The following is a 55,552-nucleotide window of genomic DNA, read 5'->3' as shown; positions in this document are numbered from 1 at the left end:
AGAACTCGCCGCGGGCGACGAGCGTGCCGCCGGCCCGCCAGCGCCCGCGCGACCCGATACCGGCCCGCCGGGCGGCGTACCAGCCGGTGGCGATCTTGGTGAAGACGGTGACGACGGCCAGCAGCGCGGCCGGGAGCAGCACCGGCGGGATGTCCGAGGGAATGGTGGAGAGCCCGAAGAACACGAAGAAGACGGCGGCGAAGAGATCCCGCAACGGGGTCAGCAGCTTGCGCGCTCCCTCCGCGACCTCGCCGGAGAGCGCGATGCCGACGAGGAACGCCCCGACGGCCGCCGAGACCTGCAACTGCTGGGCCACCCCGGCGACCAGCACGGTCAGCCCGAGCACGACGAGCAGCAGCATCTCGGGATTGTCGGAGGACACGGCCCGGCTTATCAGCCGTCCGTGCCGCAGCGCGAGATAGAGCACGAATCCGACGGTGCCGAGCGCGACGAGCAGCGCGATGCTCCCCCCGGCGAAGCCCACGCCCGCGAGCATCGCGGTGAGCAGCGGCAGATAGACGGCCATCGACAGGTCCTCGATGACCAGCACCCCGAGGATGACGGGCGTCTCCCGGTTGCCGAGCCGTCCCAGATCAGCCATGACTTTGGCGATCACCCCGGACGACGAGATCCAGGTGACCCCGGCCAGCGCCACGGCCCCCACGGGCCCCCACCCGAGCAGCAGCGCGGCGACGGCCCCCGGCGTCGCGTTGAGCACGAAGTCCACGGCACCGGACGGGTACTGCGTCTTCAGACTGGTGACGAGCTCACTGGCGCTGTACTCCAGACCCAGCAGGAGCAGCAGCAGGATGACACCGATCTCGGCGCCGACGGCGGTGAACTCCTCGCTGGCCCTGAGCGGCACCAGCCCGCCCTTTCCGAACGCGAGTCCGGCGATCAGGTAGAGGGGGATCGGCGAGAGCCCTATTCGCCCCGCGAACCGCCCGATGATGCCCAGCCCCAGAATGACGGAGCCGAGCTCCACCAGTAGTGCGGTCGTGTCGTGCACGATCAGCCCTCCGCAATGATTTCGGAGAGCGTGTCCACGCCCTCGCGCGTACCGACGGCGACGAGCGTGTCCCCGATGGCCAGCCGGAAGTCCGGCCCAGGTGACGGATGCGCACTGTGCGTACGCAACACGGCCACGACCGAGGCCCCGGTCCGGGTCCGCGCCCGGGTGTCCCCGAGCAGCCGGCCGCCGTAAGGGGAACGCGTCCCGAGCGGTATGTGCTCGGTGACCAGATCAATGCCATCGGTCCGTACGGCGTCGATCGGCGCAGCGTCGATGAGGTGCGCGAGCCCGGTCGCCTCCTGTGGAGTAAGGGGTACGGAGAGCCGGCACGAATCAGGATCGTCCTGGTCGTAGAACCCGATGAACCGGCGCCCGTCGTGGTGCACGACGACGGAGATGTGCTGGCCCGATTCGGTGGTGTAGTCGTACTGCACTCCGACTCCGGGCAGCGTGGTGCGGTGGGTTCCCATGACTTCCTCCCGAGGAGTGCGACGCTTACAGAGCGCACTTGGTGATCTCTTTAGTCCCCCGTTACTTTAACGGGACTCTCTGTGGTGCCTCGGGTGCGGGTTTTCGCGTCCGGGGCGGTCGGGGCGGCCGGGTGGTCCGGGTGAGTGGGGAGGCGGACGGTGGTTCCCGGGCTTTGGCCGGGGAGGGTGCGGGGCGGGCGGTGCGTCCGGCGCTGAGGGACTTGCTCATCGGTGCCTGACTTCGCGATGCTGCTCCGGAATGGCAGGCTGCCTCCGCAGAACCCGATGTCAGGCAGTCTGCTCCCCGCGCGTACGGGGGTGACCCGTGGCGATGCTCCAGCAGCAGCGGCAGGCCTGCTCCCCGCGGATGCGGGGATGAACCCTCGCCGGGGCGACGACTACCGCCTCAACACCCTGCTCCCCGCGGATGCGGGGATGAACCCAAGGACCAGGTGGAGCGTATGGTCCAAGCCGCCTGCGCCCACCCCACCCCCGGCACCCCTCCACCCTCGAAGCCAGCCCGGCCCGGCGCAGCGCCCCGCCCCCGCCCCCGGACGCGCGCCCCCCGCCCCCGGACGCGCGCGTGCCCGGACGGTATGGAACCGGCCGGGCACGTGCGTGTTGCTGGGGGCGGGGTCAGTCCGTGACCTCGATCTTGCCGTTCTGTGCGGTGGAGGCCGCGGCCGTTTCCGGCTGGGGCGGGATCTCCGACTTCGGGGTGGCGCCCCTGAGGTTCTTGAGCAGGGCGGTGAGGTCGACGCCCGTGGTGGAGCTGAGGAGCTCCATGCCCTGGGCGACGTTGTCCGTGACGGTGCGCGACAGCTGGCTCGCGCCGTCCGTCGAGATCACGGTCAGCTTGTCGATGGCGCTCAGCGGCTCGGACGCCTTGGCGACGACCTGCGGGAGTACCTCGACGAGCATCTGGAGCACGGCCGCGTCGCCGTACTGGGCGAAGGCGTCCGCCTTCTTCTGCATGGCCTCGGCCTCGGCCGAACCCCTCGCGGCGATGGCGGCGCCCTCGGCCTCGCCCTCGATGCGTACGGCGTCGGCGAGTGCGGAGCGGTGGAGCTTCTCGCCCTGGCCGGTCAGGCGGGAGCGTTCGGCCTCGGCCTCGGCCTCCTTGACCTGGGCGATGCGGCGGGCCTCCGCCTCCTGCTCGGCCTGGTAGCGGGCGGCGTCGGCGGGCTTGCGGACCTTGGTGTCGAGTTCGCGGTCCGTCAGTGCGGCCTGGCGCTCGGCGACCTTCTCCTGCTCCTGGAGGACTTCCTGCTGGCGGGCTGCCTCGGCGAGGGGACCGGCGGCGTTGGCCTTGGCTGCCGCCGCTTCCGTCTCGGCCTTGATCTCGGCCTGCTTCAGGTAGTACGTCCGCTCGGCGATGGCGATCTCTTCGGCGGCCTTCAGCCGGGCCTGCTCCGAGGCGCGGCGGGCGATCGCCTCGGCGATGTCCGCCTCCTGCTTGGCGCGGGCGGCCTCGGGGCGGCCGAGGTCCTCCAGGTAGGAGCCCTCGGTGGTGATGTCCTGGATCTGGAAGGCGTCCAGGATCAGGCCCTGGCCGGACAGGCTGGCCTCGGCCTCCTCCGCCACCTGGCCGGCGAACGCGGCCCGGTCACGGATGATGTCCTCGACCGACATCCGGCCGACGATGGCGCGCAGTGCGCCGGAGAGCACTTCCTGGGTGAAGCCGACGATGCCGTCCTGCTGCTGCAGGAAGCGCTGGGCGGCGGCCCGGATCGCGTCCTCGCTGCCGCCGACCTTGACGATCGCGACGCCTTCCAGGTTGGACTTCACGCCACGCAGCGTGACGGCCCCGCGCACGGCGATCGGGATGTGCCGGCTGGACAGGTCCAGGGTGAACTTCTGCTGGACGAACGGGACGACGAAGACGCCGCCACCGACGACGACCTTCTGGCCGCTGTTGTCGATGCTGGCCCGCCCGGTCACCGGGTCGACGGACTTCTTGCCGCGGCGGCCGGTGATGATGAACGCCTCGCTGGGCCCGGCCACCTTGTAGCGGGAGATGACCACGAGGGCCAGCAGGACGAGGAGTACGACGACTCCGACAATGGCGATCAGTACTGGACTCATAAGGGTGTCCCCCTCTGCCTCCCGACGGGGACGGCAGTTCTGTTGCGAGCGGTAGTGGGGTGGCCGGTTCGCCGGCTCAGCGTTCGACGGGGCGGACCGAGACCGAGGTGGTCGAGAGCGCCGCCTCGACCCAGATCTCGGTGCCGCGTGCGACCGGCACCGGGCTCTTGGCCGACAACTTCACGACCTGACCCCCCAGCCGCAGCAGTACCTCTCCGTAGCCGTCGGCCGGAATGGCCGTGACCACGGAGCCGGCCGAGCCGACGAGATCCGCTTCCCGCGGCGCGGCGTTGGTCTGGTCCCGCATGAGGGCCTGGCTGAACTTCCAGGTCAGCCAGGCGGCGACCAGTCCGGCGACGATACCCGCCGCGACGGCTGCGAATGTACCGACGCCGGTCGTGCCGAGCACGATGGCGCCGCCGAAACCGAGCATCGAGACGAAACCGGCGATCACCGGAAGGGAGAGCAGCCCGTCGAAGAGGCCGTCCAGCACGCCCCCGAAGAGGCCTTCGAGTATTCCGTCGAAGATCAGGGACAGTGCGAGCAGCACGACTCCCGCAATGCCGAGACCGAGAAACAAGGTCACGTGATCACCCCTCCCGGTCTGCGGAATCCCCCGAACATTTTCCGTCGAACTGGCTGGATGGTCCCATACATACCGGTCCGGCGACACTGCCGGGTCCCGGCAGTCTTCTAAGTGTTCTGAATGCCGGAGAGGTGGCCCGCCAGTGTGTCCAGTGACTGGAACGTGGCCCCGAGGAGCGCCACGTGCTTCCAGCGCAGCACCCCTTCGGCGTCGATCAGGAACACCGCCCGGCGCACTCCGATGCCCGGCGCCGCCACCCCGTACGCCCGCGCGATGTCACGGCCGGTGTCCGCCAGCAGCGGCATCCGCAGGCGGTGGGCGCGGGCGAAGGACTCGTGGCTGTCCACGTCCTGCGGGCTGATCCCCCAGACCTCGGCGTCGAGTCCCTCGAAGGTCTCCATGCCGGAGGAGTACGAGCAGAGCTGCTTGGTGCACACGGCCGTGTTGTCGCCGGGGTAGAAGGCGAGGACCACGGCCCGGCCGCGGGCGGCGGAGAGCGTGTAGTCGCGGCGTTCGAACGTGTCACCGTCGAGCGCTCCGCCGGCGAGTGTGAAGTCCTGGACGGTGCTGCCGAGCTGTGGTGAAGATCCCATGGCGTGTCCTTTGGTTTCCGGCGCCGCGGCGGGTGGTGCCGCCCCTGCTCCGTACAGCATGCTCGGTACGGCCGCACCCATCCGCACCGGAGGTACGCATGACGCCACGACGACCGCCCGGGGCTGCGGTACTCCTGCTGCACGGCGGACGGGAGACCGGGCTCGGGGCGCCGCCGCCCGGACCGCTCAACCTGCCCGCGGTGCGGATGCGGCCGTTCGCGCACGCGCTGGGGCGGGCTCTGCCGGGGGACGTCCTGGTGCACGCCGTCCGGTACGGGCACCAGGGCTGGAACGGGTCCCGGGCGGACCCGCTGCGCGATGCCGTGCGCGCCCTGGACGAGCTGCGGCGGGCGGCGGGGGAGATCCCGGTGGTGCTGGTGGGGCACTCGATGGGGGGTCGCGCGGCACTGCACGCCGCCGGGCACCCGCTGGTACGGGGTGTGGTCGGCCTCGCTCCGTGGTGCCCGGACGGGGATCCGGTCGAGCAGCTCGCCGGGCGGGACGTCGTCCTCGTGCACAGCACCCGCGACCGGGTCACCAGCCCGGTGGCCTCCGGCACGCTCACCGCACAGGCCCGCCGGGCCGGGGCCCGTACCTGTCTGGTCACCGTGCACGGCAGCGGCCACGCGATGCTCCGCCGGGCTCCCGCCTGGCACCGGCTGACCGCGGCCCTGGCCGGCGGGCTGCTGGGGCGGGCGCCGTTCCCCGGCCCCGTCGCCGAGGCCCTGCTGCTGCCGCCGGAGGCCCCGGCCGAGGACGGGACGGTCGATCTGGACCGGCTGCGCGCCGACGGCGCGGAATCCGGGGCGAGCCGGGCGGGATGGGTGGCGCCTCCGGTCCGCCCGCGCTGATCAGCGGCGGGCGGTCTGGGGATGCGGGGGCGGTGCGGGCAGTCGACGATGAACGGGCCGGGCAGTCGGGCGGCCCGCGCCCTGCCCCAGGAGGTTGCCTTGCAGGCCGATGAGCACGCCGACAGTCCGACGCCGCTCGACTCCGTGGCGCTCGCGGCCGTGATCGCCGGTACCACGGCAGCGGTGGGCGTCCTCGACACCGAGCTGCGCTACCTCTACGTGAACCCGGCCCTCGAACGGATCAACGGCATCCCGGCCGCCGCGCACCTGGGCCGTACGGTCGCCGAGCTACTGCCCGAGATCGACGCCCGCGAGGACCTGATGCTGGCGGTGCTCGCCGACGGCCGGACGCGCGAGATCGCATCGAGCGGCCAGACGCCCGCCGCTTCCGGCACCCTCCGGCGCTACTGGCACGGCGCGTACCACCGGCTGGAGGTGGCCGGCCGGGTGGTGGGCGTCGCCGCCGTCCTGATGGAAGTCATGGCCTCCGACGCGGAGCAGCGACAGCTGGCCCAGGCCCGCCGCCATCTGAGCCTCCTGGATGCCGCGAACACCCGCGTCGGCACCACGCTCGACTTGGACACCACCTGCGCCGAGCTGGTCGACCTCGTGGTTCCGGGGCTCGCCGACCTCGCCACGATCGAGGTCTTCCCGCCGGACGTCGCCCCGCCGGTGCGCCCCGCACCGCCCGGGGTGACCCGGCTGAGGCGGGCGGCGCTCACGGCGGTGGCGGGGCTGCGCGAGCGGCTCGCGCGGTTCGGGGTGGCCGGCGACTACGTCGACTACCAGGAGGACGCGGCCGTGACGCGCTGCCTGGCCACCAACCAGCCGGTCGTCGAGAACCTCACGGGCGACCAGCAGCTGGGCCGCCTGGCGCCCTCCCCCGAGCGGGTCGCCGCCTACCGGGCCCTCGGGATGCACTCGGCGGTCATCGTGCCGGTCTCCGTGCGCGGCGGGCCGATCGGTGTGCTCGGCCTGGTCAGGGCCGGGGACTCGCCGACCTTCACCGAGCAGGACGTGGTGGTCGCCAGGGAGCTCGCCGGACGGGCCGCCGTCGACCTCGACCACGCGCGCCGTTTCACCCACGAGCACACCATCGCCCTGGAACTCCAGCGCTCCCTGCTCTCCGAGCCGCGCCAGCCGCACCCGCACATCGAGGTCGCCACCCGCTATCTGCCGGCCGACCGGAGCGTGCTGGTGGGCGGCGACTGGTTCGACATCATCCCGCTGCCCGACGGACGCCATCTGAAGGCGATCGGCGATGTGATGGGGCACGGGGTGGAGGCGGCCGTCGCGATGAGCCACTACCGCTCGCTGCTGCGGCTGCTCGCCGACGAGAAGCTGCCGCCGCACCGCATCCTGGAACAGCTCGACCGGATGGTGGAGCGGTCCGGTCTCGACCGGGCGGCGACCTGTCTGCTCGCGGTGGTCGACCGGTCCGGCGGGACGTGCCAGGTGTCGAGCGCGGGCCATCTGCCGCCGGTCTTCATCGACCCCGGGGCGGCGGGTACCCGGCTGGGCGACGTACCGGCGGGGCCGCCGCTCGGCACCGGGTTCGGCGGCTACCGGACGACGGAGGTGCGGTGCGCGCCGGGAACGGTGCTGTTCATGTACACCGACGGCCTGGTGGAGCGGCGCGGGGAGGACATCGACGTGTCCGTCGGCCGGCTCCGGGAGCTGAAGCTGCCGGCGAGCCGGAATCTGGAGGACCTGGTCGACGAGGTGCTCGACCGCTTCGGTCCGGGCGCCGAGGACGACATCGCGGTGATGGCCTCGCGTACCCGTCGCACCCACGGCGGCGGGCCCGGAAGGTGGTGAGCCCGGGTGCGCTGTCAGTGGCGGCTGCGAGGATCGTGTCATGAAGCCCTTCCTCCTCGCCGACATCGAAGCAGCGGTCCGCAGCAGCTGGGGCGCCGACACCACTACGCCCGAGTACCGGCCGCGCTGGACCCCCGCCAACCCCGCCCGGGACCAGTGCGGGGTCACCGCCCTGGTCCTGCACGACCTGCTGGGCGGTGACCTCGTACGCGGTGAGGTCCGGGTCGGCGGGGTGCGCACGGACTACCACTGGTGGAACCGGCTGGGCCCGGGTACGGAGATCGACCTCACCCGCGAGCAGTTCGCCCCCGACGAGATCGTCACCGAGGGCACGGCGGTTCCCCGGCCCCCGGAGCTCGTCCGCCTGCGCGAGGAGTACGAGCTGCTCCGGGACCGGGTCCTGGGGCTGCTCCAGGGGAGCGCCGCACCGGGTGAGGACCGGGCCGGCGGTCAGCCCAGTTCCAGGCTGGTGATGCCGAACAGCCCGGTGTGATCGATGTCCGGCGCCGGCCCGGTGTACATGCGGGCCGTCTCGAACGACGGGGTGAGCCCGAGCTGTCCGGCGAGCCGCACCGCGGCCGGGTTGACGTCGGGTACGTCCACGGCGACCGGGGTGGACGGATCGGTCGCCGCGAGCGCGCTCACCAGGGCGGCGGCCGTCTCCGGCGTGGCCGCGTACAGCGGGCCGATGCGCGAGGACGTACGGCAGGCGCGCAGCACGGCGAGTCCCTGCACCTCCCCCTCGCGCAGCGCGACCAGCGCGGTGCGGCCGGGGGTGGTGGTCCAGGCCGCCAGGAAGCCGTCGCGCTCCGCCGGGAAGAACCGGCGGTCGTACGCGGTGACCTGGCCGAAGGGCAGGGTGCGGGCGTCGGCCAGGGTGACACCGGACGGCGGCGCGATGTCCACCGGCACCAGCCCCTCGTACCGCATGTTCGTCCAGACCGGGCGGAAGCCGGACCTGCGGTAGTTGGCCTGCTGCTCCACCACCCCGTCGAGGCCGGTGTTCCGCCCGTCCAGCCGGGCCGTCCCGGTGGCCCAGACCCGGCTGCCGTAGCCCCGGCCGCGCAGCTCCGGGCGGGTGAGGTAGAAGCCCAGGAAGCCGTGGTCCGCGCCGTAGCGGATCACGGAGACGCAGGAGACGGGCGTGCCGTCGAGCCTGCCGATCAGGAAGCCGCAGGGATCGGCGGCGAAGAAGGCCTGGCCGTCGGTCAGGCCCGGGTTCCAGCCCTCGGCATGGGCCCAGTCCGCCATCATCCTGATGTCGTCCGCGCTTGCTGTGGTGATCTCGAATGTCGGCACGGGACAAGCCATACCCGGGTGCCGGCCGTTCCACGACAGTCCGCCGCGCTTACGACCCGGTGCGCGACAGGGAGCGCACCAGGTCGTTACCACCCGGTCCAGAGCAGGTGGTTGACGAGCAGGGCGACGGCGGCCTGGGCGGCCAGCCGGCCGCGGCGGCCGGGCGTGGGCAGCAGCGCGGTGGCGGGCAGCAGCCAGAGCATGAAGGGCTGCCAGATCCGTTCGGTCTCCGCCTTGCTCATCCCGGACAGGTCGGCGGCCAGCAGCGCGAGGAACGCGGCGAGCACGAGCAGGACCAGCCGCTGCGGTGCGGCGGCGGTCCCCGTCCGCAGCGCGCCCACGGCCCCGGGTACGGCCGCTGCGCTCCGGCGCAGGCCCGCGACCGTCGCCGGTCCGACGGCGATCACGGTGCACGCGAGGTTGGCCCAGACCCAGTACCAGTACGGGCGGATTCCGCCCGCCGCCTGGTAGTAGCGCTCGACCAGCAGGTGGTACGCCTCCCACCAGTTGAACCCGGCCAGGGTGAAGGCGACCGGCACGACCAGGGCCCCGAGCACGAAGAACGGGACCGGCCGGGCGGTCCGGGCGAGCAGGAGAACGGCCAGGAGCAGCAGTGCGACGAGCGCCAGACCGTAACTGAGGTAGCAGGTCAGGCCGAACAGCAGCCCCGAGCCGAGGGCGGCCGCCGCGGGGCTGCGGACCTTGCCGGTCGCGGCCAGGGCCAGCAGCGCGACGGACCAGGCGGCGACGGCGGCGAAGTAGCCGTCCGCCGAGGTGCCGGCCCAGACCGCGACCGGTGCGAGGACCAGGAAGGGCGCGGCGCGGCGGGCGGTGCGCTCGTCGGCCAGCACGCGGACGGCGACCAGCGCGGCGACCGCGGCGGTGGTGCCGGTCACGATGCACCAGACCCCGGCCCAGGCGCCGCCGCCGAGCCCGACGCGGTCCAGCAGGACGAAGGTGAGGGTGGCGCCCGGCGGGTGTCCGGCGACATGGGTGGGCCAGTTGCCCGGCGGGCCGATCAGGATGTGGTCGTTGAAGCCGCGCAGGGCGGCGCCGATGTCGTCGAAGCGGCCGATGGCCCTGAGGTACTCGTGCTTGGTGGTGAGGCGTTCCGCGATGCCGCGGCCCCAGCCGTCGATCAGCGCCAGTGAGAAGACCCAGGTGAGCGAGGCGCCCCAGCAGCTCAGCAGCAGGGTCCGCCAGCGCAGCCGGTCCGCCAGGACGGGGCCGTACGCGATCACGGCCAGGGCCACCGCGGGCGCGGCGGCGGTCCCGGGCCCGATGTGCGGGTACCAGGTCGCGAGCAGCGGTGGCCAGTGGACGTACAGGACGCGGTCGAAGTCCTCGACGGCCCGGCCGACGAGCACGGCGGCGACGACGAGCAGTACGCCCGCGCCGGCCGCGGCCAGGTCGGGGCGGTGGCCGGTGCGGTGGTCGCTCTCCGGTTCGGTGCGCCGCTCCGTGCGGTCCTCGGTCTTCACCCACGCACGGTATGCACGCCGGGGCGGCGTGGGCGGGCGCTGACGGGGCGCGTCACCGAACCGTCAGATTCCGCACCCGGCCGGGGCCGTCGCGGACCGCAGTCGGATGACGTCAGCGTTTCGTCAGGAGTCGTACGAGCCCTGCCCCGGCACCCCGGGCATAGCGTCGGGCCATGGGCGACAGACGTCGGTTCCGACGCTTCAGACTTCCCGCTTCCCTGCCCGGCCCCTCCTCCGGCCGCGCCGCCGGGCTCCTGGAGCGGACCCCCTCCGCGCCCGGCTTCTGGCGCAGCCCGGTGCGCGGGGTCCGGTTCACCGCGGTGCTCGGGCTCGTCCTGCTCGGTGGGATCACGCTGCTGTTCGTGACCGGTCTGCTGTCGTACGCCGCGTACAACCCGGACCTGAATCCGGTCAACGACAAGACGCCGGACAAGGGGCTGCTGGGCTTCTACCTCTTCGCCTGGCCGACCGGTCCGCACTGGCTGTACCGGCTGACGCAGGGGCTCCACGTCACCGTCGGCATCGTGCTCGTCCCGGTCCTGCTGGCGAAGCTCTGGTCGGTGGTGCCGAAGCTCTTCGTACTGCCGCCGGCCCGGTCGGTGGGCCATGCGCTGGAGCGGCTCTCGCTGCTGCTCCTGGTGGGCGGGGCGCTGTTCGAGTTCGTCACCGGACTCCTCAACATCCAGCTGGAGTACCTGTTCCCGGGCTCCTTCTACCCGCTGCACTTCTACGGGGCGTGGGTGTTCTTCGCCGCGTTCCTCGCCCATGCCGGGCTGCGGGCGCCGCAGGCCGTACGAGTGCTGAGGTCGGGCGCGCTGAGCGGGCACGTGCCGGGGGACCCGCTGGCCTCTCCGGCCCCGGCCGCGCCGACGCTCTCCCGGCGCGGCGCGCTGGCCATGGTGGGCGCCGGTTCGCTGGTCCTGCTGATCACCTCGGCGGGCCGGAGCTTCGACGGGCCGCTGCGGCAGATCGCGCTGCTCACCCCGCGCGGCGCCGCCGAACCCGGTTCGGGCCCCAACGGTTTCCAGATCAACAAGACCGTCGCCGCTGTCGGTGTCACCGCCGCCGAGACGGGGGAGGGCTGGTGGCTGACCGTCAGCGGGCCCGCCGGGGACCTCCGGTTCACCCGGGAGCAGCTGCTCGCCATGGACCAGTACAGCGCGGCCCTCCCGATCGCCTGCGTGGAGGGCTGGTCCACCTCGGACCAGTGGTGGCGCGGCGTACGCCTGAAGGACCTGGCGGAGCTCGCCGGGTACCCGCGCAACCCGCCCGGGGTGCTGGTGGAGTCAGTGCAGCGCAGCGGTCCGTTCCGCCGGGCGGCGCTCCGCGACAACCAGGTCCGCGACCCCCGTTCGCTGCTGGCGTTGCAGGTCAACGGTGAGGACCTGTCCCCCGACCACGGATATCCGGCACGGATCATCGTCCCGGCCGCGCCCGGCGTGCTCAACACCAAATGGGTGTCCCGGCTGACCTTCGGAGAGCTGTGAGGAGAGCGGTGAGGAGAGCGGTGAACAGGTTGAACCCCAGCGGCCTGGTGCGGCGTTGGTACGGGGAGGGCCCGCTGCACCTCCTCCTGACGGCCGCGTCCTTCGCCCTGGCGGGATACGCGGGGGTGCGGCTGCTGGCGGGGGACGCGTTCGGCGTCGTCGTCTGGTTCGTCGGCGCGGCCCTCGTGCACGACCTGGTCCTGGTTCCGCTGTACGCGGGCGCGGACCTGCTGCTGCGGCGCTCGCTCGGCCCGCGTCCCGGCCTGGTCAACTTCGTCCGGGTGCCGGCCTTCCTGTCCGGCCTGCTGCTGCTGATGTGGTGGCCGCTGATCACCCGGCACACGAGGCGCTACGAGCCGGCGAGCGGGCTCTCCCCCGATGTGTTCCTGGGCAACTGGCTGCTGATCACGGCCGCGCTGTTCGTGCTGTCGGCGCTCTGGCTGGTCGTCAGGACGCTGCGGCTGCGGCGCAGGGAGACGAAGGTGCGGCCGTCCGCCTCCCACTGATCGACGGCGGTCCAGCCGAGGAGTCCGGCGCAGCGCAGCAGTGCCGGTGTGCCGAGCCGGGCCCAGGGGAAGGGCGCGGCGGGCGCGGCCCGGTCGGCGCGTCCGTCGTCCAGCCGGACCCGGACCCGCTCGTCGATGTCCTGCGGCGCGGTCTCCGCGATGAGCAGCCCGCCGGGGGCGAGCAGGGCCGCCGTCCGGTGCAGGAGCCCGCGCGGGTCGCCGCCGATGCCGATGTTGCCGTCGACGAGCAGGACGGTGCCCCAACGGCCCTCACCCGGAAGGGGTTCGAAGACCGAGCGGTGCAGCGCGGAGCCGCCGAGCCGCAGGGTGCGGGCCACCGCCGCCTCGCTCACGTCGATGCCGAGCGCACGGTGGCCGCGGGCCGCCAGCGCCGCGACCAGCCGGCCGGGCCCGCACCCGATGTCCAGGACGGGCCCCTCGCAGCGGTGCAGCGCGGACAGGTCGGCGGAGTCCGCGCCCGCGCACCAGCGTTCCACGTCCAGCGGCAGCAGCCAGCCGTCCGTACGGCGCAGGAACAGCGGGCCGTGGCCGTTGCGCAGGGCGTCGGCGTACGGGTCGGTGCTCCAGGAGGAGGTGTCCGGGTGCGGCGGGCGGACCGTTCCGTGCCGGGGAACCGTCCGGCTCATCGGGCCACCGCCCCGGTCATACCGGCGAGTGCGGAGGCGAACCGGCCGTGCGGCGCCAGGGCGGCGACGTCCACGGCGTCGGCGGCCGTGTCCACGTCCCGCAGCCTGGGCAGATCACGCACCGTCAGTCCGGCGCCGACCAGCCGCCGGCGCTGCACCGCGCCGGTTTCCGGCACGGACATCGGCACCCCGCGCAGCAGCTCCGGGTCCGGCTCGGCCAGGCCCAGCGCCCAGAAGCCGCCGTCCTCGGCCGGGCCGAACCAGGCGTCGCAGCCGTCCCGGGACCCGGGGCAGAGCGCGGGCGCCAGATCGGCGGCGGTGATCTGCGGGGTGTCCATGCCGATGAGGAGCGTCGGCCCCGTGCTGCCGCCGAACGCGGCGGCCAGCCGTTCGTCGAGGCCGCCCGTGCACTGGCCCACCACCTCGATGCCCGGCGGCAGCCAGGGTCCGGGCGCCCCGTCGAGGACGAGCACCCGCCGCGCGGCGGGCAGCGCGAGGACGGTGCGCAGGGTGTCGGCGAGCGAGGCCTCGGCGAGCCGTGCGGCCTCCTGCGGGGTGAAGGGAGGCGTCAGCCGGGTCTTGACCCGGCCGGGCAGCGGTTCCTTGGCGATGACCAGCAGGGTCACCGGCCCGACGGGCGGGGTCCCGCCGACGGCCCCGGTTCCGGTGGCGGGTCCGGCCTCGGCGCGGTTCGTCGTCCCGGTCGTTCCGGTTCCGGCACGGTTCGCCCCGCCGGCCGCGCCGGTACAGGCGGCCGGGTTCACCGGGACGCCCCCACCGCGACCGGCGCCTCGCCCAGCACCGCGCGCATGTCGCGCACCGCGTGCCAGGTGCCCCGCCAGGTGCCGGTGACCTTCGACTTCCCGGTGCGCGAGAGGTAGGGGACGTCCGTCTCGGCCACCCGTAGCCCCGCGTCCGCCGCCCGCACCACCATCTGCAACGGGTATCCGCTGCGCCGGTCGGTGAGGCCGAGCGCCAGCAGGTCAGCCCGGCGCCCGGCGCGCATCGGCCCCAGGTCGTGCAGCCGCAGCCCGGTACGCCGGCGCAGCAGCCGGGACAGCGCCAGATTGCCCGCACGGGCGTGCAGGGGCCAGGCGCCGAGCCGGTCGGGGCGACGGCGGCCGAGCAGCAGATCGCTCTCGCCGTCCGCGATCCGGCGGACGAAGCCGGGGAGCAGCCCGGGGTCCAGGGACCCGTCGCAGTCGCAGAAGCAGACGAACTCCGCCTCGGCGGCGAGCAGCCCGGCGTGGCAGGCGGAGCCGAAGCCGCGCCGCGGCTCGTGCACCACCGTCGCGCCGAGCGACCGGGCCAGTTCGGCCGAGCCGTCGGTGGAGCCGTTGTCGACGACGATGGCGCGCCAGCCGCGCGGGACGGCGCCGAGCACCCCGGGCAGGGCGGCGGCCTCGTCCAGGCAGGGCAGCACGATGTCGGCGCGGGGGCCGGAGATATCGGGGGAGTCGGTCACCCGGCTCACCCTACGGAGCGTAATCCGACAAATCGGGCCACGGATTCTTACGAAACGTGGACATCGACCGTGTGGCGGTGCCCACGCGCCCGGCGCGCGGGGAGCGGGTGCCAGGGTGGGGTCATGCAGCCCGCCGTTCCAGCCCGCCCGGCGCCGGGAGGCCGGGGAGCCGGGGGCGAGGCCTCCGGCCCCGGCCCCGCTCCCGGCCCCGCTCCCGGCCATGACCGGGTCCCCGCCCCCGGCCACGTTCTCGTCGTGGACGACGACCCGACCGTCTCCGAGGTCGTCGCCGGATACCTGACCGGGGCCGGCTACGACGTGGCCCGCGCGGCGGACGGCCCGGCCGCGCTGGAGTGCTTCGCCCGCCGCCGCCCCGACCTGGTGGTGCTGGACCTGATGCTGCCCGGCATGGACGGCTTCGAGGTCTGCCGCCGGATGCGGGCGCACGGGCGGGTACCCGTCATCATGCTCACCGCGCGCGGCGACGAGGACGACCGCGTCCTCGGCCTGGAGACGGGGGCGGACGACTACGTCACCAAGCCGTTCAGCCCGCGCGAACTCGTCCTGCGCGTCGATTCCGTGCTGCGCCGCGCCGGTGCGGCCGCAGTGCCCGCCGGACGCCCGGCGCTGCTCGAAGGCGCGGGCCTCGTCCTCGACCCGGCGGCCAGGCGTGCCACCCGGGACGGCCGGGTGCTGGCCCTCACCCTGCGCGAGTTCGACCTGCTCGCCTTCCTGCTGCGCCACCCGGGCCGGGTCTTCACCCGGGAGGAGCTGATGAGCGAGGTGTGGGGCTGGGACTTCGGTGACCTGTCGACGGTGACGGTCCATGTGCGCCGGCTGCGCGGCAAGGTCGAGGCGGACCCGGCCCGGCCGGAGCTGATCCGTACGGTCTGGGGTGTGGGCTACCGCCTGGACCTGCCGTCCGGCCCGCCGGCAACCCCCGCCCCGGCCCCCTCCGGAGCGCCGTCATGACCGACATACTCCTCATCGCGCTGTTCGCGTTCCTCGGCGCGGCCGCGGCCGGGCTGCTCGGCGCACTCGTCCTGCGGCTCTTCCGGCACCGCTCGCTCGTCGTCTCGCTGACCGTGGTCGCCGCGGTCGCCGTGACCGCGATGCTCGCCGGGACGCTGGCCGTCGCCTGGGCGATGTTCCTTTCGCCGCACGACCTGTCCGTGGTCACGACCGTCGTCGCGATGGCCGCCGTCGTCTCGCTCGTCACCGCGATGCTGCTCGGCCGCTGGGTGGCGGCGCGGAGCCGCGAGCTGACCCTTGCCGCCCGCTCCTTCGGCGACGGCGGCACCTTCGCGGCGCCCGCGGCCCCGGCCACCGCCGAACTCGCCGCCCTCACCCGGGAGCTGGCCGCCACCAGTGCCAAGCTCGACAGTTCACGTGAGCGCGAGCGCGCCCTGGAGACCTCGCGGCGGGAGCTCGTCGCCTGGATCTCGCACGACCTGCGCACCCCGCTCGCCGGGCTGCGGGCCATGTCGGAGGCGCTGGAGGACGGCGTGGCCGTCGACGCGCCGCGCTATCTGCGGCAGATACGCACCGAGGTGGAGCGGATGAACGACATGGTCGGCGACCTCTTCGAGCTCTCCCGCATCCACGCCGGTTCGCTCACCCTCAGCCCCACCCGGATCTCCGTGTACGACCTGGTGGGCGACGCGCTCGCCGGCGCCGACCCGCTGGCCCGCGAGCACGGCGTACGGCTGGTCGGCGACCGGATCGAGGCGGTGCCGGTCGAGGTCGACGGCAAGGAGATGAGCCGGGTCCTGGGCAACCTCCTGATCAACGCGATCCGCCGCACCCCCGCCGACGGCACCGTGGCGGTGGCCGCGCAACGCACCGGCGGCGGTGTGGTCCTGTCGGTGACCGACGGCTGCGGCGGCATCCCCGAAGAAGACCTGGCCAGGGTCTTCGACACCGGATGGCGCGGCACCCACGCCCGTACGCCCCCGGCCGGCGCGGGCCTCGGGCTCGCCATCGTGCGCGGGATCGTCGAGGCGCACGCCGGCCGGGCCGAGGTCCGCAACGTCACCGGCGGCTGCTGCTTCGAGGTCACCCTGCCGGTGGCGTGAGCGTGAGCGTGAGCGGGGGCGGCGGACGCCGGATCAGCGGGCCGGGCTCCCGGCCATGTCCCGCTGCGGGGCCGCCGCGAACTCCGCCATCCCCTCCGCGAAGCCCACCGCGGGCCTCCAGCCCAGCTCGTCGCGGAGCCGCCGGGAGTCGGCCGTGACATGGCGTACGTCCCCGAGCCGGTACTCACCGGTGACCGCCGGGGCCGGGCCGCCGTGGGCCGAGGCCAGGGCCGCCGCCATCTCACCGATGGTGTGCGGCTCCCCGCTCCCGGTGTTGTACGCGGCGAAGCCGCCCGGCCGGAGCCCGGAGACGGCCTCCAGCGACACCGCGTTCGCGGACGCCACGTCCCGCACATGAACGAAGTCCCGCCGCTGCGCCCCGTCCTCGAAGACCCGCGGCGACTCGCCCCGGGCCAGCGACGAGCGGAAGAACGAGGCGACCCCGGCATACGGGGTGTCGCGCGGCATCCCCGGCCCGTACACGTTGTGGTAGCGCAGCGACAGCGCCCGCCCGCCGGTCGCGCGCGCCCAGGCGGACGCGAGGTGTTCCTGGGCGAGCTTGGTGCTCGCGTACACATTGCGCGGGTCGACCGGCGCGTCCTCACCGACGAGCCCCGGGGTCAGCTCCGTACCGCAGGAGGGGCAGAGCGGCTCGAACCGGCCCGCGGCCAGATCGGTCTCGGCCCTCGGCCCCGGCCGGACCGGGCCGTGGAGCCGGCACTCGTAGCGGCCCTCGCCGTAGACCACCATCGATCCGGCGAGCACCAGGCTCCGCACCCCGGCCCCGGCCGCGGCGGCGAGCAGCACGGCCGTCCCGAGGTCGTTGCACCCGACGTACTGCGGGGCGTCCGCGAAGTCCTTGCCCAGGCCGACCATCGCCGCCTGGTGGCACACGGCGTCGATGCCGCGCAGCGCGCGGTCCACGGCCTCGCGGTCGCGGACGTCGGCCACGATCAGCCGGCTGTCGGCGCGCCGGTCCGCCCCCTCGCCGTGCGCCGAGGGGAGCAGGGCGTCGAGCACCACCGCCTCGTGCCCGGCCGAGGTGAGGGTCCGGACGATCTCCGACCCGATGAACCCGGCTCCGCCGGTGACCAGTACGCGCATGACGGCCACGCTAGGGCGCCGCGGCCGGTGGGCGGGGTTGCCGGGTCGGCACGTCACGGGACCGTAAGAACCGGACCCGTTCGGCGGCCCCGCCGGACAGCTCAGCCGAACAGGAACGCGCCTGCCGTGGCCGCGCCCAGCGCGGTCCCGGCGGTCACCTGGCCGACCGTGTGGTAGCCGAGCGTCACCCGTGACCAGCACACGGCAGCCGTCATCAGGTACCCGAACAGCCACCACGGCGAGTGGACCACGGCGAGCAGGGCGACGACGGCGGAGGCGACCGAGGCGTCCACCGAGATCTTCCAGACCGTGTTCACGGCCAGCAGGACGACCGTCATCGCCCAGAGCGCGAGCATCGCGGTCAGGATGCCGGTGGGGGCGCCGCCCAGCACCATCACCGCCGAACCGGTGCCGATGGAGCCGAGGATGACGAGGAAGATCGGGGCCCGCTTGGTGCGGTCGACGACATGGCGGTCGCCCCAGGTGCCGCGTCCGCGCTCCCACTCGATGTAGCCGGCCGGGACGATCCCGGCGCACAGGGCGCCGAGCAGTCCCCACAGCAGTCCCGTCCACTCGCCGGCCGCCGCGTATCCGGTCGCGAGCATCCCGGCGAGCAGGAGATTACGTGGCTGGAAGACATCGGTCACCGTACGGGCGGTGGAGGTGGTGCGGGAGGTCTCCGCGACGTCGGTGGTGCTCATGCCGTCTGCTCCTTCGCCGCTGCCGTGGAGGACTCCAGGACCTGCCGGGCCCGTTGTGCCGTGATCGTCCGGTACGCGGCGGCGACCCGGACCAGCCAGGCGACCTCGCCGTCCTGGTCGGTCGCGTGCTGGGTGCCGACGGCCGCCGCGTCCCCCGGGGCCGCGCCGTCGCCGTGGGCCGCGAGTGCCGCCTTGATCCAGTAGGCGTCGGTGAGCGGTCCCGTCCGCTCCCGGTCGGCGGCGGTGGCCTCGGCGGTGGCCTCGGCGGCTGCGAGAAGGGTGTCGGGGGCGTAGTGGCGCAGCTTCTCCACCGCGTCGGCGATGTCCGCCGCCCAGCGGTCGATCCGCAGGTCCGCCGGGGTGCCGAACCGGGTCAGCTCGCGGACCAGCGAGGCCGGGGGGTCGAAGGGCTGGTCGGGGAAGGCCGCCATCAACTCGTACCAGAGCGCGTGCAGCCGCACCTGGGCGCGCCAGAGCTTCGCCCGGCGGCGGACGTTGCTCAGGGCGGGGATGGAGGCGCCGACCGCGAAGAAGGCGAACAGCACCACCTGCGAGGCCTCGGTGATCTCGTCGAAGTCCAGCGCGAAGGCCTCGCTCGGCGGGTCGATCACGCTCACCCAGAGGAACAGCGTCCGGCTGACGGTGTATCCGACCCCGATGAACATCGCGAACGTCATCATGCCGAGGCCGATCCGCAGCCGGCGGAGCCCGGCACTCGCGGTGGCCAGCGCCCACTGGTAGGCGCAGACGGCGGACGCGGTGCCGAGGTAGAGGTAGAACACGCTCATGTAGAGCGTCGCGCCCCACTGTCCGGCGTGGTCGGCGACGAAGCGGTCCGAGGGGACGGAGCGGTCGACGACCGTGAAGAACAGCACCGTCAGCAGCACCAGCGTGGCGACCGACGCCTTCGCGGCGACCTGCTGGATCAGCCGGGCGAACCGTACGTGCCGCGGGACGTCCCCGGCGTCGGCGTACTGGCCGTAGATGGCGACGATGTAGCTGAGGATGGCGAGGATCGCGACGGTCGCCGTGTAGTGCTTGATCAGCACCGAGAGGTCGGTGACGGAGCTGTCGTTGAGCCCGATGCGCACGACCCGGGTCTTGGTCCACAGGGCGGCGGCGAATCCCGCGTAGCAGCCCCACAGGGCCCGGCGGCGGCGGTCGTCCTCGTCGCCCCAGAGGGCGGCCGGCATGCGCCACAGGGCGACGGCTGTCATCAGGCCGGCTATCAGGTAGCCGGCGAGGTCGAGCGGTGTCACGGCGGAAGTCCTCGGGGTGGGGGAAGGGTTCGGCTGCGAGACGGGGGCCGGGCCGGTGCTACGTGCGGCGGAACAGACCGCGGCGGCGGTGGGCGACCGGGAGGGAGAGCGAGTCGGCGAGCCGCCCCACCATGTCATCGCTCGTCACCTCCCTGGCCATCCGGGGGATGAGCGAGGCACCGAATTCGGCCATGCGTTCGTCGTGGGTGTCGTACTGCGCGCGGGCCTGCACGGCGTCCGGGGCCCGGAGCGCCTCGGCGCCGACGACCCGGGAGATCAGCGAGGTGTCGAAGACGGGCAGCAGCCGCTGGAGCTGCTCGGCGTCCAGCGAGGTGCCGTGGTCGAACCACTCGTGGCACAGCTCGTGCAGGATGACGTGCTGGGTCTGGTACGCGGTGGGGCGCCGGCGGTAGAGGACGAAGCTGGTCGCGCCGGCCTTCAGCCGCAGCCCGCAGGCGCCGTTGACGCGGGCCAGCCGGTCGGGCATCTCGTGCAGCACGATGGTGCGGCCGCCCGCCGTCTCCATGTTCGCCACCAGCCCGGCGATCGAGAAGGGCGCGGGCAGGGGGAGCCCGGCGAGTCCGGCCTCGCACTCTTTGCGCAGTCTGCGCAGGGACATGGGACTAACTCCGTGGTCCGCCGTCGGCCGGGCGCTGCCGGCTCTTCGCGTCCTCCAGCAGAGCGAGCGCGAACTGCAGCAGCTCCGGGGGCAGTCCCTCCTCGTCCAGTCCCCGTCCGGCCAGCCCGCTGATGTCCCCGGTGCGCCGCTTGGCCAGGAACTGAAGACCGTCGACGACGTCGTCGACGACCTCGGACTCCTCCTTGAAGAAGCGCCAGTCCACGCCGAAGCCGAGGCCGAGTGCCTTGAGGATGTCCTCGGACGGCTGGGTGACCTTGCCGGCCAGGATGTTGGAGAAGTAGCTGTGCGAGAGCGATCCGCCGCGCTCCTTGACCAGGTCCGCGAAGACCCGCCCCGAGATCTTCCGGCCGGGGAAGGTCTTCTCGACCATGTACTCGACCTTCTGCCGCAACGTCCGCAGTTCCGGCGCGCGTTCTTCGCCGCTGTCCATCCGGCCCCCCACGTGTCCGTCCCCCGCCCGGTGCCTGTCCGGCGCCGCGCGGTGTCCGATTCGGTCAACGGGCTCGTACTGTAACGAACCCCGGCCCGTCGCCCCCGGCGCGGGAGCCCATGAGCGGATCGCGGGTGTCCATGAGCGCATTCCGAACGTGGACGTAGTGGCACATCCTGCGACTGTGTACAGGAGCAGGGTTGCGCAAATACTCTACGTCACTGTTAACTCAAAAAAACACGGGCAGGGGACCACGAGGGGAGCCCCTTGCCCGTGAGTTCGGTGGCGACGCCTGCGCGAACGGGCCTCCCGCTGACGGGGGCAGGGCGCGCACAGGGGTGTAGCCCTTCACGACGGGGGATGCGTGAAGGGCTACGTGTGCATTATGGCCCGAGGGCACGCAGTCATCAACTGACCCGCCGGTCAGTGTTCTTGGCGTTTTCGATGTCCGGGTCCCGCAGGTGCGGCCGAAGAGGGCCGGCAGGCGCGGCCGAAGAGGGCCGGCGTGTGCGCCGGACCGGCGGCCCCGGGGGTGGCCCGCTCAGATAACTTCCCCCGTCCGGCCAGGGAAATCTGTCGCGGCTATGATAGAGACGATGGCTCGCACAACGAGAGTTTCTCCAACGGTCAACGAAGTCGGCGACACGCGGCAGGTGCCCATGCCCCCCGAAACCCCTCCGCACTCCACCGACCGTCTCGATGACGACGACTACCCCGCCTACACCATGGGCCGCGCCGCGGAGATGATCGGCGCCACGCCCGGATTCCTCCGCGCGATCGGCGAGGCCAGGCTGATCACCCCCCTGCGCTCCGAGGGCGGCCACCGCCGCTACTCCCGCTACCAGCTCCGCGTCGCCGCCCGCGCCCGGGAGCTCGTCGACGGGGGCACGCCGATCGAGGCCGCCTGTCGCATCGTGATCCTGGAGGACCAGCTCGAAGAGGCGCTCCGGCTCAACGAGGAGCTGCGCAGGCCGACTCCCGACTCCTGAGGGCCGGTCTCCGACTCCTGAGGGCCACGTCTCAGGGCCTCGCCTTCCGGCTGATCACCTCCTTTTCCTCCTCCACCACCGTCGCCGTGCTGCCCCGTTCGATCAGCCGGGGCAGCGGCACCCGGATGGTGTGCGCCGTGCCGCCGTCGAGCAGCGCGGTCAGCTCCCGCGCCGCGAGCTGTCCGAACGCGACCGTGTCCCTGGACAGCGCGGTCAGCCATGGAGCGGTCGGCCGGCACGGCGCGGAGTCCTCCCACGACACCACCGACACGTCGTCCGGGACCCGGAAGCCGAGGCCCGCCGTGACCGCCACCCCGGCCGCGGCCATCACGTCGTTGTCGTAGACGATCGCGGTCGGCGGGGTGTCCTGCTCCAGCACCCGGCGCGTCACCGCCGCGCCCGCGGTGGTCCGAGTAGTCCGTGGTCACCGAGTGGGCCTCGGTCAGCCCGCGCCGGTCGGCCTCGATGCGCAGCGCCCCTGTTCCCACCCTCACCCTTCGTGCACCTGGAGGAGCCGGGCTGGGGCGTGGCCCTGGTCGACGGCTCGACGTACGGGCACGACGTGACCCGCACGGTCCGCGACAGCGACGCGGGCACGACCGCCACGGTGCGGGTGTCGCTGCTGCGCGCCCCGCGCTTCCCCGACCCGGAGACCGGCCAGGGCATGCACCGCTTCCGGCACGCGCTCGCACCGGGCGCCGCGGTCGTCGACGCGGTCCGTGCGGGCTTCCGCATCAACCTGCCGGAGCGCCGGGTGACCGGTGACCGCGAGGTGGCCGCGCTGGTGGCGGTCGACACGACGCGGTCGTGGTCAGCGCGGTCAAGCCGGCGGACGACGCGAGCGGTGATCTGGTCGTGCGGCTCTACGAGTCCACGGGCGGCCGGGCCGGGGTCCGGCCCGCGGGCGGCCACGCGGCCGCCGCGAGCGGCCGACCTGTCCGCAACCTCCCCCCTGGTCCTGAATCAGGGGGGAGATTGCCGCACGGGTGGCCGGAGCACTGCCCCGTACGGCGGCGAATATCTACAGTGACAAGCACAGAATTTTACGCAATGTGCGATGAGGGTTTATGGCACGCCGGGTGGAGTGTAATTACTTGCCGCGCCTGGCCGCATTCATTGTGCTACTGTAGATCTCAGTTGCAGTTGTGGTTCCCAAAGACTCCAAGTGCTCTCCTCAGCTAAATGGGCTGAACGGGTGCACTTTTGTATTTCCGGTTCATTATCCGGATGGGGTAATCATCGCGGCGACGTGGGACTGGCACAGTGCGAGTCCCCGGGCTCTGCCCCAGAAGGAGATAGAACATGGCTACTGGCACCGTCAAGTGGTTCAACGCGGAAAAGGGCTTCGGCTTCATCGAGCAGGATGGTGGCGGCGCTGACGTCTTCGCCCACTACTCGAACATCGCCGCCAGCGGCTTCCGTGAGCTGCAGGAGGGCCAGAAGGTGAACTTCGACGTCACGCAGGGCCAGAAGGGCCCGCAGGCGGAGAACATCACCCCCGCGTGAACCTGATCGCTCCGGCGCTCACGCGCTGAGATGCTTTCGCGCAGCTGGGGCCCGCACCTTGGGGTGCGGGCCCCAGCTCGTTGCTTTTACGGGCTCACCCCCGAGCGATGCCGTGCCGGTGCACCACCGCCACGAGCTGCCGGGCAGGCGCCCAGTACCAAGATCTTCACCGTGCGGCGGACGATCCGCCATGGCTCCCGGACCGGAACACCGGCCCGCCGGAGCCCCGTGACGTGACCTGCAGGCCCGCTCCGCGGGCCCGCTCGTTGTGTCATTGCGAAGCACCGGACCCGGTTCGGCCGGGCCCGTATCGGCTCAAGACCGGCTGCCGGGCTTCGTTCACGTATGCCAACGGCCCGTTCTTGCGATTCTTGTGCCGCTCGTCGCCGCAATGAATTCCTCGATACGCGCCATATCGAGGAAGGGTTCCGTATGAACCGCGACCGCACAGCCCGCTCCAATGACCGTTATTCCCGCACCTCAGGCGGCTCCCGTTCGGGCGGCGGCGGCTTCCGCTCGCAGGCCCCGGGCCGCCAGGGTGGCCAGGGCCGCTTCGGCGCCCCGGCCCAGCGCTCCGGTGGCGGCGGTGGCTACGGCCGCCGGCCCGCCGCCAAGCAGGGCGAGTTCGCCCTGCCGACGACCATCACCCCGGGGCTGCCCGCCGTGGAGGCCTTCGCCGATCTGGACATGCCCTCGCCGCTGCTTTCGGCGCTCGCCAACGAGGGCGTCACGGTGCCGTTCCCGATCCAGGCGGCCACGCTGCCGAACTCGCTGGCCGGCCGTGACGTACTGGGCCGCGGCCGTACCGGCTCGGGCAAGACGCTCGCCTTCGGTCTGGCCCTGCTGGCCCGTATCGAGGGACGGCGCGCCGACGCCCGCCGTCCGCTGGCCCTGGTGCTCGTCCCCACCCGGGAACTGGCCCAGCAGGTCACCGACGCGCTCACCCCGTACGCCCGCTCGCTCAAGCTGCGGATGGCCACGGTCGTCGGCGGCATGTCGATCGGCCGGCAGTCGGCCGCGCTGCGCGGCGGCTCCGAGGTCGTCGTCGCCACTCCGGGCCGGCTGAAGGACCTGATCGAGCGCGGCGACTGCTCGCTGGACCGGGTCTCCATCACCGTCCTGGACGAGGCCGACCAGATGGCCGACATGGGCTTCATGCCGCAGGTCACCGAGCTGCTCGACCAGGTGCAGGCGGAGGGCCAGCGGATGCTGTTCTCGGCCACCCTGGACCGCAACGTCGACCTGCTGGTGCGCCGCTACCTGCACGACCCGGTCGTCCACTCGGTCGACCCGGCCGCCGGTGCGGTGACGACGATGGAGCACCACGTGCTCTACGTCCACGGCGCCGACAAGTACGCCACCACGACGGAGATCGCCGCCCGCGACGGCCGCGTGATCATGTTCCTGGACACCAAGCACGCCGTGGACAAGCTCACCGACCACCTGCTCAACAGCGGGGTCCGGGCGGCGGCGCTGCACGGCGGGAAGTCGCAGCCGCAGCGCACCCGCACCCTGACCCGGTTCAAGACCGGCCACGTCACGGTGCTGGTCGCCACCAATGTCGCGGCGCGCGGCATCCACGTCGACAACCTCGACCTGGTCGTCAACGTCGACCCGCCGAGCGACCACAAGGACTACCTGCACCGCGGCGGCCGCACCGCCCGTGCCGGGGAGTCCGGCAGTGTCGTCACGCTGGTGCTGCCCAACCAGCGCCGCGAGATGACGCGCCTGATGGCGGACGCCGGGATCACCCCGCAGATCGCCCAGGTCCGCTCCGGCGAGGCCGAGCTGAGCCGGATCACCGGTGCGCAGGCACCCTCGGGCGTGCCCGTCACCATCACCTCGCCGGTGTCGGAGCGGCCCAAGGGCGGATCCTCGTCCCGCGGCCGCCGCAGCCGCCCGGCCCAGGCCCGGCGCACCTCGGCGTCGGCGTCGTCTTCGTCCTCCTCCTCGTCCCAGCCGCGGGGTGGCGGTGCGCAGCGCCGGTCCTCCGGCAACCGTGCCGCCTGACCGTTGCCCGCGTTCCCGTCCGGTTCCGCCCCCCGACCCCGTTGAGGCACTATGCGCTGCGTCATCGCCCGCTTCCCCTTCGACCTGTTCAAGCATGAGGTCGAGGCTTCGATGAAGGGCATCAAGCCCGAACCCGTCACCGGGGAATCGGTGATCATCAGCCGTCGTGTCTATCCGGTCAAGCAGGTGGGTGAAGTGATCACCCGGCAGGACCGCCGCGACTTCACGGCCGGTGAGGTGACCAGGGCGCTGGGGCGTCTCGGCTTCACCTGCCGGTCCGTACCGGCGCCGTCCGCTCCGGTGGAGCTCAGTCCCATGGAGGCGGCTTCGGCCGCGCTGGGGACCCCCGGACAGGACGCCTGAACCACCCGCACCACCCGCCGAGGCCCGGCTCCCCTCGGGGAGCCGGGCCTCGGTGCGTCGCATCTCCTCTGGCGGTCAGCTCCAGAGCGCCTCGGCGAGCGTGACGCCGACGAACACCGCGCCGAGACCCGCCACCACGCTCGCGACCACGTTGGCCGCCGCGTAGGACCGCGCGCCGTCCTCGGCCAGCCGCAGCGTCTCGTAGCTGAAGGTCGAGTACGTGGTCAGCGCCCCGCAGAGCCCGGTGCCGAGCAGCAGCTGCACGTGCGAAGAGGCGGCGCCGGCCGTCACCGCACCGGTCAGCAGCCCCAGCACCAGGCAGCCCGCGACGTTCACCGTGAACGTTCCCCAGGGGAACACGGCGTCGTGCCGGGACTGCACCGCCCGGTCGGTCAGGTACCGCAGCGGGGCGCCGACCGCCGCGCCGACGATCACCAGCAGCCAGTTCACCCGGGCGCCTCCGGCTCGCCCCGCCGCACCAGCTCGCAGGCGTCCAGGACGACCGGGCTGTCGCCGGTCAGCTCCTCGATCAGGGGCAGGAACGCGCGCACCTTCTCCTCGGTGTCCACGATCACCACCGCCACCGGCAGGTCCTCGCTCAGCGAGAGCAGCCGCTGGGTGTGGATCATCGAGGAGGCGCCGAAGCCCTCGATCCCGCGGAACACGCTGGCGCCCGCCAGCCCCGCCGCGTGCGCCCGGTGCACGATCTCGGTGTAGACCGGCCGGTGGTGCCAGCCGTCGGACTCGCCGACCAGGACGGTCAGCCGCAGGGCGCGTTCGGTCCTCGATGTCGTCATGGCTGCCTCCACGCCAGCACACGGCGTGTCAGCCACACCGCGCTCCACACCGCCGCGAGGGCCGCGAGCAGTGTCAGTCCCAGATACGCCAGACCGCTGCGGGCCCGGTTCCCGTCGACGAGGCGCTCGATGTCCACGGCGTAGGTGGAGAAGGTGGTGAACCCGCCCAGCACCCCGGTGCCGAAGAACGGCCGCACCAGCCGGTGGGCCGCCCACACCTCGCTGATCACCACCATGAACACGCCGATCACCGCGCAGCCGATGACGTTCACCACGAGGGTCGTCCACGGGAACCCGTCACCCGCCGTGGGCCACAGCAGCGACGCCCCGTAGCGCGCGGACGCGCCGACGGCGCCGCCGAGCGCGATCACCGCGACGACCGGGGTCTGCGGGTTCAGGGGCTTCGTGGGCACACGTCTCCTACCTGCCGGGGCGCCCGCCGGACGCGGGTGCGCTCGTCGCCAAGTAGGGACCGTTGGCGGCGCGATCGCGGCCGCGGTTCGGGTACGGCGGGCCCCACCGCCGCGCGGCGGCCGTCACCGGCCCCCGCTTCCTCCAGATTATCGGGTGGTCCCCACGGGGGCGTGCCGGGCCCGATGCGGTTCCCGGGCACCGGGGATCCCCGGTGTTAGGCTCGCGCGGCCGTCCGCGCGGAGCGCGGTGTGCACGAGGGACGAGCGGTGTCACGAGGGACGACAGGACCGACAGGACCGACACGAGGGAATGGCCGTGGAGAAGACGCCTCCGAGGATCGTGGTGGTCGTACCCACCTATGACGAGCGGACGAACCTGCCGGTCCTGGTCGGCCTGCTGACGGACCTGGGCCTGCCCGGTCTGCGCGTGCTCGTGGTGGACGACAACTCCCCGGACGGCACGGGCGAGGTGGCCGACCGGCTCGCGGCGGAGACCGGGGGCGTCGTGGGGGTGCTGCACCGGACGGAGAAGGACGGGATCGGCCGGGCCTATGTGGCGGGGATGGCGCGGGCGCTCGCCGAGGGCGCGGACGTGGTGATTCAGATGGACGCGGATCTCTCCCATCCGGTGTCCAGGGTGCCGGTCATGGTCGACACGCTGTTCGCCGAGGACGCCGCGGTGGTGATCGGCTCGCGCTATGTCGAGGGCGGCTCGCTCGCGACGGAGTGGCCCCGGCATCGCAAGGCGCTGTCCGCCTGGGCGAATTTCTACGTCAACGCGATTCTGCGGCTGGGGGTGAAGGACGCCACCGCCGGATTCAAGGCGTGGCGGGCCTCGGCGCTGAACGCGATCGACGTCCCCTCGGTGCGCAGCAACGGGTATTCGTTCCAGGTGGAGATGAACCACCGCGCGGTCCGGCGCGGGCTGCGGATCGTCGAGGTCCCGATCCGGTTCGAGGAGCGGGTCAGCGGTGAGTCGAAGCTCGGTCTGCGGGTGCAGATCGAGTCCGCGATCGCCCCGTGGAAGCTGCTCCTGGGCCGGTACAAGGGCTGACCGCCGGCGGTTCACCCGATCGGCCACCGCATCTGCGGGCCCGGCGGCGAGGCCGCAGGGTGGTCCCATGTGGCCCCGACGAGTCGTGCTGGGCGCCGCGGTCCTCCCGTTCGCCCTGCTGGTGCCGAGGGACGCCCCGGTGCGGCTCGCGCTGCCCGCGTCGGCGGCCGCCGCCCACGAGCGGCCGCGCCCGGTGCCGCGCGGGGCGCCGCAGCCGGCGATCGTCAGCCGGGCGGCCTGGCATGCGGACGAGCGCATGGTCAGGGAGCCGGCGGTGTACACGGGCCCGGTGCGGGCGGCCTTCATCCACCACACCGGGGAGACCAACGACTACGCCTGCGCGGACGTGCCGCGGATGCTGCGGTCGGTGGAGGAGTCCCACATAGAGGGCAACGGCTGGGACGACATCGGCTACAACTTCCTCGTCGACCGGTGCGGGACGATCTACGAGGGCCGGGCGGGCGGCATCCGGCGTTCGGTCCGCGGCGCGCACACCACGGGCTTCAACGCCGACAGCGTGGGCATCGCGGTGCTGGGCGACTACGGAAGCGGGGCCACGGTGCCGCCGGTCCTCGTACGGGCCCTGGCGAAGGTGGCCGCGTGGAAGCTGATGCCGGGCGTCGATCCGCGCGGCACGGTGCGGCTGGTCTCGACGAACGACGCGAGCAGGTTCCCGAAGGGCACGGCCGCCGTGCTGCCTGTCATATCGGGCCACCGTGACGCGTACCGGACGGACTGTCCGGGCGAGGCGCTGTACGCCGCGCTGCCCGCGATCCGGGCCGCGACGGCGGCTCTGCGCAAGGGGCGGTGAACGGCCGGGGCCGCTCCCGCCAGGACTATTGCGCTAGTACATATTCACTTTCTGCCTAGTTCGAAATGGGCTAGGGTTCCGGCATGTCTGCCACGTCCCCGCTTCCCGTGACCCTGACCGGCCGCCACGTCCGCCTGGAGCCGCTGTCCCCGGACCATCTCGACGGCCTCTTCGCCGCGGGCGGCCGTGACGACGAGGTCTGGCGCTGGCAGGGCGGGCCGACGCCCCGCACCAGGGAAGAGCTCGGCGAGAAGCTGACGGCCCTGCTCGCGGCGGCACGGCAGGGCGTGTACGTCCCGTTCGCCGTGATCCACCGCGCGAGCGGCCGGGCCGTGGGATGGACCACGTACATGGACGTCGACGTGGCCGATGAGCGCCTGGAGATCGGCTGGACCTGGTACGGCCGTGCGCACTGGCGGTCACCGGTCAACACCGAGACGAAGCTGCTCCTGCTCACCCACGCCTTCGAGGAACTGGGCATGGGGCGCGTGCAGTTGAAGACCGATCACCTCAACGAGCGCTCTCAGGCGGCGATCGCGCGCCTCGGGGCCCGGCGCGAGGGGGTGCTGCGGCGGCACCGCCGCCGCCACGACGGCAGTTGGCGCGACACCGTGTACTTCTCGTTGCTCGCCGCCGAATGGCCCGAGGCGAAGGCCCGGCTCGGCGCCCACCTCTGACGGCGTACGGGGACAGGCCGTGCACTTGTCGATTATCGATATGCTCCTCTAGAGTGAGCATATCGATAATCGATGGAAAGAGATGCGATGAACACGCGACTCACCAGCGCACTGGCCTCGGTGACCTTCGGGCTGGCCATCCTCAGCGGACTCGCCTTCCTCGGTACGGGCGTCACGCGCATGCTCGACGACGGGGCGGTCTGCGTGGAGACGGGCTTCTGGGCCAATGCCCGGCTGGCGCCGGACGGCCTGCCGGTCGCGAAGGGGGTGGAGGCGGCGGGCAGCCTCACGCGACTCTGCCAGGACAGCCCCTCCGTGGGCCAGCGCGCGGCCGACCTGGGCGGCGAACTGCCCTGGCTGCTGTTCGGCGCCCTCGCGCTGCTGCTCTTCTCCCGGCTGCTGACGACCGTGCTGCGGCAGGGGCCGTTCACCGAGGCGGCGGCCCGACGGCTCACCGCTCTGGGCTGGTTCGTCACCGTGGGCACGCCGGTGGCCGGGCTCGTCGTCGGGTGGTCGCAGTCCTGGCTCGTCGGGAGCATGGCGCCGGTCGTGGGTTCCGGGCCGACGGTCTCCGGGCCGCTGGTGCTCGTGCTCGCCGGCCTCGCCGGTGTGATCCTGGGGAAGATCATGCGCGAGGGTGTGCGCATGCGAGAGGACCTCGAAGGGACCATCTGATGCCGGAAGAGGAACTCCACTCGATCCGCATCCACCTCGACCGGCTCCTGGCGGAGCGCGGTATGACACTCACCGAACTGTCCGCGCAGGTGGGCATCACCGTCGTCAACCTGTCCGTGCTCAAGAACGGGCGGGCCAAGGCCATCCGCTTCTCGACCCTGTCGAGGATCTGCGACGTCCTCGGCTGCCAGCCGGGAGACCTGATCACCCACGAGCCCGCGGAGCCCCCCGCCCGGTGAGTGTCCGGGCCCCGGCTCAGCAGCCGCCGTCGCGCGACAGCCCGTAGGCCGAGTCCAGCCGGTAGGTGCCGCCCCTCGGCACGGTGAGCCGGGTCCAGTCGCCGTCCTGCCGCAGGCAGCCACCGGCGCCGTGCCCGCCGACCTCGCGCGCGCGCAGCCACGGCGAGTACGCGAGCCGTACGGTCACCGAGCCCGCCTCCGGCACCCGGACCACCAGATCGGCCTCGCTGCCGCTCACGACCGCGGCCGGCGGCGGCACCAGAGGCACCGCGTTCCGCACCCGGTAGACGCTCCAGCCGTCGTCCCGCCAGACCCGCCGCAGCCAGGGCAGCCCGCTCCGGACCAGGGCCGCCTCCGCCTCGGCGGGTCCGTCGGGCTTCCCGTGGTGCAGCACGACGTACCCCACGGCCCAACGGTCCAGCCAGGCACGGTAGGTGGCCGGGGACAGCGTCCCGTCGTAGAAGAGCCGCCCCCGTTCCACGTCGAGTTGACGGTTCCAGCCGCGCGCCATGTTCACGTGGCGGGCCAGGACGGTCGCCTCCCGGTGGTTGCGGGCGGGGACGACCTCCACCCGGGTGAGATCGGCGTTCAGGCGGCGCAGTTCGCCGACGACGCCGTCCGTGCGGGCGGCCCAGGACGGCTTGTGGTCGGAGACCCTCAGGTCGTCCAGGGTCTTGTCGGCCAGCCAGTTGGCGGACAGCCCGAGAGCCACGGCGATCACGACGGTGCGCGTCCAGGCCCTCTCCCGGACGAGTGCCAGGAGCGCCGCGAGCAGCACCGGGACGGCGACGAGACCGAGGAGCCGCTCGACATTCGTGCCGATCGGGGAGGCGACGAGGAAGACGAGGAGCACGCCGACGGCGTACACCACGGCGCCGTAACGCGGTACGCGCCATTCGCGCCCCGGCGGCGCCGCGACGGCCAGCGCGGCGCAGATGCCGAGCGGCATCCACAGCCGGCCGCTGTGCATGGGCTGCTCGCCGCCGCCGGGGAAGAGCAGCGCGACGGTTCCCACGACGGCGAAGAACGGGACGATCAGGATGACGCCCTTGTGCCACTGCCGGTCGAGGAGGTACGCCGCCCCCGCCACCACGAGGAAGAGCCCCGCGACCGGACTGGCCATCGTCGCCAGCGCCCCGGCCACGACGGCGACCACGGCGCGGTCGGCGTACAGGCAGGCGACGAGCCCGATCGCGACGCCGAGCGCGAACGTCGTGCGCCCCGAGGCGACGTTGCACCACAGGGCGAGCGAGGCGAGGACCGCGGGGGCGAGCGGCAGGCGCATCCCGGTGCGTACGAACAGCACGGCGATGAGCCACGAGCCGGCGATCCCGGCGGCCACGGAGACCGTCCGGACACCGAGGAAGGCCATCAGGTAGGAGGAGAAGACGCTGTAGCCGGCGGTGTGGATCCCGCCGTACCAGGAGAGGTTGTACGCCGAACCCGGGTGGCGTGCGGTGAATCCCGACCAGGCGAGCTGCGCGGCCAGGTCGCCGCCGCCGGTGGCCAGGACGAGTGCCCACACGACGTACAGCGGGACCACGACACCCACGGCGACGAGCGGCACGCGTTGCCGCCGCCACCAGGGCGGGACGGCCGGTTCCCCGTCCCGGCCGTCCCTCAGCCGATCGCCGACGTCATCCGTACTCGCTCGCACTTCCCCGCTGACACCCACCCGGCAACCCTAGGGCCTGTCGTCAGACCATGCCGGACAAGGGCCGGGGCCCGTCGGGTCAGCGCAGGGTCTTCAGCATCTCCGCGCCGAACGGCGTGATGTCACCGGTGCGCCCGTCGAGGGTCTTCGCGGCCCATTCGGGGTCGGCGATCAGCGCACGGCCGACGGCGACCATGTCGTCTCCCGCGAGTGCCGTGACGTCGGGCGACGTTGTCGTCCCAACGGTGCGGCGTACGCCTGCCGAACCCCGTGGGAACAGCTATACGATGGGCGACCTCTGGGGGAGATGCGTCGGCTGGGGGCCGGGTCGGCACGTGCGACGGTGCGCAATCCCCCGTGGGTCCTGGGGAGGGTCTGGTAGATGAGTCGTCGTGTTTTCGTGCGTCCACGCAGGACGGTCGGCGCGTGGGTCGCGGTCGTGGTGGCGACGGGTCTGTCGGTGGGGGCGGGGCCGCTGCCGCAGTCGGCCTCGGCGGCTGACACACCGCAGGAGACCGTGGTGCCGGCTGCCACGCGCGGCACCCACGAGTCGGCATCGCTGTTCTACCCCGACACGCAGTCGGGGACCGACGGGGCAGGGGCGGAGGGGGTCTTCCACCGGCTGGAAGGCCGGACGGGCCTGGTCTGGACGCGTTACGCGGACGGCAGCTCCACCCCCGTGCCCGCTGACAAGCCTCTCGTGTCGAACCGGGGGACGGGCACCGATGTCCTGGCGCGCAACGACGGCGGCCGGATCGTGCTGTGGGACGCGGCCGGCGGCACCACGGAAACGGTTCAGGTGCCGGACGGCCTGCAGTTGATGGGTGTCTACGGCACCACGGTCGTCGCCTTCAGGAACGGCACCGCGGACGACGGGCTGTCGACACGGTTCATCCACCTGCTCACCCCGAATCCCGATGGCACCACGCGTGACGTGACGGTCAGCGGTATGCCCGCCGGCCTGAGGCTGGCGACGTCCCGCGCGGCGGACGCCGGCAGTCTGCTGTTCGTCGCCGAGTGGGACGACACGCACCGGATGGTGGCTGTCGACCGGGAGACCGGCCGGGTCCAGAGCTGGACGCAGCCGATCCCCGTGGCGAACATCCTGGCGAGGATGTCCAAGGACCACGTCGTCCTGTACTTCCCCAGCAACCCGAAGGTGCTGGTGCTGCCGCGCTCCGACCTGTCGGCGACCCCGGCCGAGCTGACGCTGGGCGGCCCCGACGTCAGGAACCCCGCCAACGACCTGGCACTCGTCGGTGAGTGGCTGGTCCACCGTCCCGGTACGGCGATCCTGGCCCAGCCGTTGACCGGCGGCAAGAGCGTCACCGTCGTCGCCTCGTCGAACCCCGACGTCTCCTCGGCGCCCGACGGATCCGCGGTGGTGGTGGGCCGCACGACCGCTGACGACTGGGGCATCCAGCGCCTTGCTCCCGGCGCCGACGGCAGGCCCGTCGTCACCCAGGTCAAGCCGCTCCCCAAGCCGGTCGCCAGGATCCAGGGCCTGTCCCTGGAACAGGGCAGGCTCGTCGTGGCCGACCCCAGCAGCGGCCGGCGGGACGCCTACCTGCGGACCGTCCCCACCACCGGTACCCCCGAGTTCGGCGCACGTTCCACGTTCACGAAGCCCGACGTGGCCATGGCTCAATGCCCGGACCCGGATGCCGGCTGCTCCACGGTCCGGGGCACGGCCGACGGCCGGATCGCCTGGCTGGAACGGGGACAGCCGTCGGACGACGACCGGCTCCGGGTCCACGGCCCGAACGGGTTCTATGACCGCGGCGTCCCCGCCGGCGGCCGGATCACCGACGTGTCCGGTGACTACGTGATCTACGCGGGTACCGACCAGCAGTACGTGTACCGGCTCGACGACTCCGCCGGCCCGGTGACCCGCCCGAAGGGCGCGGCCGCCCTGTGGGACGACGTGCTGCTGACCGCCGGAAGCACTCCGGGCAGCATCGCGGGCTTCGACCTGAGGACGAGGAAGGCGACGGCGGCCCTCGCCACCGACGCGGGCTGCGTCCCGGAGGAACTGCAGGCGGTCGGCCGCTGGCTGTACTGGAGCTGCGGACCCGGCGGCAGGGCCGGGGTGTACGACCGTACGGCGAAGACGTCGCTGCCGGTGCCGTCCGGCGAGGCGGGGCTGGGTGACGGCTTCGTCGTCACGCACGACAAGGCGGCGGGCCGGCTGACCCTGACCACGGTCACGGGCGGCAAGGTCGTCGGCCGTGACATCGGGGCGCTGCCCGACACCGGGGTCTCGCAGCGTGATGTCCGCTGGACCGTGGACAAGTCCGGTACGAACGCCGCGTACGTGGACGCCCAGGAGCGGGTGCACCTGGTGCCGTCCGGGGCGACCGCGCAGCCCCTGCGGCTCCTGACGCGGGCCGAGAACGCCGCGTCCGTGACGGCGACCGCGCCGGACGCCACGCCGGGCGCGCTCACGGACGTCCTGCTGTCGAAGCCCTCCGCGCAGTGGACTCTCACCGTGCGCAGCGGGATCACGGGCAAGGTCGTCGACACGGTGCAGGGCGGCCCCGCGCAGGGCGCACTCCGGGCCGGCTGGCACGGCATCGACCGGTCCCGCCCCGGCAACGTGTTCCTCCCGAACGGGCGCTACGACTGGTCGCTCTCCGTCGCACCGCGGGACGGGCTGGGCGCCCCCCTGTCCGTCACCGGCACGGTGCGGCTCAGGGGCGGGGCGGACGTGTGGCGGGACCTCGTCGGGGACGACGGCTTCGGCGAGCTGCTGGCCCTGAACTCCGCCGGACTCGTGTACTCCTACCAGGGCAGCGGCACCGGGGGCCTGCGTGCGCGGCAGGCGGCGACGGGCGCCAAGTTCCCGGCCACCGCGCTGCTCGTCCCGTTCGGGGACACGGACGGGGACGGATGCGACGACGTGCTCGTGCGCCAGGGCAACGAGCTGCGCGCGTACCGGCCGGGCTGCGGCGTGACCGTGTCCGCCTCATCGCCGTACACGGTCATCGGCTCGGGCTGGGCGCAGTACGACGTCCTCACCTCACCCGGCGATGTGAACGGTGACGGATTCATCGACATGATCGCCCGTCAGACGACCACCGGCGACCTGTACTTCTACGCCGGAACGGCCACCCACCGGCTGGCGACCAAGGTCCGGATCGGAACGAACTGGAAGCTCTACTCGAAGATCGTCGGAGCCGGCGACCTCAACGGTGACGGCAGGGGCGATCTGCTCGGCGTCGACAAGTCCGGTGGCCTGTGGCGCTATTACGGCAAGGCCGCCGGCGCCGTCACCTCCCGTGTGCGGATCGCCTCCGGCTGGGGCGCCTCGTACACGACGGTGGTCGGCATGGGCGACATCACCGGTGACGGCCGCACCGACATCGTGGCCCGGGACACCAAGGGCAAGCTGTACCGCCACAGCAGCACCGCGGCCGGCACCCTCGCCGGCCCGGTGACCATCGGCACGAGTGGCTGGAGCGCCTACAAGGGCCTGTACTGATGGCCCAGGACCGGGGCCGTCCTCGGGAGCTGCCCATGGGGTCACCGGCCGGCCGCGTCCTGCCGGACCTCGACAGGGAGTGGACCGCCCGCTGGGGCGAGACGCTTCCGGTGGGTCACTTTCTGCCGGGCGCCTGCCCGGACCGGTGGGTGCGATTCCACAGCCTGCCGGAGTCCAGGCGCTACGCCACCGACGAGGACGAGTACGAGATCCTCCTCGGACGGCACCACACCCTCCTCGCCGGCCTCGGCGCGCCCCGGGAGCTCATCGCGATCACCTGCGGGTGGAGTGGTGACCCGTCACCCGCCGGACGGGAACCGGACCTGGAGCGCGTGGCTCCGGGCGAACACTGGCAGACCGTGCTGGAGGACCCGGCCGAGGAGCCGGAGTACCGCGTGTACACGCACCTCTACGCGGGCGTGCTGGCGAACCGGCGGGCATCGCTGGACCCCTTGCTGCGTGAGATCGCGGACGACGGGACGGCGGGGGTCATCCTCGCGCCGAGGAGCCTCAGGTGGCTGGTCCACCCGTACGACGGCGGCATCGACGTGATCACCGCGACCCCTGCCGAACGGGACGCGTTGCGCTCGGACCACGCGGACTGGCTCTCCGCCCACCCAGGGGGCCGGTAGCACCGGGCGTGCGGCGGTCGTGTCAGGGGACGGGACCGGAGCGCCGGGCCGCTTGAACAGGTGTCTTCGGTGCCGGTTGGGCGGGTGCGGTGGGTGCGGGTCGCCGGGCTCCGCGGGGCCGCGGGCACGGGCCGCTCCGGCTTCTGGACAACCTGGCGTGCCGCGCCGCCGGCTCGGTCGGCGCAATCGGCGGGGTTGCGCGGTACCCCAGGGCCCGAGCCCGGCGCCCGTACCCGGCCGCACGACGGCGGCGTCGGCGAGCCTGGGCCGGGCGGCGAGCGCGGCCCAGTCCTGGAAGACGTTGGCCTCCGGGATGCCGAACTCCTCGGCGAGGGCACGCCGTCGGACGGGGTCGGGGTCGGCCACGGCGGAGACGGTCGCCAGGCCCTCGGAGACTGCGATGCGCGCGTACGAGGCCCCCCGGGCCCCGGCGCCGACGATCGCCAGAGTGACGGTCACGGAAAAGTCCTCATTACTTGACGGCACCCTGGAGGATGCCCTTGATGAAGTGGCGCTGGAAGAAGAGGTAGAGCAGGACGATCGGCGTGATCACGATGATCGTGCCGGCGGACAGCAGCGGGATGTTCTGGCCGAACTGCTGGACGAACTTGCCGAGTCCGGACGGCGCGGTGCGCATCGCCGGATCCTGGATCAGGACCAGCGCGAGCAGGAACTGGTTCCAGGACCACATGAAATACAGCAGGCCGAGCGTGGTGAGCGCCGGTCCCGCGGTCGGCAGCAGCACCTTGGTCAGCGTCCGCCAGCTGCCCGCGCCGTCGACCGCCGCGGCCTCGGTGAGCTCCTGCGGCAGGGACTCGAAGTGGGTGCGCATCCAGTAGACGCCGAAGGGCATGAACAGACCGATGAGCGGCAGGATCACCGCCCAGTAGGTGTTCAGCAGGCCGACGGACCGCAGGTCGTAGTAGAGCGGGATGACGATCGCCTCGTACGGCAGCGCCATGCCCAGCATCAGGATCGCGAACAGCGGTCCCTTGACGCGCAGCCGCATGGCCGCCAGGCCGTATCCGGCGAGCGTCGCGAGGATCAGGGCGATCGGTACGACTCCGAGCGCGATCACGGCACTCGACTTCAGCAGCGAGCCGAAGCCCGCGGTGGTCCAGGCGGTGGCGAAGTTCCCCCACTGGGGATCGGACGGCCATGTCAGCCCCGGTGACAGCTCCGTCTGGGGCTGGAGGGCGGCGCTGAAGAGCGCGAGGAAGGGGAAGAGAACCGACGCGGCGGCCAGGATCAGGACGAGCCGGGGCAGGTGCTTGGACATTTCATCGCTCCCGGGTGAGCCTGTTCAGGACGTACATGACCGCGCAGGTGAGTACGGACAGCACGGTGGCGAGCGCGCAGGCGGTGCCCACCCGGCCCGCGGTGAAGACGAGTTGGTAGACCTGGACGCCGGGGACCATGGTCGAGTAGCCGGGTCCGCCGCCCGTCATGACGTACACGACGTCGAAGCCCGCGAGGGCGGCGATCACCGTGACGGTGCAGGCGACGCCGATCCGCGGGCATGAAGCCGGCCTTGAACTGCGCGGCGGACGCCTCGGGCGAGTGCAGGAAGTCCAGGAAGGCCGCAGCCGCGTCGGGGTGCTCGGAACGGGTGGAGACGGCGTACGCGACGGACGTGCCGATGGCGGTGGCGTGCTCACCGGGGAAGGCGAAGAACCCGGCGTCCTTGCCCAGCTTCGCGCCCCTCGATGACGTCCGCCGCGCTCACCGGCGTCCGGCCCGAACGGCACGCGGTCGCCGGCGCGGTGAATGTCGTGGCACAGCAGATCGGCGCCAGCGTCGGAGTGGCGGTCATGGTCCTGGTCGCGGCGACCGGCGACGACCGGCTCACCGGCTACCACCTCGCCTACCTCGTGGCCGGCATCGCCTGTGCGCTGGGGGCGGTGTCCATCGCCGTGGTGCGGCGGGCACCGGACGCGAAACAGACACCCGGGACGCAGACCGTCATGACGGCGCAGCCCGAGGACTGAGGGTCGTCACGCGGACCAGGGCTTCCCGGACGCGGCGCTCGCCCGGCGGGCCATCAGCCCTTAGTTGATGCCCGTACTGCCGTCGATGCTCTCCCGGATGATGTCGGCGTGTCCGGCGTGCCGGGCGGTCTCCTCGATCATGTGGAGCAGGACCCACCGCAGGTTCCGGTCCATGAGGTCGGCCCGGCCGCACGGGGCGTCCAGCTCCAGGCCCGCGGTGATCTCCCGCGCGATGGCCGCCTGCTCCTCGAAGCAGGCCGTCCAGTGCTGCACCGTGTCCTGCTCGCCGACACGGAAGTCCTCGGCGTCCCGGTCCTCCGCCTCGGGCCACTCACCGGGGAGTACCCGCCCCGCGACGATGACCTGGAACCACCGGCGCTCCCAGAGGGCGGAGTGCTTGAGCAGGCCCAGCAGGGAGAGAGAGCTCACCGTCGGTGTCACGCGGGCATCCGCGTCGGAGACACCCTCGAGCTTCCGGAGCAGATCGGCGCGTTGCTTGTCGAGGAACCCGCAGAGGGCTTCCCGCTCGGTGGATATCGAGAACTGATCGGCAGTCATGGCGCGGACGGTACCGGACGACCGATCCGGTCCGGCGGGCCTGCGCGACCGGCGGCACCCCGCCCGTCCCTGTCGCGGAACTCCTCCCAATGTCGCCGCCCCCCTGCAGATTTGTCCGCGATCGGTAACCGAGGGATCTTGTGGGGGCGTTCGTGTGTCTTGATGGGTGCACGGCATCGGCGGAGACGACAAAGGGGCGGGCGGACATGGCGAAGCACAAGGGAAGGGGATGGCACAGCCGGCTTCTGGCGGCGGCACTCGGAGTGACGGCGCTGGCCGCCGCGACCTCGGTGTGGACCGCGCAGGCCGAGACCGCCGGAGGGCGGCAGCCGCAGGCGCACGTCTCCTCGCCGGACGGCCGGGCCCAGGACGGGAAGGCGGCCAAGGTGGCGGAGGACATCGCGCACGCCTCGGACCGCGGTGCCAAGGGCGTCAACATCACCATCGACGACGGACCGGACCCGACCTGGACGCCGCAGGTCCTGCAACTGCTGAAGGACAGCGGTGTGAAGGCCACGTTCTGCATGGTGGGCACGCAGGCCCAGGCGTACCCGGACCTGGTCAAGGCGGTCGTGGCGGGCGGCCACCGGCTGTGCAACCACACCGTTTCGCACGACACCGCCATGGACACCAAGTCCGAGGCCTACCAGTCCCAGCAGATCCTGGACGCCGAACGCATGATCACCAAGGCGTCCGGTGGCGTCCGGCCGCAGTACTACCGGGCCCCGGGCGGCGCCTTCACCCCGTACAGCCGACACCTCGCCGCGTCCCGGGGGATGCGTCCGCTGGGCTGGAACGTCGACACCAAGGACTTCGAGCATCCCGGTGTGGACACCATGGTCGCCACCGTCAAGAGCGAGATCTCCAACGGGCCGACCGTCCTCTTCCACGACGCGGGCGGGGACCGCTCGCAGACCTTGGCCGCTCTGCGCCAGGTACTGCCCTGGCTGAGGCAGCAGGGGTACTCCTTCGGCTTCCCCGTGCGGTGATCGAGGCTCTCGGAGGAGGCCGTCGCCCGGACCGTCCGGGCCTCGAAGCGCGACTGAACCGGGCCGGGCCGTCTCAGGAGGCCTACTCGGCTGCTGCTGCCGCCGCTGTGGCCGACGCCTCGGCCAGGTGCTCGAACGTCTCGTTGAGTACCGCCCTGCGTTCGTCCTTGTACGCGGGCTTCGGCCCCAGGCCGTCGATCGTCCGCTCCCACACCGCCAGGAACGTCTTCTGCCAGGTCCGGATCACCTCGGGCGACGGGAGAGTCGCGCCCACCCATCCCTGCCGGTTCAGGAGGAGCAGCAGCTCCAGGTTGCAGGGGACGGTCACACCCCAGTACTCGTCCGGTTCGAGCTCCACCGGATCGCCGGCCATCGCCTCCGTCACCTCGGTCACCAGCCGGCCGGCCAGCTCCGCGAGATGGTCCGCCGCCGTGTCGCTGTCGAAGTTGCCCGCGCCCCACGTGCCCACTGTTCCGCCTCCGCCGTCGCGTTGTGCGTTCTCGTTTCCGTCCGTCATCACAGCAGAGGGCACTGACATCCGGGGCCGGCGCGGGCCTGGTGGAGGGCTTCGTAGTCGGCCGGGCCGAACCACGTGGTGCGGCCTCCCGCGTGTCCGGTGGTGCGCAGCGCGCCGATTGCCCGTCGTTGACGGCGTGTCTTCTGAGCGGCGACGGAAAGGGCGACCTGCCGGCGCGCGACCGCAAGGGTGACGTGTACCGCTACACGTCCACCGGCACCCCGCGTCCTTGCCAGGGAGGCAGGAACGGATCCGGAACGTACAGAAGGCTCGCCCCATGACGCGCACCACACGGCACGACCGCACGGCGACACCGACGAGTGACGGCCCGCAACGCGGCGTCACCGCAACCACGTTCGCCGTCCTGCGGCGGCATCGAGGCACGCTGGGCGGTGCGACGATTCGCGTCGTCGGCCTGTCCGGACTGGCCGCGCTCCTGATGACGACCGCGATATTCGCGCTCGCCTGGCCCCTCTTCACGCGTATGCGCAACCAACGCATCTGGTACCACCACGTCGAGGACCCCTACCTGCACGACCCCACCGGCCTGGCACTGGTCGCCCTCTGGACGCTCCCGCTCTTCCTGCTCGTCCTCGGCACCGGCAGCGCCGCTCTGCAGGCCGTGTGCTCCCGAGCAGTCGCGGCAGGGGCTGATGAAGAGCCCTCGGAGGGGGACCCGCCACGGGCCGCGCTCTCCGCGCAGCTGCGACCGGTGCTCGCCGTGTATGCGTTGCGCGGCCTGATCGTATGGCCCCTGCCGCTGCTCGCCGGAGTCGTGGCGCACCGTCTCACCGGCTACCAGCTCGACACCCCGGAGCCTCTGGAACGCGGATCGTGGGCGTACACACTCGTCGCGGCCTCCCCCGTGGCCGCCGCATGCGCCGCTGTGCTGCTGCGCCTGGCGCTCACCCTCGCCCCGGCCGCCGCGGCCGATGGCCTCGGCGCCCGCGCGGCCCTGCGCCGATCCTGGTCGCTGACGTGGACGCGTGCCGGAGCGGCCCGCGTCCTCGCCCTCGCACTGCCGCTGACCGTGCTCGCCGCGGGGATGCTCCGGCTGGTGGTGCAACTCGCCCTGCCGCTGCGCCCCCTCGTACGCGACCTCCTCGAACAGGCCACGGGCAACTTCTTCGCCGCGTATTACGCCGGCATCCTCGCCCCCGTGCTCATCGGCATCCTGGTCACCGCGGCGGTGGTCTGCCCCCTCAGCTGCACGGCGTTCGCGGTCCTCCACGACCGGCTACGGTCGCCCGGCACCACTTCTTAGGGAGTCGACGTCCTCCATGAAGCTGAGCATCCGGCCGTTGACCAGGCCGGGGTGGTCGAGCTGCGGTACGTGGCCGGTCGCCGCGACGATTTCGGCGCGGGCGCCGGGGAGGACACGCGGTACGCGCTCCAGTTGCCGCTTCGGGTGCACGAGCAGGCTGCGCCTGCCCATGACGAGGTAGAACGGCGTCCGGATCGAGCCCAGTTCCTCGTCCGACAGCGGCAGCGGGGCGGGGCGGCGTATCCGGAAGGCACGGACGCTCGCCCGGACCATCGCACGCAGTTCGGGAACGACGAGTACCGGCTGTTCCAGCCAGGAGGCGAGGCGCGGGCGCAGTGGCTCGGGGGCGAAGGTCGCGAACAGGCCGGCGAAGATCCACACGAAGAAGCGCAGGCCCACTTTCTCCAGGCCGCCGGGGTCGAGGGCGGTGACAGAGGCGATCCGGCCGGGGCGCAGGTGCGCCTGGTTGATGACCAGCCAGCCTCCGTAGGAGGAGCCGACGAGATGGACCCGGTGGAGGCCGAGCGCGTCGAGGGCCTCGTCCATCCACCGGGCCGCGTGCTCGGGCTGCCACATGGGTTCGCGGTGGACACTGCGGCCGGGGTCGCCGGGGGTGTCGAGCGCGTAGACGGGGCGTTCGGCGCTGAGCGCGGGGGTGTTGGGGTACCACTGGGCCGAGCAGCCGCCCGCACCGTGGATCAATACCACGGGTGTACGGGACTCGGCGACGGGGTCCGCGGGGCCATACCGGTAGACGTGCGTGGTGCCGAAGCTCGTCTCCACGTCCGTCTCGGAGCGGGCGGGCGCGCCCCTCGCGTAGAGCGCGTCGCAGGCGGTGAAGTAGCGGTCGCGCAGGGTGTCGTTGACGTAGTGGCCGACGTCGCGGCGTGGACGGGCCGTGGTGTCGGGCACGGTGGCACCTCCTGGGAGATCCGTTCTTCGTGATACGACCGTACCATGATGGTGATACGGCGGTACCATGAAAAGAGCCCACTGACCCAGCACCGACCGGCGGAGACGCGAGAACATGCCGAAGCGCGTGGACCACGAGGAACGGCGCGACCAGATCGCCGAGGCGCTCATCCGGGTCGCGGGGCGGCGCGGACTGCACGCTGTCGGCATGCGGGACGTGGCTGCCGAGGCCGGCGTGTCACTCCGGCTCGTGCAGTACTACTTCGAGACCAAGGAGAAACTGCTCTTCTACGGGCTCCGGCACCTGACCGACCGCTTCACCGCACGGGTGGCTGCCCGCCTCCACGCCGCCGGTACGGACCCGGGCCCGCGCGCGACGATCGAGGCGCTGCTGCTGGCCTCCCTTCCGACCGACGAGGAGGGTCGCACCTTCCACCTCCTGTACAGCTCCTACGCGATCCTGTCCGTGACCGACGAGGCGCTTGCCGCCCAGCCCTTCGTCGACGAACCCGATGCCGCGGAGGACGCCCTGACCGGGCTGCTCGAACAGGCCCAGGCCTCGGGCCTGGCCGATCCCGGTGTCGCCGCGCGTACGGAGGTGATCAGCCTGCTCGCCATGACGGCGACTATGGGCACCAGCATCCTCGTGGGCCAGCGAAGTCCGGAGTCGGCCCTCGCGGTACTCGGTCACCATCTGGACCGGATCTTCCTGACCGCCGAGGCGTCGGTGGACTCGGCCGGCCGGGGCTGACGCACCGTCAAGATGCCTCTGGGCAACCAAAAAGGCCCAGGTCGCCGACCTGAGCCTTCCTTCAGGAGCTGGTACGTTCCGGCCGCTGTCGCGCCCGGAACGGGGTGGGCTGCCTCAGATCATGATGCAGCCGAGTGCCGCCGTGATGGCCGGCACCGCCTGTACTGCCGCGACGGTCAGGCAGGCGACGGTGGCGGCCGTCAGGATTTTGCTCACGGATGATGGTCCTTCCGGGTGATCGTTAAGCCGAAAGGCTACACCAAATCAAACGCGCCCGAATATTTACGGATTCGAGTTCGACGTCTGTCTCTATTCGTCGTAGACTACGGAACGGGCATGCGAGCCATCGTCGCGTATTTGTTCGATGTCATTCAGGCGGCGACTGATTCTACGCGCATCGACATTGTCTCGATGTCGAATTAATTCGAACGCCTGCCGCAATGTCATGCGCGCTTCATTGATATCCCCCGCTGCGAGTCGCACCTCCGCCAGCAGCGTCCGCGCGGCGGTCTCCTCGTCGACGTCGTGCATGCGGGCGGCGATGGTCACCGCTGCTCGCAACCGGTCCGTCGCGACGGCCAGACGGCCTTCGGCCAAGTCCGCCCGCCCGAGGCGGCGCAGGGCCTGGACCTCCTGGTGGGCCGTTCCCATGTCCTGTGCGATCTTCAGTGCTTCGAGGAGGTGCCGGCCGGATTCCTCGGCACTCCCCAGCCGCCAGTACGCCTCGCCGATCCCGACCAGGGCCTCTGCCTGGCTCTTCCGGTCACCGAGCGACCGGAACTCGGACAGAGCAGTCCTGAACATGACAAGTGCCGCTGTGGACTCACCCGCCTCCGTCAGGGCTTCGGCCAGATTGCTGCGTACAGTCGCGCGGTCGTACCGGCTTCCGTCGACTTCCAGAAATGACAGGGATTCCTCGAACGAACGACGGGCCGAAATCAATTCACCCGCCTGCATCTGTAATTCTCCCATGTTGTTGAGCGTCTTGGCGGCTGCGGTCTTGTCGGCCGCGTCTCGGAATCCGAATAGCGCGGCGCGGAAATGCACGAGCGCCCGAGCGCGTTCCCCGAGGAGCAGCATGGTCACTCCTATATTGTTTCGGCTGCGCGCCTTGTCCCAGATGTCGCCCGAGAGCGACTTGATGGCGAGGGATTTTTGCAGCAGGACGAGAGCCTTGCGATTCTCGCCGAGATGCCAGTTCAGCGTGCCGAGAACGCGTAGTGCCTCGGCCTCGGCGGGTCCGTCGCCCAGGGCCCGCGCGAGTTCCAGCGCCCGTTCCCCCGCCTCCGCGGCCTCCGCGTAGTCCCCGAGGCTCGCGTCCGCCGCGCAGAGGTCGATGAGGGCATGGCAGAGCGCCGGCTCGTTGTCGCCCGTTCGGTCCCAGTGGGCGACGGCGTGCCTCAGGAGCTTCTTGGCGTCCTGCCAATAGCACTCCGCCTGAAGGAACCCCGCCAGTGCGCAGGCGAGTTGGGCGGCGAGCGCGGGGTCGTCGTTGCGGCGGACGTGGTCTTCGACGGCCAGGAGGTTGGCGCGTTCCGCGGCCAGCCAGGACCGTGCGGCGGCGGCGTCCGGCAGGGACGGCCGAGGCGTCGGCAGGAGCGGCGTCGGTGAGGCCGGCCGTATGCGCCGGAGATATGCCAATCGATCCGCGAGAACGGCTGTCGTGACGTAGAAATCCGTCAGGCGGGCGAGGGCCTGACGGCGTTCCTGCACACTGTCCTCCGAGTTGGATAGACCGTGGGCATATTCATGCAGCAGGTCGTGGTAGCGATATCGGTCCGGTACGGGCTCCCTGAGCAGGTGACACGCCAGTAGACCTTCGAGTAATCGCTCCGTCGTGTCCGGGGGCAGACCCAGCAGGGCGGCTGCCGCGTCGGCGGTGAAATCGGGTCCGGGATACAGCCCGAGACAGCGGAACGCGGTCCGTTGCTGCGCGGTGAGAGTCCGGTAGGAGAGAGCGAACGCCCGTGTCATCTCCTGTTCCTGATCCGCGGTGCGAATTTCCGCCAGCCGTCGGGGACTTCGGGCGAGGCGCTCGGCGAGGACGCCCAGCGTCCAGGACGTACGGGCCCGGAACCGGTGCGCCACCAGTTCGATCGCGAGGGGGAGATACCCGCACAGACCCACGATCCGCGCGGTCTCCACGATGTCGCGGGTGCGTTCCTCTCCCGCGAAGCCGCGGAAGAGCGTGATGGCGTCCTCCTTCGACAGGACGTCGAGCGGGACCGACAGCGCCTGCGGGATACCGGTCAGGTGCCGGCGGCTGGCGATGATCGTCAGGGACGGTGACCCGCTCGGCAGCAGCGGGCCGACCTGTTCGGGTCCGGTCGCGTCGTCCAGGATGATGACCACGCGGCGCTCGGCCAGCATGGTCCGCCACAGGGCCGTACGCCCCTCCAGCTCCGCCGGAATGGAGAAGGCCGGCGCACCGAGCAGCCTCAGCAGAGTGGCCAGCGCCGCCCTCGCGGTCAGGGGTTCCTGGGCGGGGGAATGCCCGTGCAAATCGATATATAACTGCCCGTCCGGGTACCTTTCGGCGAGCAGGAGGGCGGCGGTGACAGCCACCGCGGTCTTCCCTACGCCGGCCATTCCGGTGACCGCTTCCACGGCGACGACCGATCCGCCCTGCGCCCCTTTGTCGACGATCATCGAGGTCAGGGCCCGTAACTCCGACCGGCGCCCCACGAGCGACGGCTGCTGGGGGAGATTGCGGCGCGGCGGCACATCGGGCGGGAGCCCGGCGGGCGCGGGCGCCTCGGACTCGGGCGGCTCAGGCGCGGGCGCCTCGGACTCCGGTGCCTCGGGCACGGGCACCGGGGGAGCACCGGCAGCAGTCGCGAGCGGACCGGCCGTTCGCCTCGTGCCACCGCCCCCGTGCGCCAGCTCACGTGCCGGTGCGCGGGCCAGCACGCCCTCGTGGATCATGTTCAACTCGACGCCGGGGAGGGCCCCGTACTCTGCCATCAGCGACTGGCGGGCCCGCTGGTGGACTCGGAGCGCGTCCGCGTACCGTCCGCTGCCGTAGTACGCGAGCATCAACTGCCCCAGCAGGGTCTCGTCCCCGGGGTACCGCTCGACCAGCGCGGACAGCTCGCCGATCTGTTCGGCGAAGCGCCCCAGCCTCAGTCCGGCCGCGATGCGGGACGCGCTGGCGCTCAGTCGTGTCTCGGCGAGCGTCCGCCGTACGGTCGCCGCCCAGAACCCGGGCAGCCCCGCCAGCGCCTCGCCCTGCCACAACTCCTCCGCGCGGGAGAGAAGTTCCACCGTCCGTGCGTCACCGTCACTGGTGAACGCCGAATCGACGAAGTGCTGGAAGCGCTGCCGGTCCACGGAGTCACGCGCGGTCCGCAGGGTGTAGGTGTGTGCTCTGCCGACGATGGTCGGTGCGCCCGGCCCGGTACCGGCCACCCGCAGGCGTCGGCGGATACGCGAGACATAGGTGTGCGCGTTCTCGCGGGCGCGTGCGGGAGGGTCGCCGTCCCAGAGCCGTTCCATCAGCTGGCCGATCGCGACAGGACGGCCCACATCAAGAGCGAGCGCGGCCAGTAACACCCGCTCTTTGTCCGATCCGAGCGTCAGCCAGTGCCCGTTCAGCCGCAGCCCCACCGGTCCGAGAATCTGGAATTCCACCAGCGCCCCCGCTGGTCCGTCGGATGGCCCACGAGCATGACATCACGCGGGCAATACCGCCATACACCGTTGCCATACTTGGCGCGATCCGTTCTTATTCCTGATGGTCATTCCAAGGCGCGCCGGGGTAGGACTCGAAAGAGTTCGCACAATGGGCAATCGATCTGCGGGGGGCGGACAGATGAGTGATTCGAGTGCGGTCCCGCAAGGGCCTCATGGGAATGAGATCAGCGGCGAGGCCAGGCTGTACGGTCCCACCGTCCAGGCCCGTGAGGTGCACGGCGGCATTCATCTCCACCCCGCGCCCGCGGCGCCCACGCGGCCCCCGCCACCGCGCCAACTGCTGCCCGTCCCCGCCCACTTCACCGACCGGGAGCGGGATCTCGCGTCGCTCGACGGCCTTCGCGGCACGGGGTCGCCGCTGATCGTCGTCAGCGGTCCGGCCGGAATCGGCAAGACGACCCTGGTGTCCAAATGGCTCCGTTCGCTGAGCACCGAATTCCCGGACGGGCAGCTGTACGCGGACCTGCGTGGACACTCGGCGGGCGGACCGGTGGGGCCCGCGGAGATCCTCGGCCAGTTCCTGCGGGCGCTCGGCTCGGGGCCGCCGTCCACGGACGCGGTCGAACTGGCCTCCATGTGGCGGTCCCTCACCGCCGACCGGCGGATAGCGATCATGCTGGACAACTCGTTCACGGCCGCCCAGATCCGGCCCTTGCTGCTCGGCGGGCCGGGCGGCCTCGTCGTCGTCACCAGCCGCCGCAGGCTGACCGGCCTGCGTATGCAGGGAGCGGGCTTTCACCAGCTCGACGCGCTCGGTACGGCCGCCGGTGTCGAACTGCTCACCCGTGGGATCGGCGCGGACCGCGTCGCGGGCGAACTCTCGTCGGTCCACCGCCTGGTGGCCCTCTGCGCGGGCCTCCCGCTCGCGGTCTGTCTGGCGTCCGCCCGGCTCGCGACCCGGCCGAGACAGTCGGTCGGGTCGCTTGCCGACGCCCTCGCCAGGAACGCGGGCGGTGGCCGGCTGGCCGCGCTCGAAGTGGAAGGGGAGACCTCGGTGCGCAAGGCGCTGGACGCGTCGTACGCGGTGCTGAGCACCGGTGCCGCGCGCCTGTACAGGACGCTCGGTCTGCTGCCCGTGCGTACCTTCGACGCGGTGACCGCCGCGGCGTCCTGCGGTGAGTCGCTGGACTGGGCGGAGCGCCGGCTGGACGAGCTGGTCGAGGCGAATCTCGTGGAGGACGTCGGCCCGGAGAGCTGCCGCTTCCATGACCTCTTACGGATCCACGCGCACGACCGCGCCCTGGAGGACGACACCGGCGCCGCCCGCGAGGAGGCGCTGCGGCGATTCTGCGACTGGAGCCTGTACACGGCGACGGCGGCTCAGGAGCGCCTGACCCCCGTGCAGTTCACGCTCCCCAGAACCTACGCTCACCCGCCCGATCTCCCGCTGCCGTTCGCCGACGACGTCGCCGCGCTCGGCTGGCTCGACTCCCATCGGACGCAGCTGCTGGGTGCGGTACGGCTCGCGGCGGACAGCGGCTGGTACGACACGAGTTGGATGCTCGTGGACGCCCTGTGGCCCCTCTTCTTACGACTGCGCCACTATGCCGACTGGATCGAGGCCCACGAGATCGGCCTGGAGGCTGCCCGGCAGGCCGGGAACAAGACGGCCGAGCGCCAGATGCTCAACTCCGGGGCCATCGGCCTGGGCGCCGCCGGCCGCACCGAGGAAGCCGTCGCCTGGTACCGGGACTCCCTGCGGGCCGCGCGCGAGGCCGGTGACGTACGGGACGAGGGCCAGGCTCTGCTGGGCCTCGGCGCGTGCCATCGCGAGGCCGGGCTGCCCGCCGATGCCGTGACCTACCTGAACCGGGCGATATCCGTGTGGGAGGGCTGCGGTTACCCGCGAGGCGCGGCCCTCGCCCGTACCACTCTCGGTGAGATCGCCCTCGCGACGGGGGCCCCGGACGAGGCGGCCGACTGCTTCAGCCGGGCCCATGCCGCGATGGTGGCGGTGAACGACCCGCACGACGCCGCGCGGGCCCTCGCCCTGCTGGGGCGCGCCGGTGTCCGGGCGGGCGCGTACGCGGAGGGCGTGGCGAGGATGAACGAGGCCCTGGCGGTCTTCACCGGGTCCGGAGCGGCCTTCTGGCAGGCGCGCACCCTGGAGATGCTGGGGGAGAGCGCCGCGGAGCACGGTGACGCGACGGTGGCGGAGGATTTCCTCGCGCGGGCCCTCGCCCTGTTCGACACCACGAGCCCCGCCGACGCGCTCCGGCTCCGCGGGGGCGGGTGATCCGGCGAGGTGGGACCGGGGGACCGGGCCGTGGTCGACGGCCCGGTCCCGGGTGGGTGATGAGGATGTGTGCAGCTCAGCCGGACGGTGCGTCGTGGGCGTACGGCCACTCCCGCAGCGAGCGCCCCGCCACCAGCCAGGCGTGCAGGCACGACGGCAGCAATGACGGATCCGCGGCGGCCTGATACGGCCGACAGGGGCCGTGCGGCACGAGGACCACGGACCGGTCGGAGCCGCCGGCCAGGGCCCAGCCGCCCGCGCCTCCGGCACCGGCACCGGCGCCGGTCAGGGGCACGGCAGCGATGCCGCAAGCCGGGTGGGCAGAAGTGAGCTCCGCCAACCGGTGCAGTGCGCCGGCGACCGAGTGCGCCCGGCTGCCCTGGAGTACATCCGCGCAGTCCAGCAGGGAGCCGTCCCGGCAGGCGTCCACGTCCACGACGAGGTGCTCGTCGATGACCGATGCCCTGTGGACACGGTCCGCAGGGCTCAGCCGCACGCTGAACGACGCGTCGGCGCACCGGGCGCGCAGCACATCCGGAAAGGGGCTCGCCTCGACCACGACGAAGCGCTTCACGCCGACGCCTCCCCGCGTCCCGGCGCCCACGCCGCCGAGGGAAGCGGCTCCGGCTCCGGCAGCGGGACGGTCACCGGCTCGTGCGCGGGCTGGCCCATCCCCAGGATCCCGTACATCAGCCTGCGCATGTTCCGGTTGAACCGGCCGGGCTCCGACGTGATGCGCGACCTGATCGCGGCCTGCTCCTCGGAACGGTACTCCCGGGCCACGTAGTCGAGTTGGTCCAGCAGCGGGTGGGTGGGGGACAGCGTCGGCGTGCGGGCGGCGAGCGTCGCGGCGGGCGACGAGGGATTGATCTCCCGCTCCGGCGAGGTGGCCAGCAGCATCGGTGCCCCGGTGAGCGTGCCGTAGAGGGTCACCGAACCGTGATCACCGATGATCCAGTCCGCCGCGATCAGGACGCTGCGCCAGTCCGCTTCGGGCGGCACGACCGCGATCCCGAGTTGACAGCACCGCGCCAGCCACGACCTGACCTGATAAGCGCCGTGCCCGGCCCACACATTGGGGTGGACGAGCAGTGCCGTACGGTAGCGCGCCGCCGGCAGCTCGCCGATCAGCCGCGGCAGCAGCGCGTCGAACCGGCCGAAGGACGAGTGCGCTCCCCAGGTCGAGACCGCGACGACGAGTTTCTGTCCTTCGGCGAGCCCGAGCGCTCGACGGTACGCGGCACGTAGCGGCAGGCTGGCGATGATCCGGTCGTGCACGGGATCACCGATCACGTGTGCCAGCGGGAGCGCCTCCGGGCAGTCGCGCGCCAGCTCGCTCAGCTCGGCGTGGTGCGGCACGACCACGGCGGCCGGCAGCCGCCCACCGGGCAGGAGATCCTGCCTGCGCAGCCCTGCGACGCCCGCGTTCGCGCCCCCGATCACCCGCTTCAGGTAGTTGGCCCCGTGCGGCAGCGTGATCAGCGGCGCGTCTATGTACTGCACGCCGCGCGGCCCGGCGGCGAGCGCGAGATCGAAGGTCATGCGGGTCGCCTGGTCCCACGGCAGCACCACGCTTCCCAGCCTCGCGAGGAAGGCGGGCACGTCGTCGCCGAAGGCGTGCGGCGGTGCCGTGAAGACGACCTGGAGCCGGAAGTCGGCCTCCAGCAGGGAAAGGACGTCGAGCAGGCGTTTCCCGTACGTCACTGTGTGGATGACCGCGAGCACCTTCTTGCGCCCCACCAGGGTCAGCCACTGCCGTGACTCAGCCGCGTCCGCCTCGATGGTGCCCGTTTCGAACCTGTTCGCCTCGGTCGTACTCGGTCCGGTCGTACTCGATCCCGTCGTACTCAACGCCGTCATGGCGTCCCCCCCGTTGACTTCTCTCCGAGTGACACGAACTGCTTCTGTCAACGGGATGCCCGGCAGGGGGGACGGAAGGCTCGACGGACCCTTGCGAGAACCTTGCAGCGTTCTGCCGGGCCCAGCCGACAGCGCTGTGGGCGCCCCGTTCGAGGGGGTTGCGGCGCTGGGGGTGCCGTCACCGGTCGTGCGTACCCACCGCGGAGGCGCTGTTCCGTAGCGCCTCCATCACCGCCCCGGCCGCCCCGCTCATGCGCCGCTCGCGGAGGTCCAGGACGGGAGCCGGGTTCGACAGGCCCCGGGATGCCAGCAGGTTCATCAGGACCCAGATCACGTCAGGGCCTCCCATGACGGGGAGTTCCCGGCCGTCGGGGGTGATGACCGTGGCCGCGGTGGTGCCGGCGAGGAGGCCCGTGCGGGCCCAGTCGACGACGAACGACCGGCCGTTCGGGGCGGCGTACAGGACGATCTCCCGGGTGCGGTGCAGGACGGCGAGGTAGCTCATCGGCACCGTCAGCCGCCGGGCGGCGTCGAACGGGGGCGTGCCGTCGGCGGGACGGATGCGCAGCACCGTGTCGAGGACCGGTCCGTGGTGCTGGAAGGTGTGTGTGGCGGTCATCTGCAGGAATCGGGCCCGCACCAGCACACCACCGCGGCGCGACCACCGGCGGCTGACGGAACCGAACCCTGCCGCCTCACCCGGAAGGCTGTCCACGAGCCACCGGGACTCCTCGCCCGGCTCGGTCACCGGCGCCCGGTCCTCGGGGGCGGCGCGGTCCTGTTCGGCCACGGCGGCGTAGCGCGCCGCGACGGCCGGGTCCAGGCGCCGCAGATCGATCGTGTCGCCGGCCATCTCGATGCCCCCGGCCTCTCGGGAGATCCGCATCTGGCGCAACTGGCGCACGGGGTGCCGGGTCACCTGGGTCAGCCGGCCGTCGAGGTCGATCACTCGGCAGGTTCTCGTGCCCGCCAGCAGGGCGCTGCGCGGCCAGAGGGGGACGACCCGTCCGGGGACCCGCGGATCGGCCGGGCCGGCAGGACGGCCCGGATCGATCAGCACGGCCAGCCGCCCAGCGGTGACCGCCGACAGGCACAAGGACGGCACCCGCCACTGGACCGTGACGTCGAACGGTCCGGAGGCCTCGGTCTCTTCGCCGTCGTGCACGCGCAGCCGCATCCTGATCAGCGGTGTGAACTCGTCGGGGGCGAGGTCGCCGCCGTAGGTGGTGAAGGTCCCACCGCCCTCGGGCTCGTAGTGCACGAGCGACGCCTCCAGGACGTCGGCCCGCACCAGCCGCGCCTGTGCCGTGCCCTGTTCCGACCGAGGGGCCCACAGCACGAAGGTGTCGTCCCCGTACGAGACGCTTCGGTCCTTCAGCCGGTCCCTGCGCGTGATCCGGGGGAATGCCCCGCGCGTGAACCGGAGGGTCATCGGAGGGATCACGGCCGAGCCGGCCCCTCCGACGGCGAACGCGATCCAAGCCCAGTCGTCGCCCGCACGCCAGGCGCCATATCCCACGAGGAGCGCGAGCGGAACCGGAAAGCAGACGATCACTGCGCAGCCGAGGTTGCCGGTCACCACACGCCCGTAGCTGCGCATGGCCCCCCTCAAGTCCGTCCCCGTGCCCCGCGGAACGAAGCATGGCGGGGGATACCCGCGGCCCCATCGTCCCGGCGCCGTGCCCCCGGCACCACCCTTCCGGGAGGACTGGTCCGCTCCGTGCGGCAGTCCGCGCGGTGAGCGCGGCCGGGCGGGGTGTGCAGTCCGGCTTCTTCGGTCACGACGAGTCGGCGTTCTGCGGTAGGAGTGTCCTGCTCCTTGAGGTCGTACTTACAGAAGGCCGGCGCCGACGTGGTGAAGGGCGTGCTCATGGCTCCGAGCCATGAGCACGCCCCCTCAGTCAGTGGAGGTGCGCCGGAAGCAGGTGCGGCGTGCTCCCATGGACGTGCACCCCGCACTCCGAAGTGTCCGGAGCCCTAGTTGCGGAGCTGGTTGAAGACGCCGTAGGCCATCGCGTACTGCCCCCACCTGTTCGGGTGCGCCGGTGCGAGCTTCGTTTCGAGGGGCTCGATCCACCGGTCCGTTTCGTTCTGGCACATGTCATGGCCGGTGGTCATCGTGTACGTGTCGGCGTACTCCGCGCCGGCGCTCTTGGCCCGGTCGGCGAGGGCTTGGTTGAGCTTCTTGTTCACATCCCGGAGGTAGGGCACGTCGCCGTCCGCGAACGGGACGCCGGGACGGCAGGCCTTGCCGTCGGCCGGAACGAGCGACGGATAACCGACCACCACGACCCGGGCCTTGGGTGCGAGGGCGTGTATGTACTGAAGGGTAACCGTGACCTTTGCCGCCGCGGAGTTGATGCGCGTGGTGATGGCATCGCTGCCGGATGCGTTGTAATGCCCCTTGCAGGGGCTGCCGGTCGGATCGCTGAAGCTGCCGACGACGCAGTTGGTGATGATCTCGGTGAACCCGATGTCATTGCCCCCGATGGTCAGCGTGACCAAATCGGTGTCGGCCGACAGGGCGCTGAGCTGGGCCGGGTTGGTGCCCTGGGCCTTGGACATCTCTGCCGTGGTGGCACCACTGCAGGTGGCGTTCTTGAAGGACTTCGCCTTCACCGCCCCCGCAATCACCGCAGGGTAGCTCTCTCCGGTGCGGTCGCAGCCGGCGTCATCCACCAGGCTGAGACCCGCACCTGAGGCGTACGAGTCGCCGAGCGCCACGTAGTTGTCGTAGGTCGGCTGGGCCGACTCGGCAGCAGACGCAGCCGGGGCCATGAAGCCACCGATGAGCCCGACGGTGGTGCCGAGCGCCGCCGCGGCCAGTGACGCGGTGCGGACGGTACTGCGGAAAGTGCGTGCGAGTTGAGTCATTGTGCCTTCAGGGAGAGGGAGTTGCCGGTTCACGGCACCGACTATGAAGGTATTCGGATGTCCCGGGTTCCCTGCCGGACAGACGAGTTCCGCTCAGTCTCAGCTCGTCTCGACCAGTGGACAGCGGCCCGTAGTCAGCGGGCAGTTGAGTAACGGGGGCCTGGCAGGACCGCACAGGGGAGGGGGGAGAGCGATCCACGCGCGCGGGCGCTGTACGAACGCCTGGGACATGGAGGCGCCGGAGGGTTCGCTGCGTCGGTACGAGACCATGGGGCCTGAGCTGCCCTGGGGTGAGCAGATCCTGTAGGTGTGCGAGTCGAGGCACGCGGACGGCCCGGCAAGACGCGGGAGGTCCAGACAGCGAACAAGCCCCCGGCCACTGGCCTGGGGCCTGTTCACGGTGCGGGTGACGAGAATCGAACCCGCGCTTCGAGCTCGGGCGTCAGAGGGGCCGCCCCGGTTCGCCCGGTCGGGTCGCGGGAATCTCACCCAGGGTGATGGGATTACAGGCGCAGCGCGATTCCGGAGACCAATGCGGGCCAGTGCACCTGTTGCCTGTTTTTTCCATTCTGCTAAGTTTGCTCGCATTCTATTTTGTGACCGATTTGATTGTCGGGAACGCCGCCGAAGCGAGTAAGTGGCCTCGTGAATCGCTTAGCACCTCCGTGCGCTTCTCGCGATTTACCTGCGACGCGAGGGGCGGGCTCTTCTGCTGTCCTCTCAGGGGGAATTGAGTGAGATCTGCGTGATCGTTTTCGTGGTAGAGTTTCAATGAATTTACAGTGCGCCACGAAAAAAGGGGAACGGCGTGAATACCGAGAAGGTCACGGCTCGACGGCTTACGGCCGAAGAGGTTTCGGAGTTGGGTCTCCAGGACGGAATCTTCGTCTCGGCAGGGGTGGATGACCTCTCTCTCGACTGTTACGCTCCTGCTTTCCTTGCGGAGCCGGGTAAGAATTTTGAGGGAGGGTCCTTTACCGCGAAGACGGTCTTCGGCGAGGAGGTCCACGTTCTTCCGGACAATGCCGAAGAGCGCGGGGTCTGGGTTGCCGACAAGGCAGGGGAAGAGATCGAGGTTCTTCAGAGTGCGGGCGTCCTCCTGAATCTCGCCCTCTTCGTGCCCGGCGGGAATCAGGAATCTCTGGAGTCGCTCTACGCCGCCGCCCGGGAGGCCTTCGGCGCGGGGATCGTTCAGCGCTGGAGCGAGGAGGTCGCTGTGGTGCCGGATGTCAAGGTCGACCTCTTCGAGGAGCCGGCCCGAGCGCGGAAGGGCACGAGCAGCCAGCTGCGTGACCGCCGCGCCTTGGACATCTACCCGACTCGAGTGCGGTTCCTGAAGCCCAGCGAGGGCTGGAAGTTCATTGTCGAACCACACAAGGAGGTCGTCGATGACACACCGACGATCTGATCCGATGGCACGTTAGCCTCGATCTTTCGCGGTAGCCCGTCAGCTTGCTGACGGGCTCTTCTCCGTTTTCCGGAGCGCGCGCCGAAGGCCGGATGTCAGCCGGGCGCCTTGATGAGGAAGAAAAACCTGTATCAACCCGGAGCGGGTCGAAAGTTAATGATCGCCGTCCGGTCGTTGGGCGAATGAACGTGGGGCATCGTTCGCGGGTAACAGCGCTGTGAGGCGAGCCGAGTGCGAACTCTCGTGGACGGCTTGTAGGCGGTGAGGAGCCCATTCATGAAGCCTCCTCGGCACAACCGCTCGTATGCCTCCAGCACGTCATTCGGTACCGGCTGCTCGATCACGAATCCCTGCTCGGGGTAGAGCAGCAGCCGTTGTAGTGCGCCTACGAGTATGCCGATCACCAAGCGAGCGTCCGGGATGGCGTCACCACGTATTCGTTCAACGTCATCGACGTGGATGCGCTGACGATCCCACCCTCCCCGGCCACGCCTCCCAACCGGATGTTCTCGCCGGTGTTGCGAGCCCGCGGTCGACGGGAACTGCCGGGGCCAGGAACACCAACCTCGATCGCTCGGAAAAGGCTGGACAGGCTGAAGCGGAAGATTTCAAGTCCAGTGAGACGGTCGTGACGCTATGAGTTTTGTGGTGCGGGGTCTCTCCGTTTGGCCGGGTCGTTGATCCAGGCCATC

At 71.8% G+C, this 55,552-nt stretch carries 51 protein-coding genes and 6 pseudogenes (1 of these 57 cut by a window edge); 24 read left to right on the top strand and 33 right to left on the bottom strand.

Annotated features, from left to right (window positions below; all coding sequences use genetic code 11):
* The 5 genes from AB0I52_RS19635 to AB0I52_RS19615 all read right to left on the bottom strand — a co-directional run.
* Positions 1 to 1,009, bottom strand: partial view of a cation:proton antiporter gene (locus tag AB0I52_RS19635; RefSeq protein WP_363074199.1) — the 5' portion only. 242 nt of this gene lie to the left of the window's left edge; the window shows 1,009 of its 1,251 coding nt (coding positions 1-1,009); the start codon lies at positions 1,007 to 1,009; its stop codon lies beyond the left edge, outside the window.
* A gap of 2 nt (positions 1,010 to 1,011) precedes the next feature.
* Complete coding sequence (locus AB0I52_RS19630) at positions 1,012 to 1,482, bottom strand: TrkA C-terminal domain-containing protein (protein WP_363074197.1); 471 nt, start codon at positions 1,480 to 1,482, stop codon at positions 1,012 to 1,014.
* 636 nt (positions 1,483 to 2,118) lie between these two features.
* Positions 2,119 to 3,567 carry an SPFH domain-containing protein gene (locus tag AB0I52_RS19625; protein ID WP_362958293.1) on the bottom strand — a complete coding sequence of 483 codons (1,449 nt, stop codon included), beginning with the start codon at positions 3,565 to 3,567 and terminating at the stop codon, positions 2,119 to 2,121.
* 76 nt (positions 3,568 to 3,643) lie between these two features.
* Positions 3,644 to 4,153 carry a hypothetical protein gene (locus AB0I52_RS19620; RefSeq protein ID WP_363074195.1) on the bottom strand — a complete coding sequence of 170 codons (510 nt, stop codon included), beginning with the start codon at positions 4,151 to 4,153 and terminating at the stop codon, positions 3,644 to 3,646.
* Positions 4,154 to 4,260: 107 nt separating this feature from the next.
* A complete protein-coding gene (locus tag AB0I52_RS19615; RefSeq protein WP_363074193.1) occupies positions 4,261 to 4,746 on the bottom strand; it encodes a peroxiredoxin in 486 nt (161 codons plus the stop codon).
* A gap of 98 nt (positions 4,747 to 4,844) precedes the next feature.
* Here AB0I52_RS19615 and AB0I52_RS19610 point away from each other — a divergent pair, with 98 nt between their 5' ends.
* The 3 genes from AB0I52_RS19610 to AB0I52_RS19600 all read left to right on the top strand — a co-directional run bounded on the left by AB0I52_RS19610 (position 4,845) and on the right by AB0I52_RS19600 (position 7,908).
* Entirely contained in the window at positions 4,845 to 5,597 is a 753-nt protein-coding gene (locus tag AB0I52_RS19610) for an alpha/beta hydrolase (RefSeq protein WP_363074191.1), read from the top strand.
* Between the two features lie 99 nt (positions 5,598 to 5,696).
* Positions 5,697 to 7,415, top strand: a complete 1,719-nt coding sequence (locus AB0I52_RS19605) for a SpoIIE family protein phosphatase (RefSeq protein ID WP_363074189.1) — start codon at positions 5,697 to 5,699, stop codon at positions 7,413 to 7,415.
* A gap of 40 nt (positions 7,416 to 7,455) precedes the next feature.
* Positions 7,456 to 7,908: a hypothetical protein gene (locus AB0I52_RS19600; RefSeq protein ID WP_363074187.1), complete on the top strand. Its 453-nt coding sequence runs from the start codon at positions 7,456 to 7,458 to the stop codon at positions 7,906 to 7,908.
* Here the strand turns inward: AB0I52_RS19600 and AB0I52_RS19595 are convergent.
* Both AB0I52_RS19595 and AB0I52_RS19590 read right to left on the bottom strand, forming a co-directional pair.
* Positions 7,866 to 8,726, bottom strand: coding sequence for a GNAT family N-acetyltransferase (locus tag AB0I52_RS19595; protein WP_363074185.1), 861 nt, complete (start codon positions 8,724 to 8,726; stop codon positions 7,866 to 7,868). The genes AB0I52_RS19600 and AB0I52_RS19595 overlap by 43 nt on opposite strands.
* Before the next feature lie 74 nt (positions 8,727 to 8,800).
* On the bottom strand, positions 8,801 to 10,195 hold the full coding sequence (locus tag AB0I52_RS19590) for a hypothetical protein (RefSeq protein ID WP_363074183.1): 1,395 nt from the start codon (positions 10,193 to 10,195) through the stop codon (positions 8,801 to 8,803).
* Positions 10,196 to 10,368: 173 nt separating this feature from the next.
* On the opposite strand from AB0I52_RS19590, the gene AB0I52_RS19585 reads away from it, so the two are divergent.
* A complete protein-coding gene (locus tag AB0I52_RS19585) occupies positions 10,369 to 11,682 on the top strand; it encodes a molybdopterin-dependent oxidoreductase (protein ID WP_363074181.1) in 1,314 nt (437 codons plus the stop codon).
* Positions 11,683 to 12,031: 349 nt separating this feature from the next.
* Here AB0I52_RS19585 and AB0I52_RS19580 read toward each other — a convergent pair whose 3' ends face one another.
* The 3 genes from AB0I52_RS19580 to AB0I52_RS19570 all read right to left on the bottom strand — a co-directional run bounded on the left by AB0I52_RS19580 (position 12,032) and on the right by AB0I52_RS19570 (position 14,309).
* On the bottom strand, positions 12,032 to 12,835 hold the full coding sequence (locus AB0I52_RS19580; protein WP_363074179.1) for a methyltransferase domain-containing protein: 804 nt from the start codon (positions 12,833 to 12,835) through the stop codon (positions 12,032 to 12,034).
* Complete coding sequence (locus AB0I52_RS19575) at positions 12,832 to 13,455, bottom strand: DUF2064 domain-containing protein (protein ID WP_363074286.1); 624 nt, start codon at positions 13,453 to 13,455, stop codon at positions 12,832 to 12,834. The genes AB0I52_RS19580 and AB0I52_RS19575 overlap by 4 nt, the downstream gene beginning before the upstream one ends.
* A 140-nt stretch (positions 13,456 to 13,595) precedes the next feature.
* On the bottom strand, positions 13,596 to 14,309 hold the full coding sequence (locus AB0I52_RS19570; RefSeq protein ID WP_363074176.1) for a glycosyltransferase family 2 protein: 714 nt from the start codon (positions 14,307 to 14,309) through the stop codon (positions 13,596 to 13,598).
* A gap of 246 nt (positions 14,310 to 14,555) precedes the next feature.
* Here AB0I52_RS19570 and AB0I52_RS19565 point away from each other — a divergent pair, with 246 nt between their 5' ends.
* Positions 14,556 to 15,272, top strand: a complete 717-nt coding sequence (locus AB0I52_RS19565; protein WP_363074174.1) for a response regulator transcription factor — start codon at positions 14,556 to 14,558, stop codon at positions 15,270 to 15,272.
* Positions 15,269 to 16,375: a HAMP domain-containing sensor histidine kinase gene (locus AB0I52_RS19560; RefSeq protein ID WP_363074172.1), complete on the top strand. Its 1,107-nt coding sequence runs from the start codon at positions 15,269 to 15,271 to the stop codon at positions 16,373 to 16,375. The genes AB0I52_RS19565 and AB0I52_RS19560 overlap by 4 nt, the downstream gene beginning before the upstream one ends.
* A 33-nt stretch (positions 16,376 to 16,408) precedes the next feature.
* On the opposite strand, the gene AB0I52_RS19555 is transcribed toward AB0I52_RS19560, so the two are convergent.
* From AB0I52_RS19555 to AB0I52_RS19535, 5 genes and pseudogenes are all read right to left on the bottom strand, one after another.
* On the bottom strand, positions 16,409 to 17,479 hold the full coding sequence (locus AB0I52_RS19555; protein ID WP_363074170.1) for an NAD-dependent epimerase/dehydratase family protein: 1,071 nt from the start codon (positions 17,477 to 17,479) through the stop codon (positions 16,409 to 16,411).
* 101 nt (positions 17,480 to 17,580) lie between these two features.
* Positions 17,581 to 18,180 (bottom strand): hypothetical protein, encoded by a 600-nt coding sequence (locus tag AB0I52_RS19550; RefSeq protein WP_363074168.1) that lies wholly within the window; start codon positions 18,178 to 18,180, stop codon positions 17,581 to 17,583.
* Positions 18,177 to 19,439: an MAB_1171c family putative transporter gene (locus AB0I52_RS19545; protein WP_363074166.1), complete on the bottom strand. Its 1,263-nt coding sequence runs from the start codon at positions 19,437 to 19,439 to the stop codon at positions 18,177 to 18,179. Before AB0I52_RS19545 ends, AB0I52_RS19550 begins: the two co-directional genes overlap by 4 nt.
* 58 nt (positions 19,440 to 19,497) lie before the next feature.
* The gene (locus AB0I52_RS19540; RefSeq protein ID WP_363074164.1) at positions 19,498 to 20,058 is read right to left on the bottom strand and encodes a toxin; all 561 of its coding nucleotides are present in this window, start codon (positions 20,056 to 20,058) and stop codon (positions 19,498 to 19,500) included.
* A 4-nt stretch (positions 20,059 to 20,062) separates the two neighbouring features.
* Positions 20,063 to 20,577 (bottom strand): annotated as a pseudogene (locus tag AB0I52_RS19535) (hypothetical protein).
* Positions 20,578 to 21,168: 591 nt separating this feature from the next.
* Between AB0I52_RS19535 and AB0I52_RS19530 the strand changes: the two are divergent.
* Positions 21,169 to 21,498 carry a MerR family transcriptional regulator gene (locus tag AB0I52_RS19530; RefSeq protein WP_363074162.1) on the top strand — a complete coding sequence of 110 codons (330 nt, stop codon included), beginning with the start codon at positions 21,169 to 21,171 and terminating at the stop codon, positions 21,496 to 21,498.
* A 31-nt stretch (positions 21,499 to 21,529) separates the two neighbouring features.
* On the opposite strand, the pseudogene AB0I52_RS19525 reads toward AB0I52_RS19530, so the two are convergent.
* A pseudogene (locus tag AB0I52_RS19525) lies at positions 21,530 to 21,998 on the bottom strand (substrate-binding domain-containing protein); the annotation flags it as partial.
* Between AB0I52_RS19525 and AB0I52_RS19520 the strand changes: the two are divergent.
* The 4 genes and pseudogenes from AB0I52_RS19520 to AB0I52_RS19505 form a co-directional block, all read left to right on the top strand.
* A pseudogene (locus AB0I52_RS19520) lies at positions 21,995 to 22,386 on the top strand (glycoside hydrolase family 38 C-terminal domain-containing protein); the annotation flags it as partial. The pseudogenes AB0I52_RS19525 and AB0I52_RS19520 sit on opposite strands and share 4 nt — an antisense overlap.
* A gap of 414 nt (positions 22,387 to 22,800) precedes the next feature.
* Complete coding sequence (locus AB0I52_RS19515) at positions 22,801 to 23,004, top strand: cold-shock protein (protein ID WP_015609674.1); 204 nt, start codon at positions 22,801 to 22,803, stop codon at positions 23,002 to 23,004.
* A 432-nt stretch (positions 23,005 to 23,436) separates the two neighbouring features.
* The gene (locus AB0I52_RS19510) at positions 23,437 to 25,014 is read left to right on the top strand and encodes a DEAD/DEAH box helicase (protein WP_363074160.1); all 1,578 of its coding nucleotides are present in this window, start codon (positions 23,437 to 23,439) and stop codon (positions 25,012 to 25,014) included.
* A 51-nt stretch (positions 25,015 to 25,065) separates the two neighbouring features.
* Positions 25,066 to 25,377: an SCO5918 family protein gene (locus AB0I52_RS19505; protein ID WP_207317954.1), complete on the top strand. Its 312-nt coding sequence runs from the start codon at positions 25,066 to 25,068 to the stop codon at positions 25,375 to 25,377.
* 75 nt (positions 25,378 to 25,452) lie between these two features.
* Here AB0I52_RS19505 and crcB (AB0I52_RS19500) read toward each other — a convergent pair whose 3' ends face one another.
* The 3 genes from crcB (AB0I52_RS19500) to crcB (AB0I52_RS19490) are packed head-to-tail and all read right to left on the bottom strand — an operon-like array spanning position 25,453 to position 26,587.
* Positions 25,453 to 25,827, bottom strand: coding sequence for a fluoride efflux transporter CrcB (gene crcB, locus AB0I52_RS19500; protein WP_363074158.1), 375 nt, complete (start codon positions 25,825 to 25,827; stop codon positions 25,453 to 25,455).
* Entirely contained in the window at positions 25,824 to 26,174 is a 351-nt protein-coding gene (locus tag AB0I52_RS19495) for a DUF190 domain-containing protein (RefSeq protein WP_363074156.1), read from the bottom strand. Before AB0I52_RS19495 ends, crcB (AB0I52_RS19500) begins: the two co-directional genes overlap by 4 nt.
* Positions 26,171 to 26,587 (bottom strand): fluoride efflux transporter CrcB, encoded by a 417-nt coding sequence (gene crcB / locus AB0I52_RS19490; RefSeq protein WP_363074154.1) that lies wholly within the window; start codon positions 26,585 to 26,587, stop codon positions 26,171 to 26,173. Before crcB (AB0I52_RS19490) ends, AB0I52_RS19495 begins: the two co-directional genes overlap by 4 nt.
* Before the next feature lie 310 nt (positions 26,588 to 26,897).
* Between crcB (AB0I52_RS19490) and AB0I52_RS19485 the strand changes: the two genes are divergently transcribed.
* The 5 genes from AB0I52_RS19485 (at position 26,898) to AB0I52_RS19465 (ending at position 30,043) form a co-directional block, all read left to right on the top strand.
* Positions 26,898 to 27,641: a polyprenol monophosphomannose synthase gene (locus AB0I52_RS19485; RefSeq protein WP_363074152.1), complete on the top strand. Its 744-nt coding sequence runs from the start codon at positions 26,898 to 26,900 to the stop codon at positions 27,639 to 27,641.
* A 67-nt stretch (positions 27,642 to 27,708) separates the two neighbouring features.
* Positions 27,709 to 28,452 carry a peptidoglycan recognition protein gene (locus AB0I52_RS19480; protein WP_363074150.1) on the top strand — a complete coding sequence of 248 codons (744 nt, stop codon included), beginning with the start codon at positions 27,709 to 27,711 and terminating at the stop codon, positions 28,450 to 28,452.
* An 83-nt stretch (positions 28,453 to 28,535) separates the two neighbouring features.
* The gene (locus AB0I52_RS19475) at positions 28,536 to 29,129 is read left to right on the top strand and encodes a GNAT family protein (protein WP_363074148.1); all 594 of its coding nucleotides are present in this window, start codon (positions 28,536 to 28,538) and stop codon (positions 29,127 to 29,129) included.
* Positions 29,130 to 29,216: 87 nt separating this feature from the next.
* On the top strand, positions 29,217 to 29,804 hold the full coding sequence (locus AB0I52_RS19470; protein WP_363074146.1) for a DUF2975 domain-containing protein: 588 nt from the start codon (positions 29,217 to 29,219) through the stop codon (positions 29,802 to 29,804).
* The gene (locus AB0I52_RS19465) at positions 29,804 to 30,043 is read left to right on the top strand and encodes a helix-turn-helix transcriptional regulator (protein WP_363074144.1); all 240 of its coding nucleotides are present in this window, start codon (positions 29,804 to 29,806) and stop codon (positions 30,041 to 30,043) included. The genes AB0I52_RS19470 and AB0I52_RS19465 overlap by 1 nt, the downstream gene beginning before the upstream one ends.
* Before the next feature lie 16 nt (positions 30,044 to 30,059).
* Here the strand turns inward: AB0I52_RS19465 and AB0I52_RS19460 are convergent, their stop codons facing one another.
* Both AB0I52_RS19460 and AB0I52_RS19455 read right to left on the bottom strand, forming a co-directional pair.
* Positions 30,060 to 31,610, bottom strand: coding sequence for a hypothetical protein (locus AB0I52_RS19460; protein WP_363074142.1), 1,551 nt, complete (start codon positions 31,608 to 31,610; stop codon positions 30,060 to 30,062).
* 166 nt (positions 31,611 to 31,776) lie between these two features.
* Positions 31,777 to 31,896: pseudogene (locus AB0I52_RS19455) on the bottom strand (12-oxophytodienoate reductase); the annotation flags it as partial.
* Between the two features lie 183 nt (positions 31,897 to 32,079).
* On the opposite strand from AB0I52_RS19455, the gene AB0I52_RS19450 reads away from it, so the two are divergent.
* Complete coding sequence (locus tag AB0I52_RS19450) at positions 32,080 to 35,178, top strand: VCBS repeat-containing protein (protein ID WP_363074140.1); 3,099 nt, start codon at positions 32,080 to 32,082, stop codon at positions 35,176 to 35,178.
* A gap of 35 nt (positions 35,179 to 35,213) precedes the next feature.
* Entirely contained in the window at positions 35,214 to 35,810 is a 597-nt protein-coding gene (locus AB0I52_RS19445; protein ID WP_363074138.1) for a hypothetical protein, read from the top strand.
* A gap of 252 nt (positions 35,811 to 36,062) precedes the next feature.
* On the opposite strand, the pseudogene AB0I52_RS19440 reads toward AB0I52_RS19445, so the two are convergent.
* From AB0I52_RS19440 to AB0I52_RS19425, 4 genes and pseudogenes are all read right to left on the bottom strand, one after another.
* Positions 36,063 to 36,269 (bottom strand): annotated as a pseudogene (locus AB0I52_RS19440) (Gfo/Idh/MocA family oxidoreductase); the annotation flags it as partial.
* 13 nt (positions 36,270 to 36,282) lie between these two features.
* Entirely contained in the window at positions 36,283 to 37,089 is an 807-nt protein-coding gene (locus AB0I52_RS19435; RefSeq protein WP_363074136.1) for a carbohydrate ABC transporter permease, read from the bottom strand.
* A gap of 1 nt (position 37,090) precedes the next feature.
* Complete coding sequence (locus tag AB0I52_RS19430) at positions 37,091 to 37,297, bottom strand: hypothetical protein (protein WP_363074134.1); 207 nt, start codon at positions 37,295 to 37,297, stop codon at positions 37,091 to 37,093.
* A gap of 46 nt (positions 37,298 to 37,343) precedes the next feature.
* Positions 37,344 to 37,451, bottom strand: a pseudogene (locus AB0I52_RS19425) (substrate-binding domain-containing protein); the annotation flags it as partial.
* 65 nt (positions 37,452 to 37,516) lie between these two features.
* Here AB0I52_RS19425 and AB0I52_RS19420 point away from each other — a divergent pair.
* Positions 37,517 to 37,798 (top strand): hypothetical protein, encoded by a 282-nt coding sequence (locus AB0I52_RS19420; protein WP_363074132.1) that lies wholly within the window; start codon positions 37,517 to 37,519, stop codon positions 37,796 to 37,798.
* 60 nt (positions 37,799 to 37,858) lie between these two features.
* On the opposite strand, the gene AB0I52_RS19415 is transcribed toward AB0I52_RS19420, so the two are convergent.
* Positions 37,859 to 38,356, bottom strand: a complete 498-nt coding sequence (locus AB0I52_RS19415; protein ID WP_363074130.1) for a DinB family protein — start codon at positions 38,354 to 38,356, stop codon at positions 37,859 to 37,861.
* Positions 38,357 to 38,562: 206 nt separating this feature from the next.
* On the opposite strand from AB0I52_RS19415, the gene AB0I52_RS19410 reads away from it, so the two are divergent.
* Positions 38,563 to 39,345 (top strand): polysaccharide deacetylase family protein, encoded by a 783-nt coding sequence (locus tag AB0I52_RS19410; protein WP_363074128.1) that lies wholly within the window; start codon positions 38,563 to 38,565, stop codon positions 39,343 to 39,345.
* 82 nt (positions 39,346 to 39,427) lie between these two features.
* Here AB0I52_RS19410 and AB0I52_RS19405 read toward each other — a convergent pair whose 3' ends face one another.
* Positions 39,428 to 39,814 (bottom strand): DUF4259 domain-containing protein, encoded by a 387-nt coding sequence (locus tag AB0I52_RS19405; RefSeq protein ID WP_363074284.1) that lies wholly within the window; start codon positions 39,812 to 39,814, stop codon positions 39,428 to 39,430.
* A gap of 325 nt (positions 39,815 to 40,139) precedes the next feature.
* Between AB0I52_RS19405 and AB0I52_RS19400 the strand changes: the two genes are divergently transcribed.
* Positions 40,140 to 41,126, top strand: coding sequence for a hypothetical protein (locus AB0I52_RS19400; protein ID WP_363074126.1), 987 nt, complete (start codon positions 40,140 to 40,142; stop codon positions 41,124 to 41,126).
* Here AB0I52_RS19400 and AB0I52_RS19395 read toward each other — a convergent pair.
* The gene (locus AB0I52_RS19395; RefSeq protein WP_363074124.1) at positions 41,100 to 42,038 is read right to left on the bottom strand and encodes an alpha/beta fold hydrolase; all 939 of its coding nucleotides are present in this window, start codon (positions 42,036 to 42,038) and stop codon (positions 41,100 to 41,102) included. The two genes, AB0I52_RS19400 and AB0I52_RS19395, sit on opposite strands and share 27 nt — an antisense overlap.
* Before the next feature lie 115 nt (positions 42,039 to 42,153).
* Between AB0I52_RS19395 and AB0I52_RS19390 the strand changes: the two genes are divergently transcribed.
* Positions 42,154 to 42,789, top strand: coding sequence for a TetR/AcrR family transcriptional regulator (locus tag AB0I52_RS19390; protein WP_363074122.1), 636 nt, complete (start codon positions 42,154 to 42,156; stop codon positions 42,787 to 42,789).
* Between the two features lie 309 nt (positions 42,790 to 43,098).
* On the opposite strand, the gene AB0I52_RS19385 is transcribed toward AB0I52_RS19390, so the two are convergent.
* Positions 43,099 to 46,419, bottom strand: coding sequence for a tetratricopeptide repeat protein (locus AB0I52_RS19385; protein WP_363074120.1), 3,321 nt, complete (start codon positions 46,417 to 46,419; stop codon positions 43,099 to 43,101).
* 181 nt (positions 46,420 to 46,600) lie between these two features.
* On the opposite strand from AB0I52_RS19385, the gene AB0I52_RS19380 reads away from it, so the two are divergent.
* Positions 46,601 to 48,718: a tetratricopeptide repeat protein gene (locus AB0I52_RS19380; RefSeq protein ID WP_363074118.1), complete on the top strand. Its 2,118-nt coding sequence runs from the start codon at positions 46,601 to 46,603 to the stop codon at positions 48,716 to 48,718.
* Between the two features lie 76 nt (positions 48,719 to 48,794).
* Here the strand turns inward: AB0I52_RS19380 and AB0I52_RS19375 are convergent, their stop codons facing one another.
* The 4 genes from AB0I52_RS19375 to AB0I52_RS19360 all read right to left on the bottom strand — a co-directional run bounded on the left by AB0I52_RS19375 (position 48,795) and on the right by AB0I52_RS19360 (position 53,452).
* On the bottom strand, positions 48,795 to 49,292 hold the full coding sequence (locus AB0I52_RS19375; protein ID WP_363074116.1) for a hypothetical protein: 498 nt from the start codon (positions 49,290 to 49,292) through the stop codon (positions 48,795 to 48,797).
* Entirely contained in the window at positions 49,289 to 50,458 is a 1,170-nt protein-coding gene (locus tag AB0I52_RS19370) for a hypothetical protein (RefSeq protein ID WP_363074282.1), read from the bottom strand. The genes AB0I52_RS19375 and AB0I52_RS19370 overlap by 4 nt, the downstream gene beginning before the upstream one ends.
* Before the next feature lie 298 nt (positions 50,459 to 50,756).
* Positions 50,757 to 52,178 (bottom strand): hypothetical protein, encoded by a 1,422-nt coding sequence (locus AB0I52_RS19365; RefSeq protein WP_363074114.1) that lies wholly within the window; start codon positions 52,176 to 52,178, stop codon positions 50,757 to 50,759.
* Between the two features lie 377 nt (positions 52,179 to 52,555).
* Positions 52,556 to 53,452: an SGNH/GDSL hydrolase family protein gene (locus tag AB0I52_RS19360; protein WP_363074112.1), complete on the bottom strand. Its 897-nt coding sequence runs from the start codon at positions 53,450 to 53,452 to the stop codon at positions 52,556 to 52,558.
* 808 nt (positions 53,453 to 54,260) lie between these two features.
* Here AB0I52_RS19360 and AB0I52_RS19355 point away from each other — a divergent pair.
* Entirely contained in the window at positions 54,261 to 54,860 is a 600-nt protein-coding gene (locus tag AB0I52_RS19355) for a hypothetical protein (protein WP_363074110.1), read from the top strand.
* Positions 54,861 to 55,552: the final 692 nt, after the last annotated feature.

The organism is Streptomyces sp. NPDC050423 (assembly GCF_040655445.1).
Lineage (GTDB): Bacteria > Actinomycetota > Actinomycetes > Streptomycetales > Streptomycetaceae > Streptomyces.
The sequence above is the reverse complement of the archived record's forward strand: the minus strand, read 5'-3'. Positions and strand labels throughout refer to the sequence as shown.

Bases quoted from the DNA above. Each gene is read 5' to 3' on its own strand.
- AB0I52_RS19630 (WP_363074197.1), bottom strand. From the start codon at position 1,482: ATGGGAACCCACCGCACCACGCTGCCCGGAGTCGGAGTGCAGTACGAC.
- AB0I52_RS19625 (WP_362958293.1), bottom strand. From the start codon at position 3,567: ATGAGTCCAGTACTGATCGCCATTGTCGGAGTCGTCGTACTCCTCGTC.
- AB0I52_RS19615 (WP_363074193.1), bottom strand. From the start codon at position 4,746: ATGGGATCTTCACCACAGCTCGGCAGCACCGTCCAGGACTTCACACTC.
- AB0I52_RS19610 (WP_363074191.1), top strand. From the start codon at position 4,845: ATGACGCCACGACGACCGCCCGGGGCTGCGGTACTCCTGCTGCACGGC.
- AB0I52_RS19600 (WP_363074187.1), top strand. From the start codon at position 7,456: ATGAAGCCCTTCCTCCTCGCCGACATCGAAGCAGCGGTCCGCAGCAGC.
- AB0I52_RS19595 (WP_363074185.1), bottom strand. From the start codon at position 8,726: ATGGCTTGTCCCGTGCCGACATTCGAGATCACCACAGCAAGCGCGGAC.
- AB0I52_RS19585 (WP_363074181.1), top strand. From the start codon at position 10,369: ATGGGCGACAGACGTCGGTTCCGACGCTTCAGACTTCCCGCTTCCCTG.
- AB0I52_RS19580 (WP_363074179.1), bottom strand. From the start codon at position 12,835: ATGAGCCGGACGGTTCCCCGGCACGGAACGGTCCGCCCGCCGCACCCG.
- AB0I52_RS19560 (WP_363074172.1), top strand. From the start codon at position 15,269: ATGACCGACATACTCCTCATCGCGCTGTTCGCGTTCCTCGGCGCGGCC.
- AB0I52_RS19555 (WP_363074170.1), bottom strand. From the start codon at position 17,479: ATGCGCGTACTGGTCACCGGCGGAGCCGGGTTCATCGGGTCGGAGATC.
- AB0I52_RS19550 (WP_363074168.1), bottom strand. From the start codon at position 18,180: ATGAGCACCACCGACGTCGCGGAGACCTCCCGCACCACCTCCACCGCC.
- AB0I52_RS19540 (WP_363074164.1), bottom strand. From the start codon at position 20,058: ATGTCCCTGCGCAGACTGCGCAAAGAGTGCGAGGCCGGACTCGCCGGG.
- AB0I52_RS19530 (WP_363074162.1), top strand. From the start codon at position 21,169: ATGCCCCCCGAAACCCCTCCGCACTCCACCGACCGTCTCGATGACGAC.
- AB0I52_RS19515 (WP_015609674.1), top strand. From the start codon at position 22,801: ATGGCTACTGGCACCGTCAAGTGGTTCAACGCGGAAAAGGGCTTCGGC.
- AB0I52_RS19510 (WP_363074160.1), top strand. From the start codon at position 23,437: ATGAACCGCGACCGCACAGCCCGCTCCAATGACCGTTATTCCCGCACC.
- AB0I52_RS19505 (WP_207317954.1), top strand. From the start codon at position 25,066: ATGCGCTGCGTCATCGCCCGCTTCCCCTTCGACCTGTTCAAGCATGAG.
- AB0I52_RS19495 (WP_363074156.1), bottom strand. From the start codon at position 26,174: ATGACGACATCGAGGACCGAACGCGCCCTGCGGCTGACCGTCCTGGTC.
- AB0I52_RS19485 (WP_363074152.1), top strand. From the start codon at position 26,898: ATGGCCGTGGAGAAGACGCCTCCGAGGATCGTGGTGGTCGTACCCACC.
- AB0I52_RS19480 (WP_363074150.1), top strand. From the start codon at position 27,709: ATGTGGCCCCGACGAGTCGTGCTGGGCGCCGCGGTCCTCCCGTTCGCC.
- AB0I52_RS19475 (WP_363074148.1), top strand. From the start codon at position 28,536: ATGTCTGCCACGTCCCCGCTTCCCGTGACCCTGACCGGCCGCCACGTC.
- AB0I52_RS19470 (WP_363074146.1), top strand. From the start codon at position 29,217: ATGAACACGCGACTCACCAGCGCACTGGCCTCGGTGACCTTCGGGCTG.
- AB0I52_RS19465 (WP_363074144.1), top strand. From the start codon at position 29,804: ATGCCGGAAGAGGAACTCCACTCGATCCGCATCCACCTCGACCGGCTC.
- AB0I52_RS19450 (WP_363074140.1), top strand. From the start codon at position 32,080: ATGAGTCGTCGTGTTTTCGTGCGTCCACGCAGGACGGTCGGCGCGTGG.
- AB0I52_RS19445 (WP_363074138.1), top strand. From the start codon at position 35,214: ATGGGGTCACCGGCCGGCCGCGTCCTGCCGGACCTCGACAGGGAGTGG.
- AB0I52_RS19435 (WP_363074136.1), bottom strand. From the start codon at position 37,089: ATGTCCAAGCACCTGCCCCGGCTCGTCCTGATCCTGGCCGCCGCGTCG.
- AB0I52_RS19420 (WP_363074132.1), top strand. From the start codon at position 37,517: ATGACGTCCGCCGCGCTCACCGGCGTCCGGCCCGAACGGCACGCGGTC.
- AB0I52_RS19415 (WP_363074130.1), bottom strand. From the start codon at position 38,356: ATGACTGCCGATCAGTTCTCGATATCCACCGAGCGGGAAGCCCTCTGC.
- AB0I52_RS19410 (WP_363074128.1), top strand. From the start codon at position 38,563: ATGGCGAAGCACAAGGGAAGGGGATGGCACAGCCGGCTTCTGGCGGCG.
- AB0I52_RS19400 (WP_363074126.1), top strand. From the start codon at position 40,140: ATGACGCGCACCACACGGCACGACCGCACGGCGACACCGACGAGTGAC.
- AB0I52_RS19390 (WP_363074122.1), top strand. From the start codon at position 42,154: ATGCCGAAGCGCGTGGACCACGAGGAACGGCGCGACCAGATCGCCGAG.
- AB0I52_RS19380 (WP_363074118.1), top strand. From the start codon at position 46,601: ATGAGTGATTCGAGTGCGGTCCCGCAAGGGCCTCATGGGAATGAGATC.
- AB0I52_RS19365 (WP_363074114.1), bottom strand. From the start codon at position 52,178: ATGCGCAGCTACGGGCGTGTGGTGACCGGCAACCTCGGCTGCGCAGTG.
- AB0I52_RS19360 (WP_363074112.1), bottom strand. From the start codon at position 53,452: ATGACTCAACTCGCACGCACTTTCCGCAGTACCGTCCGCACCGCGTCA.